General features: G+C 33.4%; 40 protein-coding genes, 1 tRNA gene and 1 pseudogene (2 of these 42 running past the window's edge). 24 read left to right on the forward strand and 18 right to left on the reverse strand.

Going from position 1 to position 57,671, the window contains the following annotated elements; translation table 11 throughout:
- Together DNU06_RS05825 and trxA are read right to left on the reverse strand one after the other, a co-directional pair.
- Positions 1 to 475, reverse strand: the 5' portion of a protein-coding gene (locus DNU06_RS05825) for a multidrug effflux MFS transporter (protein WP_111062287.1). 731 nt of this gene lie to the left of the window's left edge; only the first 475 of its 1,206 coding nucleotides appear in the window; its start codon is at positions 473 to 475; its stop codon lies off the left edge, out of view.
- Positions 476 to 650: 175 nt separating this feature from the next.
- Positions 651 to 1,016, reverse strand: coding sequence for a thioredoxin (trxA, locus tag DNU06_RS05830; RefSeq protein ID WP_111062288.1), 366 nt, complete (start codon positions 1,014 to 1,016; stop codon positions 651 to 653).
- A 446-nt stretch (positions 1,017 to 1,462) separates the two neighbouring features.
- Between trxA and DNU06_RS05840 the strand changes: the two genes are divergently transcribed.
- On the forward strand, positions 1,463 to 2,494 hold the full coding sequence (locus DNU06_RS05840; protein ID WP_111062290.1) for a T9SS type A sorting domain-containing protein: 1,032 nt from the start codon (positions 1,463 to 1,465) through the stop codon (positions 2,492 to 2,494).
- A gap of 200 nt (positions 2,495 to 2,694) precedes the next feature.
- Here the strand turns inward: DNU06_RS05840 and DNU06_RS05845 are convergent, their stop codons facing one another.
- Entirely contained in the window at positions 2,695 to 3,447 is a 753-nt protein-coding gene (locus DNU06_RS05845; protein WP_111062291.1) for a hypothetical protein, read from the reverse strand.
- A gap of 554 nt (positions 3,448 to 4,001) precedes the next feature.
- On the opposite strand from DNU06_RS05845, the gene DNU06_RS05850 reads away from it, so the two are divergent.
- The 7 genes from DNU06_RS05850 to DNU06_RS05885 all read left to right on the forward strand — a co-directional run bounded on the left by DNU06_RS05850 (position 4,002) and on the right by DNU06_RS05885 (position 15,877).
- Positions 4,002 to 4,616 carry a hypothetical protein gene (locus DNU06_RS05850; RefSeq protein WP_111062292.1) on the forward strand — a complete coding sequence of 205 codons (615 nt, stop codon included), beginning with the start codon at positions 4,002 to 4,004 and terminating at the stop codon, positions 4,614 to 4,616.
- A 628-nt stretch (positions 4,617 to 5,244) separates the two neighbouring features.
- The gene (locus DNU06_RS05860; protein WP_111062294.1) at positions 5,245 to 5,490 is read left to right on the forward strand and encodes a helix-turn-helix domain-containing protein; all 246 of its coding nucleotides are present in this window, start codon (positions 5,245 to 5,247) and stop codon (positions 5,488 to 5,490) included.
- A 57-nt stretch (positions 5,491 to 5,547) separates the two neighbouring features.
- Entirely contained in the window at positions 5,548 to 7,308 is a 1,761-nt protein-coding gene (gene dptF, locus DNU06_RS05865) for a DNA phosphorothioation-dependent restriction protein DptF (RefSeq protein WP_111062295.1), read from the forward strand.
- The gene (dptG, locus tag DNU06_RS05870; RefSeq protein WP_111062296.1) at positions 7,305 to 8,786 is read left to right on the forward strand and encodes a DNA phosphorothioation-dependent restriction protein DptG; all 1,482 of its coding nucleotides are present in this window, start codon (positions 7,305 to 7,307) and stop codon (positions 8,784 to 8,786) included. The genes dptF and dptG overlap by 4 nt, the downstream gene beginning before the upstream one ends.
- Positions 8,767 to 13,920, forward strand: coding sequence for a DNA phosphorothioation-dependent restriction protein DptH (gene dptH, locus DNU06_RS05875; protein ID WP_158526831.1), 5,154 nt, complete (start codon positions 8,767 to 8,769; stop codon positions 13,918 to 13,920). The genes dptG and dptH overlap by 20 nt, the downstream gene beginning before the upstream one ends.
- Positions 13,921 to 13,946: 26 nt before the next feature.
- A complete protein-coding gene (locus tag DNU06_RS05880) occupies positions 13,947 to 15,086 on the forward strand; it encodes a DUF262 domain-containing protein (RefSeq protein WP_111062298.1) in 1,140 nt (379 codons plus the stop codon).
- A complete protein-coding gene (locus DNU06_RS05885; protein WP_111062299.1) occupies positions 15,086 to 15,877 on the forward strand; it encodes a HEPN domain-containing protein in 792 nt (263 codons plus the stop codon). Before DNU06_RS05880 ends, DNU06_RS05885 begins: the two co-directional genes overlap by 1 nt.
- A gap of 11 nt (positions 15,878 to 15,888) precedes the next feature.
- Here DNU06_RS05885 and DNU06_RS05890 read toward each other — a convergent pair whose 3' ends face one another.
- From DNU06_RS05890 to DNU06_RS05920, 7 genes are all read right to left on the reverse strand, one after another.
- A complete protein-coding gene (locus tag DNU06_RS05890) occupies positions 15,889 to 18,720 on the reverse strand; it encodes a hypothetical protein (RefSeq protein WP_111062300.1) in 2,832 nt (943 codons plus the stop codon).
- Positions 18,720 to 19,097 carry a DndE family protein gene (locus DNU06_RS05895; RefSeq protein WP_111062301.1) on the reverse strand — a complete coding sequence of 126 codons (378 nt, stop codon included), beginning with the start codon at positions 19,095 to 19,097 and terminating at the stop codon, positions 18,720 to 18,722. Before DNU06_RS05895 ends, DNU06_RS05890 begins: the two co-directional genes overlap by 1 nt.
- Complete coding sequence (gene dndD / locus DNU06_RS05900; RefSeq protein WP_111062302.1) at positions 19,081 to 21,177, reverse strand: DNA sulfur modification protein DndD; 2,097 nt, start codon at positions 21,175 to 21,177, stop codon at positions 19,081 to 19,083. The genes DNU06_RS05895 and dndD overlap by 17 nt, the downstream gene beginning before the upstream one ends.
- A complete protein-coding gene (gene dndC / locus DNU06_RS05905; protein ID WP_199398992.1) occupies positions 21,174 to 22,541 on the reverse strand; it encodes a DNA phosphorothioation system sulfurtransferase DndC in 1,368 nt (455 codons plus the stop codon). The genes dndD and dndC overlap by 4 nt, the downstream gene beginning before the upstream one ends.
- Before the next feature lie 214 nt (positions 22,542 to 22,755).
- The gene (locus DNU06_RS05910) at positions 22,756 to 24,948 is read right to left on the reverse strand and encodes a DNA/RNA helicase domain-containing protein (RefSeq protein ID WP_111062303.1); all 2,193 of its coding nucleotides are present in this window, start codon (positions 24,946 to 24,948) and stop codon (positions 22,756 to 22,758) included.
- Positions 24,948 to 25,286: a nucleotide pyrophosphohydrolase gene (locus DNU06_RS05915; RefSeq protein WP_111062304.1), complete on the reverse strand. Its 339-nt coding sequence runs from the start codon at positions 25,284 to 25,286 to the stop codon at positions 24,948 to 24,950. The genes DNU06_RS05910 and DNU06_RS05915 overlap by 1 nt, the downstream gene beginning before the upstream one ends.
- A 103-nt stretch (positions 25,287 to 25,389) precedes the next feature.
- Positions 25,390 to 25,770, reverse strand: coding sequence for a hypothetical protein (locus tag DNU06_RS05920; RefSeq protein WP_111062305.1), 381 nt, complete (start codon positions 25,768 to 25,770; stop codon positions 25,390 to 25,392).
- A 1,030-nt stretch (positions 25,771 to 26,800) separates the two neighbouring features.
- Between DNU06_RS05920 and DNU06_RS05930 the strand changes: the two genes are divergently transcribed.
- Both DNU06_RS05930 and DNU06_RS05935 read left to right on the forward strand, forming a co-directional pair.
- Positions 26,801 to 27,151: a hypothetical protein gene (locus tag DNU06_RS05930; protein ID WP_111062307.1), complete on the forward strand. Its 351-nt coding sequence runs from the start codon at positions 26,801 to 26,803 to the stop codon at positions 27,149 to 27,151.
- 255 nt (positions 27,152 to 27,406) lie between these two features.
- On the forward strand, positions 27,407 to 28,021 hold the full coding sequence (locus DNU06_RS05935; RefSeq protein WP_111062308.1) for a hypothetical protein: 615 nt from the start codon (positions 27,407 to 27,409) through the stop codon (positions 28,019 to 28,021).
- Positions 28,022 to 28,535: 514 nt separating this feature from the next.
- Here DNU06_RS05935 and DNU06_RS05940 read toward each other — a convergent pair.
- Entirely contained in the window at positions 28,536 to 28,751 is a 216-nt protein-coding gene (locus DNU06_RS05940; protein ID WP_233502963.1) for a GIY-YIG nuclease family protein, read from the reverse strand.
- A 449-nt stretch (positions 28,752 to 29,200) separates the two neighbouring features.
- Between DNU06_RS05940 and DNU06_RS05945 the strand changes: the two genes are divergently transcribed.
- The 6 genes from DNU06_RS05945 (at position 29,201) to DNU06_RS05970 (ending at position 36,087) form a co-directional block, all read left to right on the forward strand.
- On the forward strand, positions 29,201 to 29,869 hold the full coding sequence (locus tag DNU06_RS05945; RefSeq protein WP_111062309.1) for a DUF6629 family protein: 669 nt from the start codon (positions 29,201 to 29,203) through the stop codon (positions 29,867 to 29,869).
- Between the two features lie 324 nt (positions 29,870 to 30,193).
- Positions 30,194 to 30,529, forward strand: coding sequence for an ArsR/SmtB family transcription factor (locus DNU06_RS05950; protein WP_111062310.1), 336 nt, complete (start codon positions 30,194 to 30,196; stop codon positions 30,527 to 30,529).
- A 55-nt stretch (positions 30,530 to 30,584) separates the two neighbouring features.
- Positions 30,585 to 31,058 (forward strand): DUF6428 family protein, encoded by a 474-nt coding sequence (locus DNU06_RS05955; protein ID WP_111062311.1) that lies wholly within the window; start codon positions 30,585 to 30,587, stop codon positions 31,056 to 31,058.
- A gap of 10 nt (positions 31,059 to 31,068) precedes the next feature.
- Positions 31,069 to 31,674: a low molecular weight phosphatase family protein gene (locus DNU06_RS05960; protein WP_111062312.1), complete on the forward strand. Its 606-nt coding sequence runs from the start codon at positions 31,069 to 31,071 to the stop codon at positions 31,672 to 31,674.
- Positions 31,674 to 32,732 carry an ACR3 family arsenite efflux transporter gene (gene arsB / locus DNU06_RS05965; protein ID WP_199398993.1) on the forward strand — a complete coding sequence of 353 codons (1,059 nt, stop codon included), beginning with the start codon at positions 31,674 to 31,676 and terminating at the stop codon, positions 32,730 to 32,732. The genes DNU06_RS05960 and arsB overlap by 1 nt, the downstream gene beginning before the upstream one ends.
- A 532-nt stretch (positions 32,733 to 33,264) precedes the next feature.
- Entirely contained in the window at positions 33,265 to 36,087 is a 2,823-nt protein-coding gene (locus DNU06_RS05970) for a PAS domain S-box protein (RefSeq protein ID WP_111062313.1), read from the forward strand.
- Positions 36,088 to 36,423: 336 nt separating this feature from the next.
- Here DNU06_RS05970 and DNU06_RS05975 read toward each other — a convergent pair whose 3' ends face one another.
- The 5 genes from DNU06_RS05975 to DNU06_RS05995 form a co-directional block, all read right to left on the reverse strand.
- Positions 36,424 to 37,065 (reverse strand): DsbA family oxidoreductase, encoded by a 642-nt coding sequence (locus tag DNU06_RS05975; RefSeq protein WP_111062314.1) that lies wholly within the window; start codon positions 37,063 to 37,065, stop codon positions 36,424 to 36,426.
- 92 nt (positions 37,066 to 37,157) lie between these two features.
- Positions 37,158 to 37,781, reverse strand: coding sequence for a class I SAM-dependent methyltransferase (locus tag DNU06_RS05980; protein ID WP_111062315.1), 624 nt, complete (start codon positions 37,779 to 37,781; stop codon positions 37,158 to 37,160).
- 238 nt (positions 37,782 to 38,019) lie between these two features.
- Positions 38,020 to 38,559, reverse strand: a complete 540-nt coding sequence (locus DNU06_RS05985; RefSeq protein WP_111062316.1) for a hypothetical protein — start codon at positions 38,557 to 38,559, stop codon at positions 38,020 to 38,022.
- Between the two features lie 12 nt (positions 38,560 to 38,571).
- Complete coding sequence (locus DNU06_RS05990; RefSeq protein ID WP_111062317.1) at positions 38,572 to 39,333, reverse strand: alpha/beta hydrolase; 762 nt, start codon at positions 39,331 to 39,333, stop codon at positions 38,572 to 38,574.
- A gap of 46 nt (positions 39,334 to 39,379) precedes the next feature.
- Positions 39,380 to 40,849, reverse strand: coding sequence for a potassium/proton antiporter (locus DNU06_RS05995; protein WP_111062402.1), 1,470 nt, complete (start codon positions 40,847 to 40,849; stop codon positions 39,380 to 39,382).
- A 621-nt stretch (positions 40,850 to 41,470) separates the two neighbouring features.
- Here DNU06_RS05995 and DNU06_RS06000 point away from each other — a divergent pair.
- From DNU06_RS06000 to DNU06_RS18185, 6 genes and pseudogenes are all read left to right on the forward strand, one after another.
- Positions 41,471 to 41,935, forward strand: a complete 465-nt coding sequence (locus DNU06_RS06000; RefSeq protein ID WP_111062318.1) for an HYC_CC_PP family protein — start codon at positions 41,471 to 41,473, stop codon at positions 41,933 to 41,935.
- Positions 41,936 to 42,009: 74 nt separating this feature from the next.
- A complete protein-coding gene (locus DNU06_RS06005) occupies positions 42,010 to 45,708 on the forward strand; it encodes an efflux RND transporter permease subunit (RefSeq protein WP_111062319.1) in 3,699 nt (1,232 codons plus the stop codon).
- A gap of 1 nt (position 45,709) precedes the next feature.
- Complete coding sequence (locus DNU06_RS06010; protein WP_111062320.1) at positions 45,710 to 46,951, forward strand: TolC family protein; 1,242 nt, start codon at positions 45,710 to 45,712, stop codon at positions 46,949 to 46,951.
- A gap of 133 nt (positions 46,952 to 47,084) precedes the next feature.
- Complete coding sequence (locus DNU06_RS06015; protein ID WP_111062321.1) at positions 47,085 to 49,562, forward strand: heavy metal translocating P-type ATPase; 2,478 nt, start codon at positions 47,085 to 47,087, stop codon at positions 49,560 to 49,562.
- 3 nt (positions 49,563 to 49,565) lie between these two features.
- Positions 49,566 to 51,344 (forward strand): efflux RND transporter periplasmic adaptor subunit, encoded by a 1,779-nt coding sequence (locus DNU06_RS06020; RefSeq protein WP_111062322.1) that lies wholly within the window; start codon positions 49,566 to 49,568, stop codon positions 51,342 to 51,344.
- Between the two features lie 546 nt (positions 51,345 to 51,890).
- Positions 51,891 to 52,112, forward strand: a pseudogene (locus DNU06_RS18185) (Fic/DOC family N-terminal domain-containing protein); the annotation flags it as partial.
- A gap of 800 nt (positions 52,113 to 52,912) precedes the next feature.
- On the opposite strand, the gene DNU06_RS06035 reads toward DNU06_RS18185, so the two are convergent.
- Together DNU06_RS06035 and DNU06_RS06040 are read right to left on the reverse strand one after the other, a co-directional pair.
- A tRNA-His gene (locus DNU06_RS06035) sits at positions 52,913 to 52,988 on the reverse strand.
- A gap of 69 nt (positions 52,989 to 53,057) precedes the next feature.
- A complete protein-coding gene (locus DNU06_RS06040; protein ID WP_111062325.1) occupies positions 53,058 to 56,177 on the reverse strand; it encodes an ATP-binding cassette domain-containing protein in 3,120 nt (1,039 codons plus the stop codon).
- Between the two features lie 224 nt (positions 56,178 to 56,401).
- On the opposite strand from DNU06_RS06040, the gene radC reads away from it, so the two are divergent.
- Together radC and DNU06_RS06050 are read left to right on the forward strand one after the other, a co-directional pair.
- Complete coding sequence (gene radC / locus DNU06_RS06045) at positions 56,402 to 57,091, forward strand: RadC family protein (protein ID WP_111062326.1); 690 nt, start codon at positions 56,402 to 56,404, stop codon at positions 57,089 to 57,091.
- A protein-coding gene (locus DNU06_RS06050) for a polysaccharide deacetylase family protein (RefSeq protein WP_111062327.1) crosses the window boundary here: on the forward strand, positions 57,092 to 57,671 show its beginning. It continues 683 nt past the right edge of the window; the window shows 580 of its 1,263 coding nt (coding positions 1-580); the start codon lies at positions 57,092 to 57,094; its stop codon lies beyond the right edge, outside the window.

The following is a 57,671-nucleotide window of genomic DNA, read 5'->3' on the forward strand; positions in this document are numbered from 1 at the left end:
AAATAAACTGGCCGATTAAGGGAGCCAACATGGGTACAATGATGAAAATACCTGTAATAAAAGACATGATGCGCGCCATGTTATTGCCACTGTAGGAATCCCGAATAATAGAGACACTAATGCTTCGTGGAGCCGACAGTCCCATGCCTTGTAAAACACGTCCAATTAACATGACGGCTAAAGAGTCTGCCCAAACACAAATTAAACTGGCTATAATAAAAGTGAAAGCACCTGCATAAACCATGGGTTTACGACCGAAACTATCGGATAGGGTGCCAAAAAACAATTGGCCCACACCCAGCCCGACTAGAATCATGGTGACAATTAATTGTAAATCGTTTGGCTCGGTAACATTTAAGCTGGCACCTATCCCATTTAACCCAGGTAAAACAGCATCAATTGCCAATGCTGCATTCGCCATCAAAAAGGCCATTAATGCAATAAATTCTAGTTCTGACTTTTGCTTTGCCCCCATGATAATAATAACAATTGGTATTTAAACCGCAAAGTTAATGTTACCCTTGAGTTAAATTAGAATAATAGCCCTTTCTTATTGCCTTTTCTTAACTATTTTTAGCTTTTATGCTACGCCTATTTTTGACAAAAAAAGGCAGAAGTAACGTACTTCTGCCTTTTAAATATTTGTATAATTATGCTTCAATCCCCAATAACTCCTTATCAATGATCTCTTTCAATTGTGGTTTTTGCAATGCCCCAGCCTGCATCATTGGTTGTTTTCCTATCGGAATAAATAGCATACTTGGAATGCTTCTGATTTGAAAAGCAGCAGATAATTCTTCTTCAGCTTCGGTATCTACTTTATAGATCACTAATTTATCGCCATATTCAGCGGCTAATTCTTCTAAAATAGGGGCCACCATTTTACAGGGTCCACACCAATCGGCATAAAAATCAATTAATGCTGGCACTTCTCCTTTAAATTTCCATTCTTTTTCTGTGGTATAATCGAAAACATCCTTTTTGAACATTTCTGTAGTGAGTTGTATCGTTTTCATGTTTGTTTATTTTAATACAAAAGTAACTACTTTTCCTGCACTTTACCGTAACATAGGTTACTTAAGGATGTCCTTAAAAATAGCAGGTGAAAAACACAAAATACTTTGTAATGTATTTGAGGAGATCAACCTTTTTTCTAAAAAAACTACTGGCGCAGCAAAAATTTTAATCGGCAAGAAAAACTTTAGTGGTTTAACTTTAATTACTAAAAAAAAACGTAATTATTTACTGCAACTTTTCACCCTGACTACAAATCGTTTAAATCATTCCTGTTTCTTTTCTGTAGGAATGATAAGGCCTTTGTCTAAAATTGGTCTTATTATTGTAAGCTGTGCCAAGTATAGCATAGAGACTACTAATTACCTGTTGCGTTTTTTTACCAAAACCCAACCCATTACAAGTCGCTGTTTATTTAGTATTTAATACTTAATTAAAAGAATTATTAATGAATCGATTTCTATTTATGAATTTGCATTTAACACAAATTGTTAAAAAATTCTTTCTGAAAATCTTATTGGTCCCAGTAATTTTAGGCAGCCACTTTTTTGGCCATAGTCAATGTACCACCGCTATTACTTCGAGCAATGGTTATACCGTTCACATAGAAATTGAATTGACTTCTATAATAGCACCTAATTCTTGTCAATGGGGGTATAACTATAATGTTGCTTTTGATTACAACATCAGTTTTAGCGGCAGCAATATCCCTTCTAGTTTAAGCACATTGCAAGGATATATAGCTTGTAATAGCGCCAATACATTTTATAACTTACCCAACAGTGGTGGTACTGGCACTTCGGCAAGTACAGGAAACCAATACAACAATGCCAGTGATTGTGCCTCAGCTACCCCGGAATCTTTAAACTGCAGTGTGGTGGAATTGCAAATTTCAGGACCAGGAATTAATTACCAAACGGTGACCATGAACTGTACCACCTTACCCGTAGAATTATTACATTTTAATGCCATGCAAAAAGCAGATGAAGTGGCACTTGATTGGGAAACGGCAAGCGAAATAAATAACAGTCATTTTAATGTAGAACATTCTTTAGACGGAAAAAATTGGGAACAAATTGGTAAAATAAATGGAACGGGCAACTCTTCTTTACCCATTGACTATAACTTTAACCACCAATCGCCAGTAGAAGGCATATCGTACTACCGCTTACAACAAGTGGATTTTGATGGTAAATATGAATATTTACCTGTTAAAAGTGTTGACTTTACATTCCTTACTGAAAGCACAACACTAGTTGCTTACCCCAATCCAACCGCAAGGAATACTATTTTTTTAGCAGGAGCTGCCGAGGAACTGCAAGACATCATGGTGTTCAGCATATCCAATCAAAATATTAGCAAACAAATACAGATTCAAAAAGTAAAAGATCAGGAATACAAGTTCGACTTGACCCAAATTAGCAGTGGCATTTACTTTATTAAAACCAAATCAAAAACGGTGAAGTTTGTAAAGCTGTAAAAATTACTTCGTATTAAAACTTTTACGGAATACCTCAGATTAACTAAAGGATAGTAGATTGCACTGCCACTCCAAAGTAGGCACGCCTTCCATTTTACGGACTATTGAATGGCAAAACGGTATCAATCAATCCTAGTTCCAATAAAAAAAATTTGAGGGATTTTTGAAAACCAGTCTACAGTAAAAACTATGTGTTGGACTTACTCCCCTTTACCCAAAACAGCATCAATATGCCACACCAAACGTTGAAATGTACCACGGTCAATCGATTTTTGTCCGGACAGCATGGCGGTAAAAAATACAGGGGTTCCATTTAATGCGCCAGCTTGCACCATTTTTTCGGTCCCTAAGGTTTGGTCGAATTCATATTTGTAATCCATCCAAACACCCACTTCTCTGCCATCCACCAATTGCTTACTATTGCCACTCATTAATTCCCTTGCCAAGGTGTTCGACACCACAATCACTTTTGGTTTTAATGCCGTAATTATTTCATTGGCTACTGCCAATTGCTCCAAAATAAAATCCTGACCGCGTTTGGCCTTCAATAAATGATTTTCTATGTAAGGTTGTTGCGTTTCACGCAAGACCAACAAGTCCAATTGCGTCCAGGTAATTTCACGCTGATAACTTGCCTTCAAATCTTCTTCTATTTTATAAAAGGGACGAAAATAACCAGGCCCATTTTTTGGTTTCGCATAAGCTTGACGCACCTGCGGACGGTCGGGTTGAAAAGATGGGTTAATACCAATAAACAAGACATCCGGATTATTTATTTCTGCATCAAACTGAAACTCAAACCCTCTATTTAACAAAGGAGTATCCTCCACTTTTGTCGGTCCGTTAATGGGCGTTGTACTGTACTTATCCCAAATTTTCTGGTATTGTTCTACTAATTCGCTTGCTTGCATATTTTCTAAAACTGGTGGTGGTGGTGATGATAATTTTGGCAAAGTTATTTTAATCTTTTGGTAAATCTACTTTTATTGGCAGGAAAGGCGTTGTTTTTTTTATTTGAGCCGCTCGGCCTTCGAGTCCCGAGCTACGCTCGCCTCAGGCACCCGCTAGCTTTGGAGTACTACTAGGCTATTCAATGGCCTCGAAGGGCAGGCACCCGCTAATATTATAATCAACCGATTGTGTATATGGCCCCCCTAAGGTGTCGGTGGGGGCTGCGCCCTGAGGATTTTATAAACGATAGTTTATAAAATGGTCCCGATAGCTATCGGGACGAAGGGCAGGCGCCCGCTAATATTATAATCAACCGATTGTGTGTATTTGGCATCCCTAAGATGTCGGGGGGCTGCGCCCTGAGGATTTTATAAACGGTAGTTTATGAAATGGTCCCGATAGCTATCGGGACGAAGGGCAGGCACCCGCTAATATCATGATCAACCGATTTGTGTGTATTTGGCATCCCTAAGGTGTTGGGGAGTACTGCGAAAAAGTAGCGGGTATTTCAATAAAAAAACATTATATTCGTCGTATACAGCTCAAATACACCGCTATGAAAATCATCCTCTTACTCCTTTTTATCCTATCGATTAATTACAGCTATTCGCAAGACTATATCCTCAAAAAAAATGGCAATAAAATAAAAGTAAAAATTGTAGAGATACAGACGGAGAAAATAAAATTCCTGCGGTACTCCGATTTGGATGGGCCCACTTATAGTATCAAAAAAGAAAAAGTTGCTAAGATTATTTATGAAAATAAAGAAGTCGTTGACATTATTGTTCCGCCAGTAGTGCCCCCAGTAACCAACAAAACAGAAACGGTTGACTTGGACAGTAACCGAATAAAATACTTAACCGTGCACAAGGGGAATTATTATGAAGGTGGTATAGCCATTAGCAAAAAGGAGTTTTTAAAAATCCTTTCCACCAATCCATACGCCAGTAACGAACTACAAAGGCGCAGGAATTTAATTACCGGTGCAATTACTTGTATTTTCGTCGGTACGGCAACGGGAGTGTTGGGCGTATTAAATGGCCCTTACTATCTCGTCCAAACAGGCAGCAGCTTAATCACCACCGGCATCATTGTCGGGCTTTTTGCCCCTACCCGCTTCTGGAAAGCAGTAGAGGAATATAACCGTGGGTTAGATAGGGAGCGAGTTTAAATAATGCGCTTGGCCTTCGAGTCCCGAGCTACGCTCGCCTCAGGCGCCCGCTAGCTTTGGAGGACAGGCACCCGCTCACTTTGTAGTAGTACTACACCAATGCAAGTACTTCAACAGCAATTGGGCATAGTTTTCTTGTGCTGTTTATGATGAAGATGATGGACCTAGGTGGTAAATGTAGGGAAAATTGGAGCTCAATGTAGGTTGCTTGGCGAATATGGGATTTGGGTTGTTTAATTGAGGGAGGTGCTGTTTGATGTAGGTGGCTTTATCTATAGATGCCGAAGTAGATGTTTTAATAAACTTAAATTCAAAGCTTCGATCAATCAAATTACAAACTTATATTTTTGAAGATTCAGTAATAATACTACCAGTGTATTTATGCCAAAATTTCTGTTACTAAACTATTACTCATTTATGCTCTTGTTTTTTTGACTACCTAGCCCCACTTTCCGTTGTATCTTATTTTTGACTGTATAGGTCTAAGCTGCGAAAAAGGGCGCATTTGGATTAGGGGATATGGTGGGTTTACAACAATATTATTGAGAAGCAGAACTCTAAAAACAACAGTTTCTAACCCACACTTTAAAGGGTGCCAAAAGTCATTTTTTTTACTCAGATTTGCAGTATGAAAACTAATCATTCTCAGGAAGTTAATTTTGATTTCATTGCTACTAGATTAAAAGAGTTTAGGGTTAAAAAAGGATATTCCAATTATGAACATTTAGCCTATGAAATTGGTATTTCTAGATCACAGTATGGCCGCTATGAAAAAGGAGCAAATATGAAACTCAGCACTCTTTTTAAAATACTAGAATTCCTAGAAGTTAGTGTGGAAGAGTTTTTTAAAGGAATAGATGAATATAATTCTTAAAAACCTCAGAACTATAGTTCAACCAAAGATATCAAAATACCTTAAACAATTAAAAGAATGAACACAAGTCATCCGTTAGCAAAAGAACTTCAAAAACTTAGTGAATCCTCTAGGCATGCGATAGCAGATGGGAACTCTATAGAACTAGATGAGTTTAGTGAATATTTACACATTAAAAGAGATGTAGAGAAGGAGCTTATTAGTAAAATAAAAAAAGGATTAGAACATTCCGAAGCTCAATTAGTATTAGTCTGTGGAAATGTAGGTGATGGGAAATCACATATACTTTCCTATCTAAATAAAGAGTTAAAGGATGAGTTAAATGAATTTACGATTCATAATGATGCTACTGAATCTTTTAACCCAAATGAGAATTCAAATGAAACGTTAAATAGAGTGTTAAATGGGTTCAGAGATGATAATATAAACGAGTCTTTTGATAAAATCATATTAGCTATAAACTTAGGTACTCTGAGTAATTTTTTAGAAGAATATGGTGAAGATTACGGAAAACTTAAAGCATATATTGATCAGAATAAAATATTAGATTCTGATATTATTGAAACAGATAGTCTATTGAGTAATTCGTTCTTTCATCATGTTAACTTTACGGATTATCATATGTATTCCTTGACATCTGAAGGGCCTAAATCTAAAATAATATCAACTTTACTTGAACGAATTATTGCTGACAATCCAAAAAATTTAATTTTTAAAGCGTATAAAAATATAAAAAAGGAAGATTGGAGCATTAATTGTCCAATTCGATACAATTTTGAGTTTTTAATGAATGCTGAAAATGGAGAAGCATTAATGAATCTAATTGTACAAGCAATAGTTAAGAATAAGGAGATTGTTTCTGTTCGTTCATTATTGAACTTCTTTTTCGATTTGATTGTTCCTATTGGTTTAAAATGGGATGATTTATTTTCATATAAAGAACAGATAAATAGTATAAATGAAGATGAGTATTTGTCATACTTAGCTCCAAATTATTTGTTTGAACACCCAGAGCTTTCCAAATTGTTTTTAACTATAGAGAAGCTTGACCCTTGTAAATATAGGTACGTAGGTTTGGATGCTAGTTTAATTAAGCTAATCAATGCTGAAAAACCTAGCAGTGTTTTCACTGAATGTATTGGAGAGGAAAGAATAAAGGGACTTGAAAATAGAATAGACTTAGGAATAGAGGAAGATAAAAAGAAATTAAAACCAGAAGTCTTAACTAAGCTTTTTATGAGGCTCAATTTCTTTAGTAATAGAAAACAAATCGCAAAATTAAGTGATCCATTCTTCGAAGAATTTGTGACAGATCTTTATCATTTTAATAATAGTAAGATGTCGGTGATTAAAAGCACATATAATTTAGTTGAAGAAGCTGCTAGGAAATGGTATGGAGACCCTAAAAAGAATAAAAAAGTCATATTGAATTTAGTAAAGAATCAATCTAAATATAGAGTTCTAAAAGACTTTAAAGTGAAACCAAAACCTAATGTTCATGAAGAGAGAAACCTTCCAGTTCTAACAAAATTTACTGAAACTTTTAGCTTATATTTTGAGTTGGAAGAAAATCGTGAGATTATAAAAGTAAATATTGATTTTGGTCTATATGATATATTAAAAAAAATATTGAAAGGTTATCGACCTAATAAAAAAGATAACAATAATCATATTTCATTTATCAATTTTATTAATAAGCTTGTTAAGCAAAATAATAATGCAGAGGCGTTAGAAATTGATGAAGTTAATATTGGAAAGGCTTCAGATTATGAATTAGTAATAGATCACTTTGGAGAGTATAAATTTAGAGCTATATGAGTAGAATAGAATTATTAAGAGAAGGAGTAAATAGCCTTGAAGACGTATATATAAAAAAAGATGGTGGATTTAAAGGTCATAAGACAGGTTCTAGGATTAAATTAATGCCTTTCGTAACGAATTACACGGATGCTTGTAGTTCTGACTTTAGATCTTTTCAAGGAGTGGTGGGTGAATGCTTTAGAATTTCTTCTAATAATAGCTTTGATAAAAAGTTTAATACCGATAAGGAAACATCCTTTAAAAAGAAATTAAGAAATTCAATTATAGAAAAAGCATTAGATAAAGTAGAGACTGAGAATAAAGAAGAATTGAAAGATATTATTATAAAATTATTTTTCGAGGATGATGCTGGTTTAATCAAGTTTAATAATCAGGTTTTACCGTTCATGAATTTTACTTTTGAACATCCACAATTAAATGAAACAGCACGATTCTTTTACGATATATTTCTAAATGAAGAGGAAATAGACTTGAATGAATTAACATCAAGTAATAATGGAAATTTACTTTATAAACTAATTATTGAATGTTTGCCAGAACTTCATTCAATTAAATCGACTAAAACAGATATTATTTATCAGAATATATTTCCAGAAATAAAGGATATGTTTTTGGAAGATTTTAAATTTTTATCCTCAAATGAAGAAACATTTTTAAAACATATTGAAGATTTATTTAAATACTATTATTTTCTTTACTTCACTCAGTTTACTCAAAGACTATGCTCATTTGGAGATAATTCAAAATTTTCGCCAGTATATTTTTCCATGGATTGGGAAACCTTATCTGAATCAAGAAAAGCTTTTCAATTTGGCTGGAAAAAACTCTCGTATAATTTACTAGGGTTATTTGAACATGCAAACACTCTCGAATTATTAAACTACATTACTATAGATGGCAATCAACTCGGAGATTATGTTTCTATCAGAGAGAAATATGATCAGCTATCAGTTCCTGAAAAAAATGAGTTTATTGATAAAGTTAAAGAGGTCTCTTTATTTTATACAAGTCATATTACGGTTTTTGATACAGGTGCTAATTGGGAACAATGTGAAATAGAACTTGGTCAATATCTAGAAAGAACGGCAGATAAACAAAGAGATGAACTTAATATTGAAATTATTTCCTTGAATAAAAGGTTAAAATATCAATTTGATAATTCTCCAAGGAAAAGCGCAAGGGATAAATATGATAGATGGTTATTTTTATTTTGTAAATCAAACTATACTAAAACAAGAGGTAGATTAGGTTCTACTACTGTATTGAATCAAGAGTTGTTACTGTTTTTAACAAAGTTATGTGTAGGGGGTGAAGACAAAATTAGGTTAAATCTTCTTTGGGAAAGACTTGAGAAGAGAGGGATTGTTTTTGATGAGATTACCAAAACAGAAATAATTAAACTATTTGAGAGAATTAATTTACTAGAGAAAAAAAGTGATAGCGGAGATGCACAATATGTCAAAACAATTATATAAATATATATCAACTTTATTAGTTGATTATTTTAAGAGCCAAATGCTATTTTCTGGAGAAAGATTTAATCTTTATTTGGAGAATGAAGAGCACGTAAAAGGATTATATCAAGAACTGAGTGAAACTTGGATTTCTTCTGAAGAATTTATCTACAAACATCCAGAGGGGGATGGTACAGAATACAAAACGTACTATTTGAAACTGGGGGAGATAAAGCTAATAATTGCTTCAAGTGAAAATGCTTCTGAAGATTACTTTACTATGCTTAGAAATCAAGTAGCAGAGCAAAAGGGGGTTTTTGAAAACACTGCAATTTTAATTTTGTTTAGTGGAAAATTAGATAGTTTGATAGGAGGAAGTGGGAGTTTGATAAAAGAAGGTATGCCTCTTCATTATAAGGCTTTTAAACAAAAGTTACTTCATGATATTGAGAGTTTAAGTGAATTAAAAAAGTTTGAAAAAATCACATTAAAAGAAGTTTTAGAACAAAAAACAAAAAGTGTTGTAGAGGATAATAATTCAATTTTTGATTACGAACAAATAATTACAACCTTAGTCAATAAAAAGATTAGGACGGAAGATTATCAGAATCTAGGCTTGTTTAAAAATCAAGAGTTGTCTTCTCTTTCGGAAACAAAAAATATCAAACATGCACTTAAAGATAATTTTGAACTTTTTGAAAGGTTAGAGAATATTCATTTACATGGAAACCCAGAGGTTGATCTAGAAAAATTAGTTTCAGAAACAGGTAAACAAAAATTATCTAAAGAAGATTGGAATGAATATGATTTTTCCGAAATAGTAAAATGGAAAAGAGATAAGCAAGAAAGAAAAGCGCCCGTGTTTTTGGAGGTAATTGGGAGTAATATTTTTAATACTATATGGCCTAAGGCAGATGGAGATACAACTTCGGCTAAAAGAAATAATAGTATTGTAATTTTTAATCCAGATAATGAGTTTCCATTTGAGATTGAATTAAAATTTGATCAATCTACAAGGAAAGAGGGGATAAACTTAGTGAAAGGGAAAGAAAATTTAAGTGTGTCGAGTAGTGGACATAGTTTGAAAGTTGAAATATCAGCTTTAGAAAATAACGATCCAATTAGTGTAATACATTATAAAGATGATGCGACTAATAAAATTTACAAGTTTAAAATTCTAATACTGCCAGTTGTAGAAACTTTTCTTAAAAATTTTGATACTAATTTTACCATTAGTAATAATATTAAATATCCTCAACTTTTATTAAATGATTCAAATGAATTAATATTTAATTCTGGAATTGGATCTACTATTGAAGAGCAACTTGAAGTAAATAAGAATTATGAAATTGATCAGGAATCAGAATTTAAAATCAATATTGATTATGCATTAATATCTGATGATTTAACTCCATTTGAAGTAACTGTGAATGAAGTAACTATACCTGTTGCAATAAAAACTGAAAGTGAACCGCCAAAGCCAATTATTGGATTAGATGTATGGAAAGACAAAAGACAGTTTGAAGCAAATTTTAGATATACATATGAAGAAGATGTTTTTAAATTACAATTTAAAAATAATGAACGTACGGTTAGAAGTGAATTCAGGAAAAATTTATTGCTAGAAAAACAAATTATAGAGTCTGATTCTTTTTTCTGGACAGAAAAATCTGACAATGAATTAGGAGGTGGTAGTTTAGAGATAAGTGATGATTTAAAGAATTCTTTTAATGCTTTAAGAAACTTCTATAAAGAAAAGGATTATTTACCAAGTTTAGTTTTCTTAAAAGGGGAAGTAAAAAAGTTGGCTGAGGATTATATTGAAGTCTTTTTAAGGGAACTTCATTCGATAAAAGAGAATAAGCCGGTAAACAAAAGTGAAAGAGACTTAATCTGGCTAGGAGTAGTTAAAGAGCAATTTAATGAAGGATTAATTAAATACAGTCCTCTTCATCCTATAAATATTGTTTATCAATTATCTTTAAATGAGCAAATAGGTAAAGAAGAAGTATATAGTGCAATTTTAAAAAGATTAAACTCGGCTAATCTTATACCATTTATAGAAAATGACAAAAAAGTTTATATGCCTGTAGATTCTGATGATTCTCCAGAATGGACTTATTATACCGAATACTTGCAATCAGAAAAGTCTGTTCCGCAAAATTTCATTAAAAAGCTAATTACATCAAAGCTGGAAGGCTTTACACATAATTTTGACTTTCTATTTTCTCAATCTAATTACTCTCCTATAATTTTAAATGTTATAAATCTTGGAGATTGTAATGAAGTGTTACAAGGAATTTTCGAGTATTATAGAGTTTATTTAAATAAAAACACTACAAAACGTCCTGTTAACCTGCATCCAATAGAAATTAATATTTATGGGTCAGAAAATTTAGTAACCAAATTTGAAGAGTTAACCTACTATGATAAGGTCGAGGATGTAGAAGAAAAGCTGGATGTTAAACTTAAAACCCATAATTTCGAGAAAGAAGACTTGTTAAATGTTTTCTTGGAAAAAGTTAATTTTTATAGAAAACCATTTCCAAAATCCACTGAAGAGTATGAATACGCTCATATAACTTTTTATCAATTTGATAGAAATCAAATTGAACGGAATACTAATAAAGTTGACAATGTAAAGTCTGGTTTGTCAATGAATGGATTAATGTCAGATGTTTCTTCTAGTCCTATGAATGACACATACAGAACAGGATTTGGAACTGCAAGTATGCCAAATAATGAAACCAATTTATCCAAACTTGTTTGTTCATATAATGCTTTAGTAAATGTAGCAACAAGTGGTGAAAATTTTGAATTAGACAAAGCTATTTGCTCTACCATTAATTTCAGTATTAAAGAACATCTTGATAAATTATACATCAACTCTCAATGGGTAACTTATATTGATCCTAAAGTTGATTTAGATTTTTTCAAAGAGAAAGATGACTTAGTTATCATTCATTATAGCGATCAATATAATAATTCTAGTGGTTATGATGCTATAACGGTTTCAAACAAGACGGAGCAATATGCTAATATTGTTGGTGAATTTTTGACTAAGAATAAGGTCAATTTTGATACTAAAAAAGATACGTTAAGCGTTATTAATTTCTTTAATGCCATTAATGGAGATTGGTTATTGAAGCTTATTAGACAAGATAATCAATTCCCAAGAGAGAAAATCAGCATACTTTCTGGAATAAAAACGGCTTTAACATTTTTATATCATCCAAACATTATTTGGATTCCTGTTTCATTAGAAGAGATTTTAAGAATATCAGGTAGTGCTGGGTTAAAGATGTCTGAAGGATTGTTTTCTGCAAAAAATCTAGGGTCAAAAGAGTTCTCTTTTAGTGATGATTTGTTGATGATTGGACTTGAAAAAGTTGACGGTTCATTGCAAATGTATTTATATCCTGTTGAATTAAAAATAGGAGGGTCTAACTTAATTAAAAAGGGAATTGACCAGGGAAAGAGAACATCAGATTTATTAAGAAAACATATTGAATCAAATAACTTTCTAGGGGAGTTTTACAAGAACTTTTTCGGAAAATTAGCAATTACAAATGCAGAGAAAATGAACCTCTATAAAATATGGGGAAATCAGAAATGGGATACTGTTTTTAAGGAATATCGTAGTGACTTAATGAATAACAATTTCGATTTTTCAACTAATCTAGATTCTAGGTGTGGTGAATTTGGATTGATACATTTTGGAAATTCTACTATACAGAGAGAGTTAACGTTAAGTTCTGATCACTTAACAGCAAAATTGTTGGAAGAAGATGGATATAACTTTTTAGTAAAATCGATTGATGAATTAATAGAGTTATTTCATAATACCCAAACTGGAATTGATAAAGATAGTTTACTAAGTAACAAAGAAGTTCAATTACCAATAGAGAAGACTGTAATTGATACTCCTAAATTATCACCAGAAGTAATTGAAGTAGTAGATGATTTTCAACCAGAATTACCTGAACAAGAAATTGAAACTCAATCAGTATCTTCAAATAAAGGAATTGAAATTTTATTTGGGTCTAAAATTAAAGATGGGAGTGAGGTGATTTGGGAGCCAAATAATACCGATAAAGTAATGCATACTAATACTGGTATTATTGGAACTATGGGTACTGGCAAGACTCAATTTACTAAGTCTTTGATAGCACAATTGATTAGTAAAGAGAATGATAATATTGGAGAAGATAAACTAGGAGTACTTATTTTTGATTATAAAGGAGATTACATAAAAGATGATTTTATAGAAGCGACCTCTGCTAAGGTATTTAAGCCATATCACTTACCATATAATCCATTGGCTTTAGATGCTACAGAAACCTCTAAACCTATGCTTCCCTTGCATACAGCAAATGATATTAAAGAAACAATATCAAATGCATTTAATTTAGGAAATGTTCAAAAGCAAAAATTAAGGGATGCAATCATTGAGGCTTATGAATCTAAAGGTATTTTTAAGTCTAAACCGAATACTTGGAAATTAGCACCTCCAACTATAGAGGATGTTTGTGATATTTATATGTCGGATGAAAATGTTGCTCAAGATAGTTTGTACGCAGCTATATCTAATCTACAAGATTTTGAAGTATTCGAGCCAGACTCTTTAAAAACTAAGTCTTTGTATGACTTAGTTGAAGGAGTAACGGTTATTAATCTTTCTGGATATGACGAGTCTATTCAAAATTTAATTGTAGCTATTACACTGGATGCATTTTATACGCAAATGCAAACCCATGGACACAGTATAATTGAAGGAAATAAAAGACAAATTAAAAAAATGATTCTGGTAGATGAAGCAGATAACTTTTTAAGTAAAAACTTCAACTCCATTAAGAAAATTTTAAAAGAAGGAAGAGAATTTGGAGTAGGAACAATATTATCAACTCAATTCTTGAATCACTTCTCTACTAGCGAAAATGATTATTCAAATTATATTTTAACTTGGATTATTCATAGAGTAAATGAAATTAAAACAAAAGAAGTTGAATCTCTTTTCTCTATCGAATCTAAAGACAAGAGAGATAGCTTAATGAGAACAATTAAAGGATTAGACAAACATCAAAGCATTGTAAACCTAGCAGGTTCAGAACCTCTGCTAGTTAAGGATAAGGCTTTTTGGGAGTTGATTAAATAATAATAATTTTTAATAAAAGAACTAAAATGTCTTCAAAAACAAATAATATAGAAGAAATTGAGAAAAAATTAAAAAATGGTATTTTTAATTTAATTCAAGAAAGAAATGATTTTTTACTACCGCAAGTACTTGATTTCGTTCAAGTAAAAGAATGGATGAACATTCAGCCAGAATATCAGAGAAGAAGAGTATGGGACATTAAAAGAAAGTCTCAATTTATTGAATCTTTATTAATGAATGTCCCAATTCCACCAATTTTTCTATTGGAATGGGAATATGGGAGATACGAAGTTATGGATGGTCAACAGAGGTTAGATGCGATTATTTCTTTTTATTCAAATGAGTTTAAGTTGACTGGAATGAAATATTGGACAGAACTAAATGGATTAAGTTATAATCAATTTTTGCCTTTGGTTAGAAGAGCCTTAGATAGAAGGAGAATTAGTGCAACTACTATTATGACTGAAAGTGTAGTAGATGATGATGATAAATTAGATCTTCGAAGACTTGTATTTGAACGATTGAATACAGGTGGAATGAAATTAAATTCACAAGAGATTCGAAATTGTATTTATTCAGGTCAGTTTAATGACCTAATAGTAGATTTATCTGGAAATGAGATTTTTACTAAAGCATGGAATATTCCATCTCATTCAGATAATATTAGTGAAGGGAAAATTACCGATAAACTTTCTAATAATACATTATTCAGAAGAATGGGCGACTGTGAGATAGTTTTAAGGTTTTACGCTCTATTTGAATCCAAACACCTTAAAGGTAGCTTAAAAACCATGATGGATGGCGCAATGAATCGAAGATTAGACATTACAGATGATGAAATTAAAGTTTTGCGAGAATCATTCATTAATTCCTTAGAATTAGCAAATGAAGTATTTGGAGAAAAAATGTTTCAAATAACAGATTCAACAACTGGAAAATCAACTCAATCTATTAATTTTTATGATGCTATTTCCGTGATTTTTCATGATCTTCGTTCTAAATCTGCTGAAATATTAGAAAAAAAAGAAGAAATATTTGAATTAGTTCAGAATTTGATAGCTGTTCCCGAAAATTACGAAAACCTAGTTAATAGGAGAGGTAGTTCTACCGAAATTTCGGTAATGAAAGCATTCTTTAAAAACGCAATAATCAATCTACTAGATTAATGGCTTCAATTGATACAATTAAGATTAACTTTCACTCCGTAATATCTGAGATTAAAGGCTGTGTTGATTATTACTCAAATAAAGGAGAAGTAACAAATGCAATAAAATCAAGTTTAAGAAATGATGAAGGAGTTCGCTATCACAAAAGTGTTATAGAGGATAAATTCATTAAGGTTAAATTCAGTTCAGATATATATTACAACTCCTTTTTCGTATTGCTGTGTGCTTCTTATGAGAATTTTTTAACGGAAACATTAAAGGAATCTTTGAATAGATTGAGTGTGTGCAAGAATAAATCACTAATTCCTGAGAAATTAAAACGAATGAATACAAAGTTTTCAGGTTCGTTACTTACTACACTAGATAAGAAACCTTCTCATTTAAAAATTGATTATAACGAAATTATAGAAAATCTTAATAAGGGAATTGATGGAAAAGGAGAATATCAGTTCAATAAAGAAATCGTGTTTTATGTTAAAGGTATATTGAAATTAGAAAGCTTTATCGATTTTTTAGATAAATTCGATCTTGAATTAAAAATAGATAAATTTGCTAACACAGAAGAGTTTAAATCATATTTTAAAGAAAGGAATAGGGAGTCTGAGCGTGTTTTAGAAATTGAAAATAAACATAATTCCATTTTTAGAATAAGAAATAATATTGCTCACAATGGTCGTAGTGCAGATGTAACTAAAGAAAAACTTATTGAAGTTCTTAATTTTCTGGAGGCATTTACAAATGGTCTTTCAAATTTAATTGACAACAGTATTAAACTCAAGTATTCCGAATAAAATCAAAAATATTATTCCAAATTCTCCACTTCTGAAAAAAGCTTTCCTCTAGTTGTACTTTCTATTCCTTTAAATTCTAACCACAAAGCAAGCCAATTAAAAGGGTCGAATATATCGTGCTCTACTTCGCCTCCAAATAAATAACAATGATGTTTAATAGTTTGTAAATTTTCATGAACGTTAATTCCTTTTTCAATTAGGTTAATTAGAATAGCTATTTTTAAAAAGGAATAAGGATATGAATATGTTATTTCCTCATCTTTCTTAATTATCATTAATAGTTCATTAGCCCAATTCTCTATTAATTCTAAGTTGCTTGAAAAACTGAAGAGTTGAATTATATTCCAGAGCTTATAATTCTGGTTATTATTTAGTCCTGCATTTAAATGGTATTGCTCAAGATTTGGATTAGTATTTAAAGTAAATTCAATTTCATTTTTAATGTCATACAATCCATTTTTAATTATTTTTTTGTCAATAAAACTGTAGTCTAAATTGTAATTATTTACTCTTAATCTTCCTATCTCAGCAAGAGAATTTCCAATATATTCTTTTTGACCTGTATTTATAAAACCTATTAAACTTTCCTTATAGCATTCAAGAGATAATTCAATGTCTTGTTTACCAGAATAACAATTGCCTATATGGTATAAGCAAGAGTATTGATTTGAATAATCTTTAATATCATAATATATATTTGAAGCAATCTTATAATATTCAAGAGCCTTTTCATAATCCCTGAAGCAATTCTCATAAACTCTGCCTATTTCAGAATTAAACATAGCGGTATTAGAATTTTTAAAATCTATTTCTTTTGACTTTGATAATATTTCTAATCCGTTATTAAATAAAGATATTGCTTTTTCTGGCTGACGCTCTTTGATTAATTCTCCTTCAATTAAATATAAATGAACAGATTTTTCAGTATCCTTTAATTGTGAGTTGCAAAATTTCATCTGTTCTAAAATCTTCTCAGCATTTTTAAAGTCATTATTTCTATAATAAAGTTGAGCAACCATAGTTAAATCATCAATAGCCATATCATACTGTCCAAGTTTCATATGAGCTTTAGCACCTTCTTTATTAATTTTTATGCCATATTGAATATATCCTCGGGTAAATAAATACTTATATAATGCACTTGCAAATCCCGTAATAATAGTCAAATAATCTTTTTCATTAGAATGTTTTAGACAATCTTTACAATAAGCAGAATGTACAGATCTTTTAATTGCATTTATATAGTTGGGCAGCTCGACCTCATACCTCCATATAGTATCTTCCCAACTTTCTGTTTGAACATTTTGATGAAAAATAACAAGTGCTTCTATCATTAAATTATTGAATGCCTCAATTTTTAATTGATGCCAAATCTTTAATGATTTTGACATTGCTTCAGATATTACAAATTGTTTAATTGGGTTAAGTAGTGTTATTCTGACTTGGTTAGAAGGATCACATTCTTTGTCTATTAAATTAAATTGATTTAATCTTGCAATAATAAAGTCAATATCATCAATAAATACATCATCTGTTAGTTTGTTTTTATTGAATATCTCAAGAGTAATTTCCTTACAGCCGATTGGGAAATTTGTTAGTAATGCTAAAACCAGCTGCTCAGACAAATTAAGGGCTTCATAACATAGTTTTAAAGAATAATTTAGAGAAGTTTTAGAGTTTTGCTCTTTTCTTAATGGAGAACTAATGAATTTAACTCCTTTTTCTTTCAGCTTATCTTTTACTTTGTTAGAGCTTTTATAAAATGAAATTAAGCCTACTAATAATTTTATGGTCAGAACATGGCCATTTGAAAATTTTGAGACCCAATTTAAATCTGTGATATTATAATCAGGTAAAGCATTTTTTAAAAGTAAATTTGACTCACTTTCAGACAATCCATTTAATTTTATTGTTTTGACTTTAAATGTTAAAGCGTCTAAATTAATTTGAGAAGTAACAATAAACTTAACGTTAGTGGTGTAGCGATTTAAATTTTCTAAAAAAGTTAATGTTTTATCTCCATCCGTTTTTAAAAGTCTTTCTAGTCCATCTAAAACAAGAATTAAATCAGTTCCATCTAAAACATTAATTAAATCTGAGATTGAACGTACTTTAAACTCAGTTAATATTTCAATTATTAAATCTTGAATTGAGCTAAATTTTTCGGTTTCAAACCATTTTACTTGTTGTTCGAATCCTTTTAATGATTTTATCAATAACTCAGTTTTACCAATTCCTCCAATACCAGAAATAACAATAAATTTCTCTTCCTTAATTGCAAAATGAATTTCATTTATATAATCTTCTCTACCGATAAAGCTTAATTCAGGATTAGGAACTTTATGCAAAGAATAAATAGATAAATCTTCTTCAGATAATAGATTTCTTTTTAATTTATCTGTTAGCCCTTTTTTGATTATAAGAATTTCTTCTCTTGGAATAATTCCATCATCATATTTAATATGGCAATCAGTACATAGTCTTATTAAGTTGTGATGAAAATGTGAAAATGAATCTGACCAAGGAATAATATGAGCATCATCCATACGGTGGCCAGAGGTACATCTAGCACATTGACCATTTGACTCTACTTTAAGGAATTCTTTAATGAATTTTGGTATTGCAGGTCTTTTTTCTTTAGGGTCTTTCACCCATTTTTCTTGTAAAAAATTTTCAAACTCATCTAAATCAAATTCTTTAAATTTAATTTCTCGTTTACCTGCAAAAACTTTTAACTTATGATCTCTGACTCCTGTTTTAACATAAGAATATAAAAGCTCTTTTGTTATACCAAGTTTTAATGCAGCTTGGTTTTCGTTAAGGAGTTTATCTTCAGTAATCATTATCTGTTTATCTTCTCAACCAAAAAATCAAAACCATCCACATTAGGTCTGTCTTCTAATTCAGAGTCTATAAGTTGTAATCCGTGATCAAGATGAAGTTTGATGTATTTAGGAATGTCTTTATCTGTTTTATATAAATTGTAGTGAGTACAAATCATTCCAACATAAGTATTGCTATTATCTCCAAACAAAACAGACTTAGAGTATTCCTTTCCGCTTGAGTTTAAAACATCATTTATGTCTAATTTTATATCTTTTGACAAAGAATAAGTAAACGCTATTCTAGCAATTACATTTTCTGCACCCAAACTTAATCTATGTGTTAGTTTAGAGACAACTTCTTTATTTTCTTTACTAGTTCTAATTTGTGAAAACATAATTTTGCTCGTTAAATTTTGTAAATAGATTATCAATTTTGCATTTAACTACTGAAGAGCCTTTCGAGTCATTTTGAATTAAATATACCCCGTTTAAATTAGGTTTTAGTTGCTCATATTCTTTTTGAGAGAGTTCTTTCTCTAAAAGAGGGAAAAGGACTACTTGTTCAGAAATAGTAGGGTAGAACTGTTCAATTACATTACTAGAATGACTTTTGTCAAATTTTTGTAATGGACTATCAATAAAAACAGGGAAATTAATACCTGATTCATCTACCAAAGCTTTCAGTAGGGCAGTGGCATACAATTGCTGTTCTCCTTTTGAAAGTAAATCTTTATCAATTACATTGTTTTGTTTGTCAATTAAATCAATATCCATCACATCATCTTCAATTCTAACATTAACATCAGATATGAAGTTATTTTTATGCATCAGTTTTTTTAATCCTAGCATAACTGACTTTTGTAAAGAATACTTTTTCTCTTCTTTTATTCTAGCAGTAAGGACATTCAATTTCTCAAGAGCAAGTGTTGTAACTTCATATTTCTGTTTATCAAGAGCAACTAAATTGTAGTTCTTCTCATATTCAGATAATACTTTTTTGTTGGAATCCTTTTGAGTTTTCCAAGTTGAAACTTCCTCCAACAATGTTCCTTTTTCTATATTAAGAGCATCAGCTTTGTTTGATAAAGTTTCTTTTTCTTCTCTCAATTTTTGAGCTAAAGGATTATTTTTTCTAGCTTCAGATTGTTTTATTTTATTTGAAACTCTTGTTAATGCTTGTCTTGTGTCTCTTTCGTTTTTAATAATTATCTTAAACTGACTATCAAAAGAATCTTTAATGTAATTGAATGTAGCTATAATAGATCTAGACTCTTCGTCAGTATAATCTAATATGATTTCACCAGATTTTGATTTCGGATTTTGAGATTTTTTTGAATTTAATTTTTCAATGGTATCAAATATTTGAGAATTTACTTTCGGATCTAATTTTAAGCTTTTAAACTCTTTTATCAATTCATTAGAGAAATTATCAAGCTCTTTAATTAATGATTTTTGATTTAGGCCTTTGTCTTTTAATTTCGTTTCAAGGTTAACTTGATTTACTAATGCATCAAACTTATCTCCAGCAATTACTAAGGGGACGATTTCCAATAGTTTTTTTAACTCTCCTTTAGCTTCTGTATGTTCCTTTTTTAATTGCTCTTTTTCTTGTTTGTATTCCTTTAATTCTTCAAGTGTAACCTCATTTCCTTCTCGAATTAATTTCTCTTGAATTGAATCAGCTTTTTGTTTGATGGAAATTATTTCATTGTCAATCTCAACTTGTTTCTCCAGGTTTAAATTAATTAATTCCTCAAACTCTTTATCAATTTTAATTAACTCATCCAGTTTAGATTTATTAACTTTTGATACACCACCTCTTTTTAGTTTAGTAAGTAGAGTAGTCAAGTTAATTTTTAAATCTTCATACTTTTTAATTCCAAGTACTTCAGAATAAGCCTTACTCAATGATCGTAATTCACTTTTAGATTTTGCTTCAGCAAGACTAACAATTTTTTCAGCATCAAAGAAGAAAAATTTAGCAATTTCTCTAGGTAAAATGAAGTCATTAATAAAAACCTCATATCCAACTTCTTTAGTTAATTGATTTTCATGTCCATCAATAAGAATTTTTAAAGATTCTTCTTTAGTACTGAAGTCATAAGATCTTTTAATTACAACTTTTCTACATGGTATGGAAGGTATCATAACATCCACAAGTTCTACTTCAACTTGCAGTATTGCTTTTTCCGTTTTTCCTTCTTCAAAATCACTTACAACATTTTTATTCACTAAAGTTTGAAGAAATTTATCGTATCCACCAGTATTTTTAATATCCTTTCTATACTTATCTTCAACTTGAGCCATTAAACCGCCATAAAAAGACCAAATAAGAGATGTTAAAAAGGTGGTTTTACCAAACCCATTCATTCCAGCAATTAGCGAAATATTTTTATCACTGTCATTTTTAAAAATAATCTCATTTACACCTTTGTATATTCTAAAATTATTTAACTTAATCCGTTCTATTCTCATTGTTTCTCAGGATTAATAAAACGTTCTATTTGTTTTTCAACATCATTATGCAAACCATATTTAGAGAGCAAAAGTGTTTTAGATTCTTGTAATGAAATCAAGTTGTCAATTAAATGATAGTAATCCGAATTATCCTCACAAACTTCTGCTAGTAAGCGTCTTTCAGTTTGCCCTAAAGATTTTATGTTGTTTGTAGAGATATCTCTATTAAATACTTTTCTATAAATATCAGCTACATTATGCTCAAAAATACCATCTCTATTCCAAATTACCTGAACAGCAATTAACTCTTGATTATTTATTAAATTGACTTGAGGTCTTTCTTTTTGTAATTCTCTTTGAATTTCTAATAATTCTCTAAGTTTTTTAGCCCTGTATCCCCCTGTATAATTACCATTATTACGTCCATCTTCATCTATAGCTCTTTGACCATTACGCCTTTTATCTCTTCTATTTTCGCCAAGGTTTCTTTCTTCAACGAGTGAATTTCTATATTTCATTAAAGGCTTCATCCATTCTTGACCTTTCTCCACAAGAGCAGTCATTGATTTATCCTTTTTTACCACAGTACAAGTCCAACAGCCAAATCTACTTTGGCCACAAGAAGCATGTTCTTTGTTAGTCACTACAGTTGGACATTCATAATCATCTGCACTCGCATCAGAATAGATTTTAAATAATATTGAATTGTCAAATCCCCATGGAGAAGGTACACTATTAATAATATACCAAATCTCCTCTAACATTAAATCTTTAATGGGGGCATAAACATAGGTATTTGCACTTACGGTGTGTTTTGATAATCGGTTGCCCTTTACCTCATGCTTTTTCATTGACTTTTCTCTTGAAACGCTTTCTTCATATCTTGTTCCGAGTAAAACAATTGCCTCACCTTTTTCATCAATCTGTTCTAATAAAAATGAAGATGTTGGTCTAATTTTTAGTTTATCCGTACACCACCTAAAAGTATTGTTTGGAACAGGATAACCTCGACCAATGACATTAACCCAAAAAGATTCATCTAACTTAGGAGTAGTTTTTTTTACGAAAATAGGTAAATTTTGCTCTCTAGCTGACACTTCAATTTTAGACAATACTTCATCCACGTATGTTTCAATAATTGGATTTTCAACCATGGTATCATTACAAACCACATGCACTGGTCTTTTTAGTTGATACGGGTTTGGAAAACTTTCTCTAATTCTTCTTAGTGCAATCCACACAAGTGTTAATAAAACGGTAGAATCTTTTCCTCCACTAAATCCAATAATCCAAGGTCTATCAGACTTATCCGCATAAGCATATTGGTCTATTATTTCCTCAATTATACTTTCAGCTGCTTTACTTTTTATTTTTTGAAACATCCTTTTTAAGCTCAGTTATGTTCTAAGCTATAAAAGTACAAATTAGTATTTTTTATTTATATGAAAAATTGAATTCTTTGTTAACAAAATTGAAAAACACAGATTATTTATTTACAATCTCTTTTCTGAGGTAATAAAATTTAAATATTAGTGTGTTTATTAAATTATAATAATACCAGTAATTTTAATCCATAATAAATACTTTCTATAATAATCACAAAACACACTCAAACACCCCAACAACTTTAAACCCCTCCATTTCAACTTCAGCAAGTTCAATATCTTCGTAGCCTTCATCATTTGAAAGCGGTTTTAATGTAATTGAACCATGCCTCCACTGTCCATTTTCCTTACCTTGTTTAGTACTATGATATTCTTTTACAGTATAACCTGCACCAAATTCGGAATCCTGTATATTTGAATGTTGTACTAGTACAATTTTTCCGTCTCTTGAACCACCTGAATATTTTCGAAATAAACAAACAGAACCATTTGGAATTATTTGATTCATAGATTCACCATAAACTTTGCAGGCAAATAAATTGTTAGATGCTTTTACATGATTTGGAATTTTAACCCAGTCAAATTCATTGATATCAATAATTTGGTTATCACTAAAATTACCTGCAGCCGCATTTAAATTGTATAGTGGAACAGAATTTTCAAAAGGGACTACTTTATCAACTTCTAGATAGATAGATTCTACTTTAGATTTAAATTGATCTAAATGTTGAGCAAAATACGCTCTTAAATCATCATCACAGACATAAACATATGTCCCTCTAATTCCCCTCAACATAATTGTTTTATAAATGTTAAGTATGTATTCCTTTAAATCTTCAGGGTCTTTTATGGATTGTTTTCCGTTTTTATCAAAGTAGTTTTCTTCTTTTATGACGATTTCATCTTTTTCTTTATCATATGAAATTTCATGTCCAAAAATAACCCCTGTGTAATTCAAGTCATAGCCTTGAGTTGTATGTATACAGCCTACTTCATTAATTGAACCTTCAGTGTTTACCCAATCTACTGCGACACTATTCCATTTTAAAGAAACATCTCCAATATTAATATCAAACTTAGTGGCATCTTTATTTGAAATCCAAGGCCATGCATAACCAGCTACCAACCTTGATAAACCATGTTCTTTATCTCGGAGTTTAATCTCACTCACCATATTTTCTAACGAATCGAACAATAAAAATTCATATTCATCTGATTTAAACAGTTGCTTTTCGAAGGAGAGTTTACACTTTAAAAGACCGTCAATAAATTTAACATAGCCATTCCCTCCTCTCACTCTAAATTGTGATTTGAGATACTCTATGTTAGTATCACTCGCTTGCTTTAATTTATCAAAATCTTCTTTCTTAACATCTGAAGGTTTAATGGATTGGCCTTCATCATAAAACAATACTGTTTTATCAGATTGCTTTATCACAAAATCTAATTCACTTGCAGTATATCTGTCTAAGTCTAATTTAATGCAAGCCTTGTCGAATGCACCAAAATAAGCCCCAAGATTAACCCTTCTTCTCAATCTATGGGATTCATCTACTAAAACAATATCATAAGTGTTTTTAGCCACTTGAGCAGGTCCAACCACCATACTAGCTTTTAACCCCTTAATATTTCTAAATACTTTTTTTAAAGTATTTCGGAATGATGACATGGGGATTACCAGAGCCATATTTGGATTGGGAAATTTTGCCTTTAACTCTTTAACTTTTACTATAAATTCATTCTCTTCTGCTCCAAACTCTTTAAAATTGAAATCTGTATTGTCTGAGTTTAATAATTTGAATAAAAAAATCGCCAAAATAGTTTTACCAGTTCCAGCTCCACCTTCAATAATAACATTTTTCAATTTATCACTCAATAAATTATTGATGATTAATAACAATCCTATTTTTTGCTCACCTGTGAGCGTTTTATAGGGTGAGTACTTGTACAAATCTGAGTTATCAATATGTTCCAAAGAATGATTAGAAATACCTTCAGCCCTTAACTGATTCCAAACTCTTTTAAAAACACCCCAATAAACCTCTCGCTTTTGATAATACTCATGATTAGCAATTCCTAAGTTTCCATTTATCAATTTAAACTTACCATCTCCTGAAATATATTTGATTAAATTAGATTCGATATCCAAAGTTGCGGATTTATTGAATTTTTCGCTTGTAATTAAATGTACAACGGTCAACTGTTGCTTCTTGTCATGTTTTAAATGACTTTTCATTCGGGAATAAGCATCAGTTGTTTCTCCTACATATGCCTCCTTTGATTTATCATCACTTAAAATGTAAACTAAAGGCCATAAATCCTTGGCATAATGCAAACTGTTGAATTCATCAAATATTTGAGAATCGAAATTATATCGTTTTACGGCTAAATTAGATTCTGACATTATAATTCATTATACTTTTTAGCAGTTCCCTTTGCTTTATCAACTGGATATTTTTCAGCATTTTGTTTTATCTTTTCCAAGACAATATCTTTAATATTTAGTCCATGTTTTTCTGCCAATAAGAAAGAGAATGAAAGCACATCAGCTAACTCTTCTTTAAGTCGTTCAATGTTTACAGTCTCCGAATCATTTGTCTTTTTCCAAAGAAATAATTCATTCAGTTCTGCTGCCTCAATACTAATCGCCGTAGCTAAATTTTTGCTGTCATGAAATTGTTGCCAATCTCTTTCATCTCTGAATTTAATTAGTGCTTCAATTATTTCCTCAAATTCTGTCATAGAAAGATATTTAACTGTATTTCAAAGATAATAAGATATTTTATTTGACCTCAACCAAAAGAATCTCATTTTTATATGCCTTTTAAAAATTCATATCACTCTCCTAAACCTTCTTCTTATCCAACACCACCTTATCGTCCTTGTCTAAAATTTGAATGCTTTGCACATTGTCGTGTAAAACGGATTGCACTTTGGTTTGGCGTTCATCTTCAGGGTTATCCATGTCCAGGTAAAATTCAATGTCGGTAAACAAGACAAATGGCCAAGTTTTGACCTCGTTTTTTAAGAAAGAACCACCTGCACCTAAATCGTATTCTACTGAGTGAACTTCGTAAGGCAATAAAGTACATTCAATGCTGTTTGTTGTTGTCCCATTAATGGTCATGGGCTCAATTAAAGTAAGAATTGCTTTGGCATTTGGAGATAAGAAATTTACTTCTCGCCAGTACATGGCGTCTTTGTTGAATAAGTCGGTTTCGTTCATGAGGCAAAGATAGTTTTTTTTGTGCTATACCCACTCCTGGCTTCGAGTCCATTGTATAAACTACCGTTTATACAATCCTCAGCCACACGCTACTTTTTTTCCCAACACCATAGGTGACTGAGGCGAGCGATAGCTCGGGACTCGAAGGCACCGGCTACGAAGCAACACAGGTGACTGAAGACTTTGAGAACGGCAGTTTATACAATCCTCAGTCACACGCTACTTTTTCCCAACACCACAGGTGACTGAGGCGAGCGATAGCTCGGGACTCGAAGCCACACGCTACTTTTTTTTCAAAACACAGGTGACTGAAGACTTTGAGAACGGCAGTTTATACAATCCTCAGCCACACGCTACTTTTTTCCCAACACCATAGGTGACTGAGGCGAGCGATAGCTCGGGACTCGAAGGCACCGGCTACGAAGCAACACAGATAACTGAAGACTTTGAGAACGGCAGTTTATACAACCCTCAGCCACACGCTACTTTTATTCAAAACCCTAGGTGACTGAGGCGAGCGATAGCTCGGGACTCGAAGGCACCGGCTACGAAACAACACAGGTGACTGAAGACCTTGAGAACGGCAGTTTATACAACCCTCAACCACACGCTACTTTTTTCCCAACACCACAGGTGACTGAGGCGAGCGATAGCTCGGGACTCGAAGGCACCGACTACGAAGCAACACAGGTGACTGAAGACTTTGAGAACGGCAGTTTATACAATCCTCAGTCACACGCTACTTTTCCCCAACACCACAGGTGACTGAGGCGAGCGATAGCTCGGGACTCGAAGGCACCGGCTACGAAGCAACACAGGTGACTGAAGACCTTGAGAACGGCAGTTTATACAATCCTCAACCACACGCTACTTTTATTCAAAACCGTAGGTGACTGAGGCGAGCGATAGCTCGGGACTCGAAGGCACCGACTACGAAGCAACACAGGTGACTGAAGACCTTGAGAACTACCGTTTATACAATCCTCAGCCACACGCTACTTTTTTTTCAAAACACAGGTGACTGAAGACTTTGAGAACGGCAGTTTATACAACCCTAAGTCACACGCTACTTTTATTCAAAACTGAGGTGACTGAGGCGAGCGATAGCTCGGGACTCGAAGGCACCGACTACGAAGGCACCGGCTACGAAGGCACCGGCTACGAAGCACCACAGGTGACTGAAGACTTTGAGAACGGCAGTTTATACGACCCTCAGTCACACACTACTTTTTTCCCAACACCACAGGTGACTGAGGCGAGCGATAGCTCGGGACTCGAAGGCACCGACTATGAAGGCACCGACTACGAAGGCACCGCTATTTTCCCCCAAAACATCCTCCCATTAATTTTTGGCACAGCGTTTGTTATTGTTTTAGTATAAGTGCAACAAAAACATTTTTTATTCGCACTTAACAACAGTTATCGTGCTAACCCTATGAAAACTGAATACTGAATAATAAAATAGCAACTGATGAGCAATTTTAAAGCACAGGCGTTTATCGTCTGTGCTTTTTTGGTTATGTCCATTCCTACACGCATGTCATTTAAGACAATTGATCGCTCCACCCCACTCATCACTCAAAAATTATTGGCATTAAAATTGTAAAGTAGCCATCAAATAAAAAAGATTTAAACCATGAAAAAGATATTACTTCCACTATTGAGTTTTGCATTAATAATTGGAACCAGCAGTTGTAAGAAAGAGTTATTCACTTCGGGGGATAGCGACATTTTAAATTACGAATCGAGTAATAACTTTGTGATTAACCCCGGTCCATTTGCCGAAGATTCATTAGCGTCGGTAGTGTTTTTAGAAAAAATAGATTTTCTGTGTGACATAGATGAAAAGCGAGAGCAACTGCAAGACAACCAAAAAGAAGGGTACGAATTAAAAGAATCGACTACACAGTCTATCCGCACACTTTCTTTTGTGATGGAAGAGCGAAATGCGGATACAGAACAGGAATCATTGGGTACTTTTTTAAAGAAATCCTCTTTACAAATCTACCATGGTGAAGCAGCAGACATTGAAGAATTAGGAACTTGTAATACCGTTACTGAAGTAGGACAATCATACGACAGATTAACCTTTGAAATAGACTCAAAAAACATCATTGAATACATGGTGTCACACCCAGACTATCAATTTAGAGTAGTCAACACTTTTAATAGTGTACCACAAGCACAAAGAACTTTTAAATATGACTTTAGTGTAGCTTATAGCGCAGATCATATTTACACGGAAATATAAAATAGCAACTGATGAGCAATTTTAAAGCACAGGCGTTTATCGTTTGTGCTTTTTTGGTTATATACCACTCCTGGCTTCGAGTCCATTGAATAAACTACCGTTTATTCAATCCTCAGCCACACGTTACTCTTTTCTCAACACCGTAGATGACTGAGACGAGCGATAGCTCGGGACTCGAAGGCACCGACTACGAAGCAACACAATAGACTCGAAGCCACACGCTACTTTTGTTCATCACCGTAGGTGACTGAGGCGAGCGACAGCTCGGGACTCGAAGGCACCGACTACGAAACAACACCGCAGGTGACTGAGACGATCGATAGCTCAGGACTCGAAGGCACCGCACCGTAGGTGACTGAGGCGAGCGATAGTAATGGTCCTGAAGCCACATGTTACTTTTATTCATCACCGTAGGTGACTGAGGCGAGCGACAGCTCGGGACTCGAAGGCACCGCACCATAGGCGGCTGAGGACTTTGAGAACGGCAGTTCTCAAAGTGGACTCGAAGCCCCGGTTATTCTTCCTGCTGCCACTTAGCTTTACTCCATTTCTCCAATAAGTTCTTTTCTCCATTAATCAAAGCCTCCTTCTTTTTCCTACTCCAACCTTGCACTTGTTTCTCACGGTAAAAAGCATGATCAATTCTCGAAAATTCTTCGACGTAAACCAACTTCACAGGACCATATTTTTTTGTATGATTGGCGCCTTCTCCGTTTTGGTGTTGCTTCATACGCAATTCCAAATATTTTGTACTGCCAGTATAATAACTACCATTCGAGTATGTACATGTATCCTTTCATGATCCTGCTAAGCAATTTAGTGAAAAAAATTGTATTCGAATAACAATACCACTCCTGGCTTCGAGTCCATTGAATAAACTACCGTTTATTCAATCCTCAGCCACACGCTACTTTTGTTCATCACCGTAGGTGACTGAGGCGAGCGATAGCTCGGGACTCGAAGGCACCGCACCACAGGTGACTGAGGCGAGCGATAGCTCGGGACTCGAAGGCACCGCACCGCAGGTAACTGAGGCGAGCGACAGCAATCGGGACGAAGCAATAACCGTAGGCGGCTGAGGACTTTGAGAACGGTAGTTCTCAAAGTGGACTCGAAGCCCCGGTTACTTATTTCACACAAAATCAACCAGAAGTAATTCTTAATTATTAGCTTTGGGACATGTGTTTTTCAGCAGAAGTAAGTTTTGGAGCAGCAGCAGTAATTTCAACCGTTGGTGTTGTCGCCTATAAAAAAGCAAGTCCAAACTCCTTTCGGGTTATCGCCATGATTCCAATACTATTTGGGATTCACCAATTTTTAGAAGGTTTAGTTTGGGTATTTATTGAATCCAATGCAACGGAACTTTTAGCTTTCAGTAAATACAGTTACCTCTTTTTTGCATGGGTAATTTGGCCCTTTTATATTCCATATGCCAATTGGAAAGTTGAAAAAATAGCAATCCGAAAAAAGATATTATTTGGTTTTATGGTCATTGGCTTATTACTCGGCGTTATTTTATTGTCTACTTTTTTTATTTTTGACATTACCGCAACTGTGGTCGACCATAGTATTCTTTATGAAGTTCCTTACCAAAATGATTATTTATGGATTATTCACAGCTTGTACTTTGCAGCAGTTGTGCTTCCAAATGCCATATCTAGCACACCAAAAATGTGGATACTTGCCGCACTAAACATTGTATTGTTTACCATGGGTAAAGTTTTATTAGATGGAAATGTCATTTCCGTTTGGTGCTTTTTTGCAGCCATTACCAGTCTTTTTATTTTATACATTATTGTGTACAATAGAAAGTTGTATTTAAAAGCGGGACTTAACCACACAGCGTGATCGGTTAGTTATGTCAATGAATGGTTTAGCGGAATTAATGCTTTATTTCTTCTCGCTATACCTTTTTTCCTCCGTAGATCATCTTCCTTCATTCTTTACTTCGACGTAGCTCATGCGGCACCTCAAGGAGGAAAACATTACTTCAATTCCAAGACATCCATCACCTACAGTTGCGTTGTGCTTGCCGAAGTACCGAGGTAATGATCGCTAGTAATAGCAATTGAATGAACTGGTCGCCTTAACTATGGGGATTAAGAAAATTTTTAAAAAAAACACAAAATAAAACATCCATTTAAATATTAATCGTAATATTGCAATATAGTTATGGGTTTAACAAAAAAAGATTTATTTACAGCAGAGCAAAATGAGATTGCCATGGTAGCGAAAGCATTTGCACATCCTGCACGAGTAGCCATTTTACAGCACTTGCTAAAAGCAAACGCCTGTATAAATTCCGACTTAGTGGGAGAATTAGGACTAGCGCAAGCCACCATCAGTCAACATTTAAAGGAATTGAAAAACATGGGCATTATCAAAGGAACCATTGAGGGGACTTCCATGAGTTATTGCATCAATCCTGAAACTTGGTTGTCGGTAAAAAATACCTTTAACAATTTATTCGATCGTCACATTTGTTGTGGTGGAGAAGATTGCTGTTAAAAAAATTTGAATCTAACTATCGTAATATTACAATAAAACAATTAAAATTATTAAAATGAAATTATCCGCATTTAAAAACATCTTAAAAGACAAAACAAACATTGCATTTGAATTGCCAAACGGCAGTTTAGTTCCCAATCATTTTCATGTTACCGAAGTGGGACAAATTAACAAAAGATTCATTGATTGTGGTGGTACCATGAGAGACGAAAATGTGGTGAATTTTCAATTGTGGGAAGCAAACGATTACGACCACCGCTTACACCCCAACAAATTGATTGACATCATTGAATTATCAGAATCCAAATTGGGTATTACCGACGAAGAAATTGAAGTAGAATACCAAGGTGAAACCATTGGCAAATTCGGTTTAGAATACGCAGGTGGAAACTTTTTGTTGACTTCAAAAACAACAGATTGTTTGGCAAAAGATAAATGTGGTATTCCGGAAGAAAAAATCAAAGTTTCATTAAAAGCATTGACGCCTGACGCAGGAGATACTTGCACACCAGGTGGTGGATGTTGTTAAATTATAAAGTATGTTTCCAAAGATTAAACAGGTAGTCGATAAAATTGACTTGAACGACTTGACCGCAGAACGCAAAAAGGATTTAGATATTTTAGTGGAATTTGTGCAGACCAAGCAAACGGCACAAGCCCCTATTCTACTCAACTTTATTTGTACACACAATTCTCGACGAAGCCAATTTGCACAAATATGGGCACAAGTGGCTGCCGATTATTACCACATTGAAGCCAGTTGTTTTAGTGGTGGTGTAGAAGTGACAGCGTTTAATGAACGCGCCGTGGCTTCATTAAAACGGTTTGGATTTGAGATAGAACAAGCAGGTGCCACCAACCCTGTTTATACTGTGGAATGGGCAAATGAAAATACCCGTCTCGATATGTGGTCGAAATTGTTTGATAATGAAAAAAATCCGACAAGTAATTTTGCCGCGATCATGACCTGCTCTCATGCCGACGAAAACTGTCCCTTTGTGGCAGGCTGTGAAAAGAGAATTGCAGTCCGCTACGAAGACCCAAAAAACTACGACGATTCTCCGTTGGAAACCGCTTTTTACGATTATCGCTCTTTTCAAATAGCAACAGAAATGTTTTACGTATTCTCAAAAATAAAAAAGTAATGAGTGAAGATTTAAAAATTGGATTTTTTGAAAAATACCTGACCGTCTGGGTCTTGTTATGTATTGCAGTCGGCATTGGTGCTGGTTATATTTTTGGAGACAGCATTACTGTTTTGAGCGATTGGAACATTGGATCGGTAAATATTCCGGTCAGTATTTTAGTCTGGTTAATGATTTACCCCATGATGGTACAAATTGATTTCTCCTCCTTGAAATATGTCTCCCGTAATTGGAAAGGCTTAGGTTTAACAGTAGTTGTCAATTGGGTTATTAAACCCTTCACCATGGCTTTGTTTGCCTATGTTTTCTTTTACCAATTATACAATGCATGGCTCACGCCCGAAGAAGCAGAACAGTATTTAGCAGGCGCCATATTATTGGGTGCAGCACCTTGTACTGCCATGGTATTTGTATGGTCGTACCTCACTAAGGGAGATGCCAACTACACCTTGGTACAAGTGTCCGTAAACGATTTAATTTTACTGGTAGCTTTTGTACCCATTGTCGGTTTATTATTCTCTTGGTTCGACATTAGTTTTTTAAATGGCAGTGGCGAAGTAATCGGCATTCCATACGTTACTTTAATGACATCAGTAGTGGTATTTGTGGTCATTCCATTAGTGGCAGGATATATCACCAACAGGGTTTTGATCAAAACAAAGGGACAAGATTGGTTTGAAAACACCTTTTTAAAGCGATTAAAACCAATTTCTATCTTGGCTTTATTGCTAACGTTGGTCTTGATATTTGCTTTCCAGGGCGAAAAAATCATCAACAATCCATTGGCCATTTTATTAATCGCTATCCCCTTGACCTTACAGACTTATTTTATCTTTTTCGTCAGCTGGTTTGCCGGTCGTTTTTTAAAGTTGAAACACAATATATGCGCCCCATCCGCTATGATTGGTGCCTCTAACTTTTTTGAATTAGCAGTAGCAGTAGCCATCTCTATATTCGGCCTAAACTCCGGTGCATCCTTAGCAACAGTGGTCGGTGTTTTAATTGAAGTACCGGTAATGTTGTCCTTGGTTGCTTTGGCGAATCGGTGGAAGTATTGATGTCCGCTCCGTGGCTTCGAGGCCATTGAATAGTCGGCAGACTATTCAATCCTCAGCCACCCGCTACTTGCAAGCCTGCCCACCTCAGCCTTCCACACATTAAAGCGATCTCGATCTCGACAGTTATTGGGACTGAATGTGCGGTTAGAACAAAAACCCGACGCCTGAGGGAATGCCAAGCGGATTAATTTACCCACAACGTACGCCTTGCACTCCTCTTTTACACAACATCAATCCATTTCATCAGGCACGAACACAATGCAGCATATTATCCAATTTAAAATTACCTTTTAAGGGGTAAATGGTCCTAATCACCAACATCTTATGCCAACGATTTAAAATAGACATCAAACATTAAAACACAATATAACAACCACTTACAAAAACATCATTGTGCCAAAACTTCCTAAAAAGGACTTGTATCCCCTTGCACCTTTCTCTTTATTAGCCTACTATCTACATAAATAGTTTAAAAAAAAACATTTAAAAATAGCATTAATCCATAGTAAACCCTATCTTTAAAGAGCTAACAATGAAGAAGCAAATTAAACAGAAAATTATTCGAGGAGGCTTAACTGTAGGTATTATTATTACAGGGATTTTTGTTGTTTCTATCACTTTTTTAATCTTATCTTTAAGAAAGGAACAAAATAAAATAGATACGCACCACCACAACATTTCGGTAGTTTCACGCACTAGCATACAACTAGAAAATATTTCTGACACCATTTTCAACTCTAGCAGTCTCGCCTTAAACAATCTATTGGCCGATTTAAAAAAAGACAGTCCATCTTTAAATGAAATTCCTGGTACAGAGAAATTAATTGCCCATATCCAAGGCATTAATGCGCAAAAAAACTACAACACAAATGAGCGTTTGTCCATGCTTTTAGCCATGGTTACCAGTGCTAAAACGGATTTCGACCAATACCTACTGAACGAAAAAGCAGCGGTTTCCAACATTTTTGCACACTTAAAAGACTACTGGAAGTATGCCCGTTTTATTCTCGTCTTTGCGACCTTATTTGCCTTGTTTGGGACTATTATTTTAATTTTCTTATTGAAATATAAAAGAAGAATTAGTATTCAAAAATCTAGGAATGAGGAATTATTAAATAACTCAATTGACGCCATCATCATTTGTGACAATGATGGGAAAATAGTCGATTTTAACAAGTCAGCAGAATTGTTGTTCGGTTATTCAAAAAAAGAAATTTTAAACCAAGACATTCAACTCATTTACCAAAACAAAGCAGATTTTCACCTTATTTTTGAAGCATTAAATAACAGCAGTTACTATACTGGAAATGTGGTAAACATTACCAAAAACGGCAAGATTATCACCTGTCAATTATCCGCAAACAGTTATAAGGATGAAAAAGGAAAAGTAATTGGTACGATAGGGATTTCAAAAGATATTACGGAGGAATTGACGCTTAAAATCCTATTCGAAGACATCATTACTACGGCGACAGATATAATTTACACCAGTAATTACCAAGGCGAATTTACTTATATCAACCCTACTTTTAAACGCATATTGGGTTATAGTGAAGAAGAATTAATTGGTAAGCGTTTTTTAACCGTCATATCACCCGCTTATACCAAAAGCGTAGAAGAACATTACCACAACCTTTTTCTTAACAAACTTTCTGAATCTTATTTTGAATTTAAATTGATAAAGAAAAGCGGAGAAGAATTTTGGGTTGGACAGCATGTTAAAACCAAATTTACAGATTCAAGCAAGACCAAAATTGAAGGTTTTTTTGGTATCGTTAGAGACATTGATCAGATAAAAAAAACCCAACTCAAGTTAAAAGAAAGCGAAGAACAGTACCGCGAATTAATAGACAATTCCATGGATTTAATCCACAGTCTAGATGATAAGGGTAATTTTTTATACGTTAATTCCGCTTGGAAAGAAGCCTTGGGTTATTCTGCAAAAGAGTTAAGCCACATGAATTTATTAGACATTATTCATGAAAACAGTAAAACACATTGCAATGCGCTCATGCAAAAGATTATCTCTACTGGCGAATGTCCCAACGGAAAAGTAAGGTATAACATGGTCACAAAATCAAATACGCAAATTACCGTAGATGGTGCTGTAAACGTTCAAAAGGTAGGCGGTAAGGTCGTTTCCATTCAATCATTTTTAAGAGATGTTACCCAACAAATTAATAACCAAGAAAAAATAGCCCGGCAGGAACAAACATTAAGACAGATCACAGAAACTTTAAATGATGTGTTTTACCTCTACAACATTAAAGAAGTCAAATACGAATACATCAGTCAAAACTGTTTGGAGGTATTGGGTGCAAGTACAGAATTCTTTTATTCCGGTCAAAACCACACAGAAAAATTTGCCTACCATAAAGACGAAGCCATGTTGCACAATGCTAAAAACACTGTAAACGAAGGCGAACCTTACGAAATTGAATATCGAATTGTTGTCGATAATTGCGTGAAATGGATCAATGAAAAATCATTTCCTATACGGGATAAAAATGGAGAAGTAACACACAATTCTGGTATCTGTCGAGACATTACCAATTTTAAAGTAGCGGAAAAAATTATTCAAAAACAAAGCCGTGAGATCAACGAGAGCATCAGTTACGCTAAAAACATTCAAGACTCGGCCTTACCAAGTCCCATAGAAATTGAAAAGGTAATCCAGCAAAATTTTGTCTTTTACCAACCTAAAGAAACGCTGAGTGGCGATTTTTACATCATTGAAAATATTAAAACTAATAAGCTCCAAAGCATGGCTGCCTTTTTAGTCGGGGATTGTACGGGACATGGTGTTCCTGGAGGTGTATTAAGTTTACTTTGCATGGGACTAATTCGAGAGAGCTTTAGCAATTCAATGGTTCAAAGTCCGGCCGCTGCTTTAGACTATGTAAGAATTAAACTGATTAAGCTTTTTAGAGCCAATACGGAGAGTCAAATCCACGACGGCATGGATGTCGCTTTTTGTGTGTTAGACAAAGAGAATATGGAACTCCACTTTGCAGGGGCCAATCGTTCTTGTATAATTATACGAGATGGTGCTCTAATTGAAATCAAAGGAGACAGACAACACGTTGGCTTTAATAGAAATCTTAAACCATTTACCAACCATAAAATAGCAGTATTTAAAGGAGACCTCGTCATTTTAAATACGGATGGCTATGTCGATCAATTTGGTGGTCCAAAACAAAAAAAATTCATGCGCTCTCAGTTTTACCAACTTTTAATAGCCCACAGTAACGAATCCATGGACGAAATTAATGCCGCACTGTCTACTCGTTTTGCAGCATGGAAAGGTGACCAAAGTCAAATTGATGATGTTACGGTACTCGGCGTAAGATTCTAAACTTTCAGTCTCCTTAAAACCACTAAGAAAAATATTTACTAGACAATTGAGGCTAGGAATAATAAAGGTCGAATCAGTAAATCCGCCACAATCAAATTGCTTGACAATAAATGGCCGCAAGAGATATCATGGTCGCAAACATAGATAAAACAATACGCCTTCCCCTATATTTAGAGGAAGACATATTTATCCTAAAACGCTACAAAAGAGTCTAAATAAATGGCCTTGTATCTTGTGCAATTTTTATTTTTCGTGCTAAGGCATCAATACCGTGAAAAGCACCTTTGTATAATTTAAATTTTACGGAAATGCCTTGCTACTCTAATGCATTTAAAATTATTGTGCAATTAAGTCGGAAAGTACTTTCTTAAATGTTTCTACAGGCTGGGCACCAGTTGCGGCACTTTTTCTATCGAACACAAAAGTAGGTACCGAATTAATACCTAAGTTTTTCCAATAATTTTCCTGCTCACTCAAAGAGGCTCTCATTTCAGGATCATCTAATCTTGCCATACCCTCTTCGGCATTTAAACCAACATCTAATAAAGCTTGCTTTAAAATATCTCTTTGGGAAACATCTTTTCTCTCGCTAAAAAAAGCGGTAGTCAAGCGCAAAGTAAGTTCTGTTTGTTTGCCAAATGCTTTTGCATAGTCAATCAAAATATGTGCATCAAAAGTATTTACCATTTTCATCTCGTCAAAATAATCAAAAGTAAAACCAAGCTCCTTACCTACTGCAGTCATGTTTTGTTTCGACTCTACTTGCTGTGCTAATGTAGAACCATACTTTTCTGTAATGTGCTCATTTACATTTTGACCTTCTGCCGGCATTTGAGGATTTAACTCAAAAGGTTGCCACTCTATTTCAATCTGGTCTTGAATTCCCAATTCGTTGATTGCTTTTTCTAACCGTTTGTATCCTATTGTACACCAAGGGCAAACTACATCTGATACAATATCAATTTTTAACTTTTTCATGTGTTTTGTTTTTTTTGTCTTTCTTTCTGCAAAAAGACCTTATTGTTACTCCTATTTATGACCGTCACCAAACAACTGGCAGCGGGTAATATTTATTTTTTTCTGCCAACAAATCGAATGACAGCTCCTTTTCCATTATGGTATAAACCTTCGCTTAATTCAACTACCTTTTCTTCTAATTCAATAATTTCAAAGTCGCTAAAATCTGCTTTTATTTCTGCCATGGAAGCTAGGAAATCTATTTGTCCCGGTCCACCTACCTTTGGGTTTTCGGCCCTATATTTTAAATGACTTTTACTAAAGGCTTCAAAAATGATAATACCACCCTTTTTTAAAAGCTTTCCTAAGGCTTGATGATACGCAGACTTAATTTCTGGCGGGAAATGGGCATAAATTAAAGCAATAGCATCAAAAGAAGCTGGTGCAAAACCTAGTTCTGCTAATTCTCCTACCCTATAATCCATCTCCACTTGCTTTGCTTTGGCAAGGTTTAACGCTTTGTTTTTTCCCTTTTCACTAATATCAAAAGCACTAACCTCCCAGCCGAGTTCGGCAGCATACACCCCATTTCTACCTTCTCCTTCTGCAGGAAATAAAATTTTACCAGGACTGAGGTTAGCCAACTGTTCTTTTAAAAATTCATTTGGATTTTGTCCATACGCATACGCTTCATTGCCATAAACATCATTCCATCTTTTAAGAAATTCATTTTCCATCTTTATTATTTTAATTGTCTCCTGCCACCAATTTAATAACAGCAAGAGATAAAAACACCTCATTCTATCACTACCGAGTGCCCTATTTTAAATAGTCGTTTAGAAAACCCTCAACTTACTTAAAAAAGGCCTTATTTAAGTATTTATTTTATCCAGTACTGGTCTGCACCTTTTACGAAATAAAACAAGACAATATTACCGTTGTAAGCACAAAATAAACCACTCGATTTTTAAGGAACTATGGCACAACAGAAGCAGGTGTTTTTCCTTTTAAATGATATTTAACTCCTATTTTAATTGGAAATTCAAGCAGCTGATAGATTTGTCCATAATTTTTATAAGCAGGACTATTCGAATAGCGTATTCCAAGTCCCATTGAATAATCAATCTTCTTTTTTCTAAGCCAAGTAAATTCAGGTACATAACCAAATGACCAAACCAGTAATGGCTTATATTTAAAAAGCGCCAGACCTAAACCCACTGTACTTACACCATCTAATCGCCAATTATCCCTTAACAAATAAGTTGCATTATATCCTACATTCACCGTCACTTGATTTCCCCAATCGATAGTACGCAATGCAAACCCACCGCTAAGGGCTCCTTTTTTTAAGGGATGTTCATACAAAAGTGAAATACCCGCGCCACCATAATAATAAGCTGATAGTTCATTATTCCACCCCCCATAAAAGGAGTTAATGTCGAGTGCTATATTTTGACTGTAACCTGAATAAACAGATAAATTAATCAATAGTGTAAGTAGGAATCGCTTTCTCATCTTTGTTACTTTTTAGAGTTGATTAATCAATAAAAATTTTTGAAGCATCTTTATCACCAATAATTGTTGCGCATCCGGACTGATAATAGCCATGCCATCTCCCTCTTGACTACCATAATTACCAAACTGGGCATGTGTCCCCCCCTCAATTTCGTAATAAATCGTTTTCCCAACTGTACTTCCAATTGGCAGTTCAGCTGGAGAGCTGATGTTTATTTCTTCGGGTAGATTAACTTTATTCTCATTAAAACTAGCCAATTCCAACACCTCATCATGAGAAGCAGTAATGGAAACACAAGGTAAATTATAAGCGGCTAGGTCATTCACAGAATATGCCGCCAATAAAAAAAGACCTTTAAAATTATCTGGATGATTAAAAACATCTATACAAGCCGTACTTCCCCCCAAAGAATGTCCGCCTACAATCCATTGGTTAATGTAGGTCACTTCAGAAATAACGGAAGATGCTTTTTTCGAATTCAATATCGCTAAGTTGGCGGAAACTTTTAGAATTACAACTACCCGATTATCTTCTAATACTAAATCTTTAAAAGAAGTTATGTAAGCATGTGGATCCACTAAACCGCCAGGGTAAAATACAATCCCAGCCTTACTAACATCCACAAAAGCTGATTTCAGTAAAATATAATCCGCCGTTTCTTCTAAAATTAAATCTCCCGCTCCCACCTTTTCCTCTGGTAAGTAACTACAAGAAAAAATTCCGGACAGCAAAAGCAGCAGTAATATTTTTTGTATTGGATTTAGTAAATACATTGGTCACTATTTATTAATTACGCCATTACTTAAAACGAATGGTCTTTTATATTTTCTGTTTTTCAAGCGTGGAACAAACCTCATCAAAAACCATGGGCTTATCTGCCAAGACAATAAGGGTGTCGTTTGCCGCAATTTCAGTTAAGCCACTTGGTATAATATACCGTCCATCCCGTTTAATCATGGCAATGATTGCATTTTTTGGAAAACCTAAATCCACAATTTTCTTATTTACAGCATAGCATTGGGCAGTAATCGTAAACTCTTCCATTTCAGCCCTTGGACTACCCCTCAACAACAAGTCCGTGCTACTTAATTTCTTTACTTTTTCAGGCAAGCCTACATGTAGCCATTTTGCGACAATAGAAAGTGTGGTACCTTGAATTAATATAGAGGAAACTGAAATAAAGAATACAATATTAAAAATCATATTTGCTTTTTCAATTCCTGCTAAAAGTGGATAAGTCGCGAATACAATTGGTACAGCACCACGCAAACCGACCCATGAAATATAAAACCTTCTTCTTAATTTCATCTTAAAAAACATAAGACTGATAAAAACACCAATGGGTCTTGCAATAACAATTAAAAAGAGTGATATGAGTAGACCAATTCCCATGTATGGGATAATTTCTGAAGGAAAAACCAATAGTCCTAAAGTAAGGAAAAGAACAATTTGCATCAACCAAGCCAAACCATCAAACATTTTTAAAATCGTTTTTTTCTGAATCAGATCTTGATTACCTAAATAAACCGCACAGATATAAATCGCAAGGAAACCATTCCCCCCTAAGAAGTCGGTAAATGAAAACGTGACAAACATCATGGCAATCACCAAAACAGGATAAAGCCCTTCAAAGTCGAGTTTAATTTTATTAATAATGTATTTACTTAGTAGACCAAAAGCAAAGCCTGCAAGTCCCCCCAAAATCATTTGTTGTAAAAAAAACGGAATAATGGTCAGAAAACCCTTGTCTTGATGGATGACTAAAGTTAAAAATGCGATTGTCAATACATAAGCCATTGGGTCGTTACTCCCACTTTCCAGCTCCAATGTCGACCTTAAATTGGTCTTTAAAGCCAAACTTTTTGAACGCAGTATAGAGAAGACTGCGGCAGCATCTGTAGAAGAAACAATAGAACCCAATAAAAGACTTTCATAAATGGTAAAATCCGTAATGTACCAAACAAAAGTACCCAAGGAAACCGCCGTCAATAATACACCAATAGTAGACAATGCAATACCTTCCCAAAGAATAGGTTTTACGGAACTCCAATTGGTATCCAGTCCCCCTGAAAACAGAATAAAGTTAAGCGATACAATACCAATAAACTGTGCAATTTTGGGATCGTCAAAACGAATACCACCAATACCATCTGAACCAGCCAACATACCAATGCCTAAAAACAGCAATAAAGTTGGCACCCCAAACTTATAAGAAGTTTTACCTGCAAAAATACTGACTAGCAACAATAAAGAGCCGACTAACAATATATTTTCAATGGTTAAATTCATTTTTTTACCCCCCTTATTTCGAAGCGGTAAAGGTAGCATTTCTCCTCTAAAAAACGGGTTTAAGACAGGCTTGTTTTTCCTTTTTTTCAAAATGACACAGCGGTCTTTATACACTGCACTCCTACCTAATTTCACCACGGGTCTTGCTTTTAATTGTAGATTGGAATTGTACCCTAAAAAAGAAGACTTAACGCCTACTTGGTTTCCTCAGCAGGTATTTCATTTTTTCATCCAACGGAATTTTATCGTATACCTATTCAACAAGAGCTTAAGATGCTACTTTTCGGTATATCTTTTTTTTCTTACCAACAAACCAAGCTTTAATTGCTTTTCGCACCCACTAAATTGCTCACCCGTTCAGTTTATCATTAAAATTTGGCACAAAAAAAAGCTTCATGTTTCCATGAAGCTTTTAATTAAATGGGTCAATCCGTGGGCTTGGATAGAACACGGACGCATCCCTTGTAGAACGTCACTTTGAGCGAATTTTATATATTGCAAACAACCCTCATTTGTAAAAAAAGAAAAGCTATAATTTTAAGAGTAAATGATTAATATCATATTAACTTTTTTATACCAGCAATTTAAATTGTAACTTTGCGTTATAGGTTATTGATTATAATGAATACTAAATTTTCATATAGAGCTCTTGCCATGTTTATGGCTTTTTTGATGTTTTCTTCATCAATAGGCTTTTCTATGGATATTCATTTTTGTGGAGGTAAATTAGAAAGTTTCAGCTTCTTTGGAGATGCAGAACCATGTGAGATGATGAAGGCTAAACAAGAAAAAGAATCACATTCTTGTTGTGAATCACCTAAAAAAGTAATTAAAAGCTGTGATAATAGAGAAACCGTTAAAGGTAACTGTTGCCATAATGAGAGTTTTGTTATTGATAATGGTGGCGAATTAGAAACTTCTGATTTTTCATTAGAACAATTTCAACAAGTTTTAGTTGCTGTTATAGTTCTATTTCCAAATATTAATCTTTTTAAAACAGCTAGTAAGCAAGTAAATTATGCTTATTACAATCCACCTCCAATTATAAAGGATATTTCTATCCTACACCAAGTATTCCGTATTTGATTTTATTTTTTTGATGATTTCCCTTCACGCTATGTGTAAGGGCTAACTGTGTTTATCAAAAAAATAATTTAAATATGTTAAATAATATTATCAAGTTTTTCCTTGATAACAAACTAGTAGCATGGTTAATGCTAGGTTTGTTTGTCATTTGGGGGTTAGTAACAGCTCCATTCAATTTTGAATCAGATTGGTTACCAAGAGATCCCGTAGCTGTTGATGCTATTCCTGATATTGGAGAAAATCAACAAATTGTATTTACCAAATGGATGGGTCGCTCACCGCAAGATGTAGAAGATCAAATTACCTATCCGCTTACATCCTCCCTACTCGGCATACCGGGTGTAAAAAGTGTGAGAAGTAATTCTATGTTTGGATTTTCGAGTATCTACTTAATTTTTGAAGAAGAAGTCGAATTTTATTGGAGTCGAAGCCGAATTTTAGAGAAATTAAACTCCTTACCTGCCAATCTACTTCCAGATGGAGTTCAGCCTACACTTGGTCCAGATGCAACTGCTCTCGGTCAAATATATTGGTACACGCTTGAAGGAAGAGATAAAGACGGTAATACAACTGGAGGTTGGGATTTACAAGAATTGCGAACCATTCAGGATTTTTATGTTAAAAATGCCTTGCAATCATCAGGAGGTGTTTCAGAAGTTGCATCAATAGGTGGTTTTGTAAAAGAATATCAAGTAGATGTTAATCCTGATAAGATGAAAGCGTATGGTATAACGCTTAATCAGGTAATGAAAGCTACCAAAGAAAGCAACCTTGATATTGGAGCTCAAACACTTGAAATTAATATGGCTGAATACTTTGTGAGAGGTTTAGGTTATGTAAAATCTATTGAAGACATAGAACAAAGTGTTGTTAAAGTAACTGATAATGTTCCTATCCGAATTAAAGATATTGCAGTTGTTCATCTAGGTCCTGCAACAAGAAGAGGAATATTGGATAAAGGTGGTGCTCCTGCTGTTGGAGGTGTTGTTGTAGCAAGATATGGAGCAAATCCATTAGAAATTATTAATAACGTAAAAAAGAAAATTGAAGAATTAAAAGGAGGATTACCTAGTAAAACTTTAGCTGACGGGACTATTTCTCAAGTTACTATTGTTCCTTTTTATGACAGAACTCAATTAATTAATGAAACTATAGGCACACTAGAAGAAGCATTAACCCTAGAGGTTTTAATTACCATTATTGTGGTTATTCTAATGCTTTTAAATTTAAAATCTTCCTTACTTATTTCTGCCTCCTTACCTGTTGCAGTGTTTATGTGTTTTATAGCTATGAGATATTTTGGTATTGATGCAAATATTGTAGCATTATCAGGAATTGCCATTGCAGTTGGAACTATGGTAGATATGGGAATTGTACTCACAGAAAGTATGATTACCCAAATGAAAATTGCCCCTGAAAATCAACCACTTCAAAAAACTATTTATATTGCTACCGTAGATGTTGCTTCTGCTGTTATTACTGCTGTAGCTACAACTATTGTAAGTTTCCTACCTGTTTTCACTATGGAAGCTTCGGAAGGGAAACTATTTAGACCTTTAGCTTACACAAAGTCATTTGCTTTAATTGCTTCCATTATTTTGGCAATTACTGTAATTCCTGCATTAGCAGTTCAGTTATTCAAGTTTAAAAGCAAAGGGAAAACATCAAGTTATTTTAGTAATGGAGGATTAGTATTGTTTTCAATAGCTTTACTATTTACATCTTATTCTTTCTTTGGTTTTTTTGGATTTGTTGTAGGTGTCGGAGGAATAATAAATAGTTATTACAAAGATCAAAAATCAGAAAAGTGGATCGTAAGATTTGATTATGTAAGAAACATTACCTATGCCCTACTTGTAGCTTGGCTATTGGCAAAAACATGGATGCCATTAGGAGTATTGAAAAGTGAACTAACAAACTTCATTTTCGTAGTTCTAATTATAGGACTACTTATTAGTTTTTTCTATGTGATAATTCATTTTTACGAAAAAATTCTAAGTTTTCTAATCTCTGTTAAATATGTCTTTATTGGATTATTGATACTGTTATTAATAAGTGGGTTTTATATTTTTAAGAATACAGGTCAAGAATTTATGCCATCCTTAAATGAAGGATCTTTCTTATTAATGCCTACAGCTATGCCTCACTCTGGAATGGAAATGAATGAAGCTAATTTAAGATTATTGGATATGTCTGTTTCTTCGATACCTGAAGTTGAAATGGTTGTTGGAAAAGCAGGCAGAATTGAAAGCTCCTTAGATCCTGCTCCAATGAGTATGTATGAGAATATAATCTCTTATAAATCTGAATACAAACTAGATAAAGACGGACATAGAGTTCGTTTTAAAGTGGATAAAAAAGGTGTATTTGTAATGGATGCAAATGGAGATTTAATTCCTGATGATAATGGTAATTATTTCAGACAATGGAGAGATCATATTAAATCTCCAGACGATATTTGGACAGAAATAGTTAATGCTACAAAAATACCTTCCTTAACATCCGCACCAAAATTACAGCCAATAGAAACTCGCTTGGTTATGTTAGCTACTGGGATGAGAGCTCCAATGGGAATTAAAGTAAAAGGTACAGATTTAAAAACGATAGAAGCTTTTGGATTACAGTTAGAACTATTTTTAAAGGAAGTAAAAGGCGTTAAATCGTCTGCGGTATTTGCTGAACGAATTGTTGGCAAACCATATATGATGCTCGACATTAAAAGAGACATTATAAGTAAATATGGATTGTCTGTTGTAGAAGTTCAAAATCAAATACAAACTGCCATTGGAGGAATGGTAATGACCTCTACAGTTGAAGGAAGAGAAAGATATGGTATTAGATTACGTTACCCTTTAGAATTGAGAAATGATCCTGAGAAAATTAAAGCTATATCTATTGCCACACCAATTGGAGCACAAGTTCCTTTGGGAGATTTAATAGAGTTAAAATATGAGCAAGGTCCTCAATCAATAAAAAGTGAAGATGGCTTTTTAATTGGTTACGTTTTATTCGATAAAGAGGCTGGATTTTCCGAAGTTGAGCTAGTTAAAGATGCTCAGGCTTATTTCGATAAAAAAACAAGTGAAGGAGTATTAAATGTTCCAACTGGTATTACCTATAAATTTGCAGGTAACTACGAACAACAAGTAAGAGCCAATAAAAGATTAGGTATAGTGATACCAATAGCTTTAGTACTAATTTTCCTAATTCTATATTTCCAGTTTAAATCGATAATTACCTCTTTATTTGTTTTCTCTGGCGTATTTGTAGCTTTTTCAGGTGGTTTTATTATGATCTGGTTATATGGTCAAGATTGGTTTTTGAACTTTGACTTTTTCGGAACTAATATGAGGGACTTATTTCAAGTACAACATATTAATTTAAGTGTAGCTGTTTGGGTTGGATTTTTAGCCCTTTTTGGGATTGCAACTGATGATGGAGTTCTGGTCGCAACTTTCTTAAAAGATAGTTTTAAATCGAACAAGCCAAACTCTATTGCTGAAATAAAAGATGCTGTTGTAGAAGGTGGATTACGAAGAGTAAAACCTGCAATGATGACAACCGCAACAACAATTTTAGCTCTGTTGCCTATTCTAACCTCTACAGGAAAAGGCTCGGATATTATGCTACCAATGGCTATACCCTCATTTGGAGGAATGGTATTAAACATTATAACCATGTTTACCGTGCCTGTACTTTATTTCGTGTGGCAAGAAACTAGGTTTAAATGGGGATTGTATAAATATCAAAAAGAATCAACTAAAATTAAATAAGATGAAAACAGTTAACTATATATTCTTATTCTGCATTATTCTAGTATTTAAGTTTGAGCCATTAAATGCTCAAACATTAGATTCACTATTGCAATTGGTTGTAGAAAACAACACACAATTAAAATCTATTGAATTAGAATATCAGTCAGTATTAGAAAAGAAAAATCAGGTAAACCAATTACCCAATCCTCAATTGGGGGTTGGTGTTCCTGCTCTTAGACCTGAAACTAGATTAGGATCACAAATGATGATGGTTAGTGCTTCCCAAATATTTCCTTGGTTTGGCACTTTAAAATCAAAAGAGGAAGTTGTTATTTCTATGTCTAAAGCTAAGTATGAACAAATAGCAATTGTAAAATTAGATTTGTTTTACCAAGTGAAAAGTGCTTATTATCAATTGTACTTTTTAGAACAAAAACAAGCTATTATAAAGGATAACATCAAGTTATTTGAATCCTTAGAAAGTATTTCCTTAGCAAAGATCGAAAGCGGACAAGCTACTTTAGCAGATGTTTTAAGAGTTCAAACTAAACTACAAGCATTGAGACAGCAATTACTTATGATTGATAATCAAAAATTAATGTTTGAGTCTAATATTAATGAATTAGCTAAACAACCTACAAATACAAAAATAGATTTAGTAGATAGTTTAATTCTTCCTGATATGGAATATGACCTAGCATCTTTCAAAGATAAAATTGAAAATAATCATCCATTAATAACTCAAGTTAATTATCAAATAGAGCAGTCTAATAATGCCATTACTGTTAATAGTAATATGAATAAACCTACTATTGGATTGGGATTAGATTATAGTCTGGTAGGACAAAGGACAGATGCAAACCCTATGAATAACGGAAGAGATATTCTTGTTCCAAAAGTAATGCTATCGATACCCATTTATAGAAAATCGTACCAAGCAAAAATTGAAGAAGAGAAACTAATTCAACAATCACTAGCAATAAAAAAGGAAACAATAACCGATAAAATGATAAGCCTACTAATTAATTACAAAGCAGATTATGACAATGGATTACTAGAAAACAGTTTATACCAAAAACAATCTAGCACTATGCAAATGGCTTATGCTATTTTACTATCAGAATACAGTTCTTCTGGTAAGGGATTTGAGGAATTATTAATGGTGCAGAATCAACTTTTAGACTTTGACCTTGGTATTTATCAAGCTGAATTAAAAGCCAATATCGCTCAGGCTAATATAGAGCGAATAACTAAATTTTAATTAAAATGAAAAGCTGTTGTGAAATTGACGAAAAACCAAAAAAAAGTAAAAAACACTTTAATTGGCTCTTATACATAGTCATTTTAGTAATAATTGCTTTTGTATTAACACAAGAATATTTAAAATAGATAAAATGAAACATACATATAAAATAACAGGAATGACTTGTAATGGCTGTAAAAGTCATGTTCAACAAACATTAGAATCTGTCAAAGAAATTGAATCAGTAACAATCAATTTATCGGATGGAGTTACTGAGATAGTAATGTCGGAGCATATTCCTTTAGATAAACTAAAAGAATTATTTGAAGGATCTAACTATATGATTCATACTATAGATGAAAAGGTTAAAGAAAAGCCAAAACAAAAAAAAGGTATTCAAGGAACATACTACTGTCCTATGCATTGTGAAGGAGAAAAAACATACGATAAATCTGGAGATTGTCCTGTCTGCGGAATGGATTTAGTAGCAGAAGCTACTGTAAATTCTAGTCCTCAATATACTTGTCCTATGCATCCAGAAATTGTAAAAGATGAAGCTGGAGCATGTCCTAAATGTGGAATGGATTTAGTTCCTATGGAATCAGATGAAACAGCAGAGCAGAAAACATATAAAAAACTCTTAAAAAAGTTTTGGATAGCAACTGTATTTACTCTTCCTATTTTTCTAATAGCCATGTCCGAAATGATTCCAAATAATCCATTGTATAAAATTATGGATATGAAATATTGGAATTGGTTACAGTTTGGTTTATCCATTCCTGTTGTATTTTATGCCACTTGGATGTTTTTCCAAAGAGCTTATACTTCCATCAGAACAATGAATCTAAATATGTTTACACTAATCGGAATTGGTGCAGGTGTTGCTTGGTTATTTAGCTTTTTTGGTTTACTATTTCCTGATTTATTTCCTAATCAATTTAAAACGGAATTTGGAACAGTACACGTTTATTTTGAAGCAGCTACGGTAATATTAACATTAGTTTTATTAGGTCAATTATTAGAAGCAAGAGCTCACAGTAAAACTAATAACGCAGTAAAAGAACTATTAAAACTAGCTCCAAATAAAGCCATTAGAATAGAAAATGGAGAAGAAATTGAAATATCAATTGACGAAATAAAAGTAGGCGATTTATTAAGGGTAAAGCCTGGAGATAAGATACCTGTTGATGGTAAAATTACAAAAGGAAAAACTTCCATAGATGAATCTATGATTTCAGGAGAACCTATTCCAGTTGATAAAGAGATAAATGATAAAGTTACTTCTGGAACAATTAATGGAAAACAATCTTTTGTAATGAAAGCTGAAAAAGTAGGTGCTGACACGTTACTTTCTCAAATCATACACATGGTTAACAGTGCTAGCCGAAGTAAAGCTCCTATTCAAAAATTAGCAGATAAAATATCAGGATATTTTGTTCCTGTAGTTATAGCTGTTTCCATTATCACATTTATAGTATGGAAAATTTTTGGTCCAGAACCTTCATTAGTATATGCCTTTGTAAACGCTATTGCAGTTTTAATAATAGCTTGCCCTTGTGCATTAGGTTTAGCTACTCCTATGTCAGTTATGGTTGGAGTTGGAAAAGGTGCTCAGGAAGGAGTTTTAATTAAAGATGCCGAATCTTTAGAGAAAATGAATAAAGTAGATGTTCTGATAATTGACAAAACAGGTACAGTTACGGAAGGAAAACCTTCGGTTGAAAAAATTGTTTCACTTTCTAACTATTCAGAAAATGACTTAACACAATTTGTAGCGTCAGTAAATAAGCAAAGCGAACATCCTTTAGCGGAAGCTACCGTTCGATTTGCAGAAGCTAAAAAAATAGATTTATTAGAAATTGATGATTTTGATTCTATAACTGGTAAAGGTGTTAAAGCAGTTATACAAGATAAAATTATCCTTGTAGGAAATGAGAAATTACTATCGGAACATTCTATTGTACTAAATGGAGAAATAGCTGAGAAATCAAAAATTGAACAAGCAAAAGGTAAAACAGTTCCGTTTATTGCTGTTAATAACGAATTAGTAGGTTTTGTAGTAATATCAGACGCCATTAAAGAAACCAGTAGATCAGCCATAACAGCATTAAAAGAAAAAGGAATTCAAGTTATTATGATGACTGGCGATAATAAATATACTGCCAAAGCTGTTGCCGAAGAACTTGAACTAGATGATTATTTTGCTGACTGTTTACCTGAAGATAAACTAAACAAAGTGAAAGAGTTGCAAGAGCAAGGTCATATTGTAGCTATGGCAGGTGATGGTATAAATGATGCTCCTGCATTAGCCTTAGCAGATGTTGGAATAGCAATGGGAACAGGTACAGATGTAGCCATTGAAAGTTCGGCAATTACATTGGTTAAGGGAGACTTACATGGAATTGTAAAGGCAAGAGCTTTAAGTCATAAAGTAATGAGTAATATTAAACAAAATCTGTTTTTTGCACTAGCCTATAATGTTATTGGTATTCCAATAGCCGCAGGTGTACTTTATCCAGTTTTTGGATTATTACTTTCTCCAATGATTGCAGCATTAGCAATGAGTTTTAGCTCTGTTTCTGTTATCGCCAATGCACTTCGATTAAGAACACAAACTATAAACAACTAAGTCATGAAAAAATATATCATATACATAGGACTATTAGTAACAGGATTAACTCTAGGTTGGTTAATTTTTGGTAACTCCTCTAAAGATTCTACAACCTCTGAAAAGAACTCCTCCGAATCAAAAACGGAGGAAATATGGACGTGTTCTATGCATCCTCAAATTCGTCAGCCCGAAGCTGGAGATTGTCCAATATGTGGAATGGATTTAATTCCATTAGAAGCAAATAACAATTCAAATCCATTAGTATTTGAAATGACTGATGATGCAGTGAAAATAGCCAACATTCAAACAACTGTAATTGGTTCGGGTAGTGTTGATGCTAAAGGATTAAAACTATCTGGAAAAATAAAAGCAGATGAAACAAATTCTGCTAGCATTGTTTCTCATATTTCGGGAAGAATCGAAAAGCTATTTATTAGCTATACAGGGGAAAAAGTAAGTAAAGGGCAAAAGATAGCTTCTATCTACTCGCCTAAACTTATTACAGCTCAAAAAGAACTGTTAGAAGCCAATAAAGTAAAAGATGCTAACCCAAAATTATATGAAGCTACTGTCAACAAACTAAAGTTTTGGAAAATTACAGAAGAACAAATTGAATCAATTATAACTTCTAAAGAAGTGATTGAATCATTTAATATTTATGCAGGATTTTCTGGTGTAGTATTAAATAAAAAAGTTTCTGTTGGGGATTATTTGAATGAAGGAGAAGTATTGTTTGATATCCAAAACTTAAATCAACTTTGGGCAATTTTTGATGTGTATGAAACAGATTTAAAAGGTATAAAAACAGGTAATAAGATAAGTTTTAATACACCTGCAATTCCAAATAAAACATTTACTTCAAGTATCGTTTTTATAGATCCCGTTATTAACCCTACTACTCGAACAGCTACTATTAGAACTACTATAAACAACCAAAATCAGTTACTAAAACCTGAAATGTTTTTAGAAGGAACGATTAATAATACAAGTAGTAATAATACAGCTATTTTAGTTCCTAAGTCTGCGGTTTTATGGACAGGAGAACGATCTGTTGTTTATGTTAAGTTTCCTGATTTACCCATACCCTCTTTTGAGTTTAGAGAAGTAACATTAGGAGAATCTAATGGAACTAGTTATACTATTCTGGACGGATTAAACAATGGAGATGAAGTAGTAACTAATGGAGCATTTGTAATTGATGCTTCGGCTCAGCTAAATAATCAATCGAGCATGATGAACAGAAACCTACTATCTAATCAATCAGAAAGTTTACCAGATTATACTACTTCTACTCCAATCGAATTTAAAAAGCAATTGGGATTAGTTTTAGAAAACTATTTATCAATCAAAAACGCATTGGTTAATAGTAATGTTAAGGAAAGTAGCAAAAACTCAAAGTCACTGATAGAAAGTTTAGATAAAGTAGACATGAAATTAGTACAAGGAGAATCTCATATTTTCTGGATGGCTCAAATGAAGGCTATAACTGAAAATACAAAAGGTATAATTGAAGCAACAAATATTTCAGTCCAAAGAGATTTCTTTAATTCTTTATCTAATACAGTAATATCAACCACCAAGTCTTTTGGTGTAGAACAAAATACTTTCTATGTACAGTTTTGCCCAATGGCAGGAAACGATAAAGGAGCTTATTGGTTAAGTAAAGAAGCTGAAATTAAGAATCCATATTTTGGAGATGAAATGCTCACTTGTGGTTCAATTAAAGAAACAATAGATGAAAACTTTAAAAATAAAGGAACCAAAATAAAAAATAGTCCAATGAGTGGACATAATCATTAATAATAAAAAATAATGTTAAAATCAGTTATGCAGTATTTTTTTTGTCAGAATCAATGCAGATCAGTTGTGGAAATACACAAGAATCAAATGATTCTCTAACTAGAGCAGAATTCAAAGTATATAGATATGGTATGTACAAAATAACGATTGACAGATCGTACTTAGTAATGCTAAAAAAATGAATGAAGATAAAATAAAGACTAAAATTGCAGGTCTTAGTTATTATACTGATTCACATAGATTAGATGAAACTATACACTCATAACCGCCTGAGTTTTAACTAAGAAAAACAAAAAAAAGCCTTTTAGACAATTAAGTTTAAAAGGCTTTTTTTTTAAATGGAAAAATCCGTAGGCTTGGGTCGAACATTCAGTTATCTCAATTAGAAGAAGACTTTCAGGGTATTTTATATGTTCAAATAACCTAAATAAATGAACAGATATGTTTGATAGAAATAAGCCATATAATGATTGATCTAATCTTCCAATTGACGAAAAATTCATTGATAAAGATATTTTAAAACAATGAGGGCTTGCTTCTAGGGTATTAGCAGAATTAAATAGAAATATTTTACGTATTCAAAATCCTAATATGCTAATAAATATCATCGCTCTGCAAGATGCTCAAAGTTCAACCGCTATAGAAAACATTTTTATAACTCAATACGAACTATATAAAGCTTTATCAGACTCCTTAAAAGAACAGGAAGCAAATCCATCCACAAAGGAAGTTTTAAGATGTAGAGAAGGCTTTATGGGAAGGATTTAATAAAGTAAAAAAATCTAACGTAATCAATATTGAAGTTATTATAGCAATTTTTCAAACTAAAAAGAAACTTCACAAGGAATTAGAGCTCCTCTGTCGCAAGTTGTAATTAAAAGAGGAGAAAGTAAGTTAAGATCTGGAGAATTCAACAGATTACATCTGATTCGGAATTGTTCAACCCTTTGTTTCAAAAGATATTAAGTTATGAATAAATAAAATATCTACTTGGGATTCGAGCTAATAATAACAGAAAAAGCCTTTCAATTTCTTGAAAGGCTTTTTCTATTTAAATGGGTGGAAGACCGGGTTCACTTCGACTACATTACATTTCGCTCTGCGTAAATTGCTCACCCGTTCAGTTTATCATTAAAATTTGGCACAAAAAAAAGCTTCATGTTTCCATGAAGCTTTAAATAAATGGGTGGAAGACCGGGTTCACTTCGACTACATTACATTTCGCTCTGCGTAAATTGCTCACCCGTTCAGTTTATCATAAAAATTTGGCACAAAAAAAAGCTTCATGTTTCCATGAAGCTTTTAAATAAATGGGTGGAAGACCGGGTTCACTTCGACTACATTACATTTCGCTCTGCGTAAACTTCTCACCCGTTCAGTTTATCATTAAAATTTGGCACAAAAAAAAGCTTCATGTTTCCATGAAGCTTTTAAATAAATGGGTGGAAGACCGGGTTCACTTCGACTACATTACATTTCGCTCTGCGTAAACTTCTCACCCGTTCAGTTTATCATTAAAATTTGGCACAAAAAAAAGCTTCATGTTTCCATGAAGCTTTTAAATAAATGGGTGGAAGACCGGGTTCGAACCGGCGACCCTCGGTACCACAAACCGATACTCTAACCAGCTGAGCTACATCCACCATTTGCGCTCTTGCAATAAGAGTTAGCATTTCCTCTTTGTTTTTCAAAAGAGAGGGCAAATATAATTATTTATTTTTTATAAAATACATTCGTCAGCAAATTCTCGAACATTTTTAGCATTTTTTTGAAAATATCGAAATACAAAGTGATGTATAAAAAGACCACCATCCCCCATATCACTAGTAAATTCGCCCAAAAAGTGTCAATCATGACGCCAAAAAGTTTTTTTGATGGCGCATAAAATTGTGCCCTAAAAAATGTTTTATCAATAGGATCCTTATAAATAGGGTCAGATTTTTGAATAAAATGCCCATCTTTTTCCACAATTTTATCCAAATCTATCTTGTTGGTTACAAATTGCTCTAAACTTTCATTGTGGTAGTCATTGAGTCTCTTTAAGAAATTTTCTTTCCCATCTCTTTTCACCAAGGCCGTTTTTACCCTGTCGACCAATTTACGGTTATCCTCTACAATTTTCTTATACTTTGGCTTTAACTCTTTTTCAAAATAATTATTAATCACTTGATACGTGTTAGGAGAAAACTGCATGTTTTTTAACTCCACGAGACAAGCATCACAAGAATAAATTCTATTTTTTGAAAGGACCGTATAATATTTTAACTCTTTTTCAATTTCATTTTTGATTAAAATGATATCGCTAAATACCTGTGCTTGATTTTCCTTTTTATCGAAATTATTTTTAATATAATTCAACTTTGTCCCCAATTCTTTCAACCAATAATCCTTTTTCCATGTGGCAGAACGTTTAGCTTTTTCATACTTATAAATATGACGGTTGTATTCATTATCTTTAAACTGCGCTACAGCCAATGCTTCGTAGGCCCAACGAGAAGCCATTACATTACCAATAAAAGGCACCGAATCCTCCCTATTAAACATTGGATTAATCTTGTCAAACTTTACAATTACACCACTAAACAATAATTGCGGTATGATAATTAATGGAATTAAAATGTAAATTACTTTCACCGAATTAAAAGTGGCAGAAATATTTAAGCCTAATAAATTAGCAAAACAAGACAAGGAAAATAATACCAACCAATAAGTCAACCACATCCCTTGTATGCCCAAGACCCAATTACCAATCAACACAAAACTGATGGTTTGAATGGCCGAGATGATGAACATGATACACACCTTTGACCAAAGGTAAGACCCTTTACTTAAATTTAAAAAGGACTCTCTTTTTAATATTTTTTGATCTTTAATAATCTCTTCTGCAGACACACTAAGTCCGATAAACAAGGCAACGATTACGGAAATAAATAAAAAAGATGGAATATTTTGATTCTCTCTAAAAATATAACTTACCGAATCGTCTTTAACGGCATACATCTTTAAAAAGAATGCTAAGAACAAGGCCAAAATCGGTGCTTCTAACATATTAATAAACATGTACTGTTTATTGGTCAGTTTGGCTTTAATGTCTCGAATAAAATACGTTTTAAACTGCTTGAAAAAACCTGGTATTTTAAAAATTCTTTCCGGTAATTCAATCTCCTTATCTGCGGGTTCAACTTTTGGTTCTAAACTTTCAATATAATGCTTATTCCATTGAATAGGTGCAATTTTCCTGTTGGGAGTTTGCATTCCATACTCATCTACTACCTTTGATTCTATGATGTTAAAAATCTGTTCGGGGTTGACATTACCACAAACCACACACTCACTTTCGTTACAATTAACATGATGGATGAGCGTTTTAAAATAGATGATGGCATCTACTGGGTTGCCATTATAAATAGGATAACCACCTTGATCCAAAATCAATAATTTATCAAACATTTTAAAAATGTCGGAAGATGGTTGGTGGATAACCACAAAGATGAGCTTTCCTTTTAAAGCCAACTCATTTAATAAATCCATTATATTTTCCGAATCTCGAGAAGACAATCCAGAAGTAGGTTCATCCACAAATAAAACGGAAGGTTCTCTAATCAGTTCTAAAGAAATGTTCAGCCTTTTTCTTTGTCCACCAGAAATTGTTTTTTCTAAAGGACTACCTACTTTTAAATCTTTACTTTCATACAGTCCTAATGCTGTCAATAGCTTTAAAACTCTTTTGGCTATCTGTTGATCATTTAGATTACCAAAACACAATTTAGCATTGTAAAATAGATTTTCAAAAACAGTCAATTCCTCAATCAATAAATCATCTTGAGAAACATAACCAATCACCCCTTCAATGTCCTCTTTTTCGTGGTGAATATCAATCCCATTAATGGTCACTTTCCCCTTAGAGGGCGCATAGTTTCCATTCAATACATTTAACAAGGTAGATTTACCAGCACCAGAGCCACCCATAATACCCAATAATTTCCCTGATTCTTCAGAAAAATTAAATTCGTGTAGCCCCAATTCTTGGTTTTTAAAGCGGTATTCAATACCTTCTGTTTTAAATACCACCTTAGCACTCCCCTCTTCGGATAAAAATCTGCTGATTATATCGCTATAATAAATTGGTTTTACCCGTGAAGAACGAATAGAACTACCACTGCTTAATATAGCATGTCTTCCTGGAACAATATTTTGTCCATTCAAATCCAAAGTGCCATCACCTAAATACTTAAAAAAGTAAAAGTTTACACTCTTTACATTCAATACGCGGATTTCTCCCTCTAACTTTTTAGCATAAATATGCTTTGCAGCCTTAAAATTTTCTTTTTCATTAGCGGTGATATACAACAAATCTTTACCGTCTATTCTCTCACTTATCGGCGCTTCAACAAATCCTTTTACTTTTAAATATTCTTCATCCGATATATTAAAAGTTTTTGCCACCGTTTCAGCAAAGTCTAACTCTTGTTGCGTAATGGAATCATTGGCGTTAATAAACTCCAATATTCTTATCAGTACAATTATTTTTTGATTTTGAGCCAATTCCTTATTGATATCGGTGCAAATTCTTAACACTTTAACGGAGTGTACAGAAGTTCTTTTGGCTTTTCCGTCTTTTCTTTTCTTTCGTCCTTGGTAAGAAATTAAATAAGCATCAAATAATGACAAGAATTCTTTTACATCTCTCGCATTTAACTCTTGCTCCAAAAATGCTTCTACAATTTCACGTCCAACACCTTCCGTAGAAGGATCCTCAACATCAATATCTTCATCTACTCTCGCAATAATCGAGAATAGTTGCATTAGGGCTTTTAGAATTCTTTCACTCATTTATTCGCGTGGATTTTTAAAACACCTACCTTCAATCAATCAGCTCATTGAAATAATAAGTGGGTTCAATATAATCATTATCTTCTTAGCTATACGCAAATACTCCCATAAAGGTTATACCATTTTTTCAATAATTGAAAGAGTACATTCATATTTAGACCTTACCCCACAAATACTTCTGATTTTTTTTGGTTTAATAAATTAAGTCCGTTATTTTTAACCATATGTCTGATTATATTTCTATTAAAAACTTAGCCGCTGACGATAGGCCCCGGGAAAAATTATTACGTTTAGGCTATTCCGCTTTATCCCATTCCGAAATTTTGGCCATATTAATAGGCTCTGGCACGCGCGATAAATCTGCCGTACAAGTTTGCCAAGAAATTTTAAACAACGTAGAGGGAGACCTCAATAATCTGGCGAAATTATCCATAGAAGATTTAAAAAAATTTAAAGGCATTGGAGAGGCCAAAGCCATTTCTATTGTAGCTGCGCTAGAACTAGGCAGAAGAAGAAAAGCTACAACAACTACAGTTTTACCAAGTGTAAAATCCTCTAAAGACGCCTACCTGTATCTTAGCCATTTATTCAAAGATTTAGGACATGAAGAATTCCATATCATTTTACTTAACCGCGCCAATAAAATAAAAAAATCTATCCTCATTTCCCGAGGAGGCGTTAGTGGCACCATAGCCGACGGCAAATTAATTTTTAAAAAGGCCCTAGAAGCAACAGCTTCTGCCTTGATATTATGTCACAATCATCCTTCTGGCAACTTACAACCTAGTAAAGCGGATTTACAATTGACTAAAAATTTAAAAGAATTTGGTGCCATGATAGACCTGCCTATCCTAGATCATATTATATTTACCGATACTGCATACTATAGTTTTGCAGACGAAGGAATATTATAAATGGCTAAGGAAGTTTTAATTTATTGTGAAAAGGAATCTAATCGATTGCATTATGTGCTTGATTTCATTTTTAAATCGAAAGGCATCCAATATGCCCTTACACAGGATCAAGTACTTTTTGCACAATCAAATTTACCCCGAATCAATTATTCTAATCAAAAACTTGCAGCCAACATTACCTTTACTCCTTCCGCCCTGCTATTTGAAATAGGGTTTACACAAAAAATGGATGTGCTTTATGCCGCGAATAAAGCGCAGTGGTTTTTAAATAATGTGCGGGATGATTTTGCTTTTATTTTTTACCAGCTCAGTCGATACGAGGAATATACCGCACCGCACAAAGATGCTTTTGGCAGATTTGACAGCAAAGCTGCTAGCTTGGTACAAAACAAACAAATTGAAAAACCTTGGTGTGATATTTTAGTACAGTCCATTTGGCATAAACTAGGGTTAGATTATAGCGTAGTACTGTCAAAATACGCTGAAATCCCAACCTTTGACATTGATATTGCTTGGGCTTATTTAAACAGAAAATATTGGCGTACCGCTTTAAGTATGTTGAAAGAACTTACACACCCCA

Source organism: Putridiphycobacter roseus, from assembly GCF_003234935.1.
In the GTDB taxonomy this organism is placed as follows: Bacteria; Bacteroidota; Bacteroidia; order Flavobacteriales_D; family Crocinitomicaceae; genus Putridiphycobacter; species Putridiphycobacter roseus.

What these genes read in the sequence shown, in the direction of transcription:
- trxA (WP_111062288.1), bottom strand. Translation starts at nt 1,016, where the DNA reads ATGAAAACGATACAACTCACTACAGAAATGTTCAAAAAGGATGTTTTC.
- DNU06_RS05980 (WP_111062315.1), bottom strand. Translation starts at nt 37,781, where the DNA reads ATGGAAAATGAATTTCTTAAAAGATGGAATGATGTTTATGGCAATGAA.
- DNU06_RS05970 (WP_111062313.1), top strand. Translation starts at nt 33,265, where the DNA reads ATGAAGAAGCAAATTAAACAGAAAATTATTCGAGGAGGCTTAACTGTA.
- DNU06_RS06020 (WP_111062322.1), top strand. Translation starts at nt 49,566, where the DNA reads ATGAAAAAATATATCATATACATAGGACTATTAGTAACAGGATTAACT.
- DNU06_RS05885 (WP_111062299.1), top strand. Translation starts at nt 15,086, where the DNA reads ATGGCTTCAATTGATACAATTAAGATTAACTTTCACTCCGTAATATCT.
- DNU06_RS05990 (WP_111062317.1), bottom strand. Translation starts at nt 39,333, where the DNA reads ATGTATTTACTAAATCCAATACAAAAAATATTACTGCTGCTTTTGCTG.
- dndC (WP_199398992.1), bottom strand. Translation starts at nt 22,541, where the DNA reads ATGTTTCAAAAAATAAAAAGTAAAGCAGCTGAAAGTATAATTGAGGAA.
- arsB (WP_199398993.1), top strand. Translation starts at nt 31,674, where the DNA reads ATGAGTGAAGATTTAAAAATTGGATTTTTTGAAAAATACCTGACCGTC.
- DNU06_RS05950 (WP_111062310.1), top strand. Translation starts at nt 30,194, where the DNA reads ATGGGTTTAACAAAAAAAGATTTATTTACAGCAGAGCAAAATGAGATT.
- dndD (WP_111062302.1), bottom strand. Translation starts at nt 21,177, where the DNA reads ATGAGAATAGAACGGATTAAGTTAAATAATTTTAGAATATACAAAGGT.
- dptF (WP_111062295.1), top strand. Translation starts at nt 5,548, where the DNA reads ATGAACACAAGTCATCCGTTAGCAAAAGAACTTCAAAAACTTAGTGAA.
- DNU06_RS05895 (WP_111062301.1), bottom strand. Translation starts at nt 19,097, where the DNA reads ATGTTTTCACAAATTAGAACTAGTAAAGAAAATAAAGAAGTTGTCTCT.
- DNU06_RS05935 (WP_111062308.1), top strand. Translation starts at nt 27,407, where the DNA reads ATGAAAAAGATATTACTTCCACTATTGAGTTTTGCATTAATAATTGGA.
- DNU06_RS06010 (WP_111062320.1), top strand. Translation starts at nt 45,710, where the DNA reads ATGAAAACAGTTAACTATATATTCTTATTCTGCATTATTCTAGTATTT.
- DNU06_RS05975 (WP_111062314.1), bottom strand. Translation starts at nt 37,065, where the DNA reads ATGAAAAAGTTAAAAATTGATATTGTATCAGATGTAGTTTGCCCTTGG.
- DNU06_RS05960 (WP_111062312.1), top strand. Translation starts at nt 31,069, where the DNA reads ATGTTTCCAAAGATTAAACAGGTAGTCGATAAAATTGACTTGAACGAC.
- DNU06_RS05940 (WP_233502963.1), bottom strand. Translation starts at nt 28,751, where the DNA reads ATGAAGCAACACCAAAACGGAGAAGGCGCCAATCATACAAAAAAATAT.
- DNU06_RS06015 (WP_111062321.1), top strand. Translation starts at nt 47,085, where the DNA reads ATGAAACATACATATAAAATAACAGGAATGACTTGTAATGGCTGTAAA.
- DNU06_RS05945 (WP_111062309.1), top strand. Translation starts at nt 29,201, where the DNA reads ATGTGTTTTTCAGCAGAAGTAAGTTTTGGAGCAGCAGCAGTAATTTCA.
- radC (WP_111062326.1), top strand. Translation starts at nt 56,402, where the DNA reads ATGTCTGATTATATTTCTATTAAAAACTTAGCCGCTGACGATAGGCCC.
- DNU06_RS05840 (WP_111062290.1), top strand. Translation starts at nt 1,463, where the DNA reads ATGAATCGATTTCTATTTATGAATTTGCATTTAACACAAATTGTTAAA.
- DNU06_RS06005 (WP_111062319.1), top strand. Translation starts at nt 42,010, where the DNA reads ATGTTAAATAATATTATCAAGTTTTTCCTTGATAACAAACTAGTAGCA.
- DNU06_RS05880 (WP_111062298.1), top strand. Translation starts at nt 13,947, where the DNA reads ATGTCTTCAAAAACAAATAATATAGAAGAAATTGAGAAAAAATTAAAA.
- DNU06_RS05915 (WP_111062304.1), bottom strand. Translation starts at nt 25,286, where the DNA reads ATGACAGAATTTGAGGAAATAATTGAAGCACTAATTAAATTCAGAGAT.
- DNU06_RS05920 (WP_111062305.1), bottom strand. Translation starts at nt 25,770, where the DNA reads ATGAACGAAACCGACTTATTCAACAAAGACGCCATGTACTGGCGAGAA.
- DNU06_RS06040 (WP_111062325.1), bottom strand. Translation starts at nt 56,177, where the DNA reads ATGAGTGAAAGAATTCTAAAAGCCCTAATGCAACTATTCTCGATTATT.
- DNU06_RS05850 (WP_111062292.1), top strand. Translation starts at nt 4,002, where the DNA reads ATGAAAATCATCCTCTTACTCCTTTTTATCCTATCGATTAATTACAGC.
- DNU06_RS05995 (WP_111062402.1), bottom strand. Translation starts at nt 40,849, where the DNA reads ATGAATTTAACCATTGAAAATATATTGTTAGTCGGCTCTTTATTGTTG.
- DNU06_RS05910 (WP_111062303.1), bottom strand. Translation starts at nt 24,948, where the DNA reads ATGTCAGAATCTAATTTAGCCGTAAAACGATATAATTTCGATTCTCAA.
- dptG (WP_111062296.1), top strand. Translation starts at nt 7,305, where the DNA reads ATGAGTAGAATAGAATTATTAAGAGAAGGAGTAAATAGCCTTGAAGAC.
- DNU06_RS05890 (WP_111062300.1), bottom strand. Translation starts at nt 18,720, where the DNA reads ATGATTACTGAAGATAAACTCCTTAACGAAAACCAAGCTGCATTAAAA.
- DNU06_RS05860 (WP_111062294.1), top strand. Translation starts at nt 5,245, where the DNA reads ATGAAAACTAATCATTCTCAGGAAGTTAATTTTGATTTCATTGCTACT.
- DNU06_RS06000 (WP_111062318.1), top strand. Translation starts at nt 41,471, where the DNA reads ATGAATACTAAATTTTCATATAGAGCTCTTGCCATGTTTATGGCTTTT.
- DNU06_RS05985 (WP_111062316.1), bottom strand. Translation starts at nt 38,559, where the DNA reads ATGAGAAAGCGATTCCTACTTACACTATTGATTAATTTATCTGTTTAT.
- dptH (WP_158526831.1), top strand. Translation starts at nt 8,767, where the DNA reads ATGTCAAAACAATTATATAAATATATATCAACTTTATTAGTTGATTAT.
- DNU06_RS05955 (WP_111062311.1), top strand. Translation starts at nt 30,585, where the DNA reads ATGAAATTATCCGCATTTAAAAACATCTTAAAAGACAAAACAAACATT.